Raw genomic sequence first — 57,671 nt, 5'->3', positions numbered from 1 at the left:
GGGATATTTTTGGGGTCACATCCAGTTACAATTCTGTATTCTTCATGTTCTAAAGCTGGGAAACAAATTTTCATTGGCATATCTCCCACCAAATCATCCCATCGATCCTCAATGAGAGTCATAATCGCTTGTGACTGTTCTTCGGTGGCTAAGTCTGAAATGATTGCCATTAAGTTTCCAAGTGAAAAGAAGCGAGTATCTAGCTGCGACGGCCCGACATTACCTGCTAGATAACCACCTTTTTTTGGTAGCCACTTATCTAATTCATAATAGGGAACAGAATCTACATATATGTTGAACAGATTAACAGCACCCTTACCATATTCTTCACTTTTGAAGCGATAAATTGCATTCAGGCGATTAATATCTATCCAATAATGCTGGCGAATATGAGCGCATAAAAGAGGCAATCGGTTATCGATGGCTTCAACAATATCGGAATTACCTTGGCAAATTAACAGTTCACGAGATGCACGCAATGCCGTGTAAAAGAGAACTTGTAATTCTAGAGGATGCCCATAAATGCCCATACGACGATCAATCATACAAGCACCATCTGGAACCAACAGCGTTGGGTACATATCAAAACGATTAGCCAAGCAGATGTCCATGATTAACCTGATACCATTTTGGAATTCAGGTTGATAGGCTAGAGAAAAATCTTTTGTGGCGACAACATAAGCACGCAACAAAATAATCCACCATAAGCAAGAATCTACGGGTGTAACTCTAGCGATCGCATGTTCACCAAAATCAGCCTCTAAATATTCTTGTCCATTTTCTAATACAACTTTAAAGCTAGCTGGAATTAATCCTCGTCCAGGCTTATAGGCATCTAATGCCCTTTCTTTAGGCTGTAACTTTAGGGTTTCTTCTAAGAAATTGCGAACAATATCTGTTCTACCTTTGATTAGAAAAATTAGAGCTGAGGAGACGAAATCCCGAACAAAGCACTGGTCATAATTAAGAGCCTCTACAGATGCATCATAAGCGGCTACCGTCCCAACGGGGCGACCCTGATAATAGAGAATTGATTTTTCTAGTGTTCGCCACGCTTCTTCGACTTCTTTTAAATTTTCAGTAGTTTCTAATTCGTTTAGGTGCATCGACAGAATAGCTCCATTGGGATTGTGAATTTGTAGTAGGTAGATGCGTCTTAATTGATTATTTTTGCCATTCTCAGCATAACAAAAATAATTCTTTGAATAGCAAATATAATTTGGAAAAAATTAATCAACTAATAACGAATACATCTGCTAACACATGTAGCTTTATTACTAGTTAATTTGCTTATAATGGATTACTCTTTTGGTGAATTCTAATTGTTGTTCCTCACCGCAAGCAGTAACATAATTTTAAAAACAGTCACATAAGATATATTTTTAGATTATTTATTGTTCCGTTTCATATACAGAATCTTTGCTTTACCAAATAAAAACATATCTTCAGTGCTGTTTAGGATTTGCATGAAGTTAAAACTGGTTGCAGTATATTTACTTGAGCAAGATTAGTTTTTGACACTAAGAGGTCAGATTATTCCCCTATAATCTAATAATTTATAACGTTTTTTCAAAATATGCAAGATGAATACTTGAAAAAATTCAGATGTCAATACTTCTGAAGAGTTATATATTTTACCCTATTGACAGATGACATGGGGTGTTTGTATGAGTAAAGACAAACATACTAAAGCAAACAGAATTAAGATTCAAGTATCAGAAAGAGGCACAAAAATCCGTAGACACCGAATGGCTTGTTATGAGACATCGCCCTGTAAATTTAAGTTAGTTGGCAACTTATTTATCCAAGTTAATATATTTGTAAGCGTTTAACTGCTCCTGGAATTCTTTATAAGCTTGATTAATTGCTTGCATAGAGGCTTTTGCAATTGTAGAACTGTTGACATCAGGATGATACAATCTTACTAATCGAAGGTAGGCAAGTTTGATATCCTTGGGGCGATCGCTCTGATTTACACTCAAGACTTGCCACCATTCCCCAGATAGTACAGGGTCGAGATTAAATTTATCAAAGCTTTGCACTTGACTCCAAACTTTGATACTTCCGCCATTACCGCCACTTACCAGCGTCTTTCTATCAGGACTGAAAGCAACAAGACTAGAGCCAGAGAGAGTTTGTAGTAGTTCCCCAGTGTCGAGATTCCAAAGTTTGATCATACCGTCTCTGCTGCTACTGGCGAGGGTTTTTCCATCTGGGCTGATGGCAATAGACAAAACCGCCGTTGAGTGTCCAGTCAGAGTGGAAAGTAATTTTCCAGTTTGGAGATTCCACAGCTTTATTGTTGCGTCTGTGCTACCACTTATAAGAGTTTGACTGTTAGGACTGATGGCAACTGTATTTACTGCTCCCAAATGTTCAGTGAGAATGTAGCGCTGTTGCCAAGTTTTGATATCCCAAAGCCTAATAGTTTGATCAGCACTACTGCTTGCAATAATTTTACCATCGGGACTAATAGCAACTGAGAAAACTGCATCTGAATGTCCATTCAAAGTGCGTTTTATTCTTCCCGTGTAGTGTCCCCAAATTCTTATAGTTTTATCAGCACTACCACTAACAAGAATTGCGCCATCAGGACTGTAGGCAATCGAGTTAACAAAACCATTATGACTGTAGGGATTTAAATAAAAGAATGTATGGTGAAATTTTTTTGTGTCCATCTGCCAACTGCTGATTTTGCGATCAACACTACCACTTGCAATTTGCTTTCCATCAGGACTGATAGCAACAGATAAAACTGCCTCAGCTTGTCCAGAAAACGTGTAAAGCCATTTTCCGGTTTTTAAGTTCCACAAATTAACTTGTCTGTCATCACTGCCACTGATTAAAGTAGTACCATCAGGAGTGATAGCGATCGCATTAACTGCCGCTAAGTGTCCTTTGAGTGTGCGTACACATTTCCAGGTTTCAGGTAACTGGGTTGTCAGAGATATTTTTTCTACTTCAATATTGGGAGTAGAAGGTTTAGGGGTAACAAATTCTGATTTTTTCTTAAATTCAGCTTTAAGTGCTTGTAACTCATCTTCGATTTCTAAAGCAACAAATTTTTGATTGAAATCCTCACCAGATAAAAATGCTTCTAATTCCATCACAGCTTCGGAATAGTAGTCCATCAGCAACACTTTCTCTTCCATCCGCTCAAAAAGCTGTGCTGGAGTTTCGCTAATTTCAGATTCATCTAACAGTTTGGCAATACCATAGGCGGCGAGTCCCACCACTGCGCCAATTCCCGCCATCGGTACTGCACCAATCCCAAATGCCAGCCCTACTTTAGGTGCGACTAAACCCATGCCACCGACGACACTATAAACACCAGCACCGCCGACTGCACCAATTCCCATTGTAGCGAAAGCAGCTGCATCTCCCTGTGCGATCGCTTTGAAAGCACCGTAAGCAGCCGCACCAGCCACAGCACCAGCAGCCACTACAGGAGTTGCACCAATACTGACTGCACCAAATCCGCCTGCTAGTCCCATGCCGCCTACCGTTGCGGAAATACCAGCACCTGTTATGGTTCCGCCTGCGATAAATGCTGCGCCTGTTTTAGAGTTTTGTGTCACTGGTTTTTGAAGAGGAACAAATTAGGAATGAAGAAGATAGAGTGCGATGCCTACTGCGGGCTACGCCTACATATTTTTATAGTTTCTCATTTGCAACGAGACTTTCTATTGCCATTAAGTTTCGTACAAGTATATCTATTGTCGCTTTCTGGTGCTGAAGCTGAGTTTGAAGAATAAGCAAAATTTTATTTTGAAATTTTTTATTCACTACAGCTTCAAGGGCTAAATCATCATCATTGTTTCTCAAAGCTGTCTGAGCTTTTTCGTTCCAGTATTTAGCTTCTTTCTGCGTTTTTTCAAAATCTTTCTGAATCCCTTCTTGATTAGCAACAGCGTTTGTTACAGTTTCTTCTATCTCGTGAATAGCCTCTGTTAAAAGCACTTTAGTGTCTTTTTTAGCTTTAGTTAGCTCTTGAAGTTTATGTGGTAGCAATAATAGTTCTTTAAGTTGCTGTAATTCATCATCAGCCCATAAATCAACATGTTCATGTTCAAAGCTGATCAATGTCCGTGAAACCTTACTAGTGTTAGGCTTACTGCGTAATACTTCATTCTGTGCTTCTGAAACCTTTTTCTCCCAAGATTTCAAGCTAGTTTTAATTGCGTCTACTTGTGGTTGTTGCTCTTCTACCAGTGTTTTTAGCCTACTAGCAATTGCTTGGTATCGTTCCTTTTGGAATTTTGCTTGACGAATTAAATCCTGATTACTTCCTTTTAAAGCAAGTTGATATTGTTGTTCCCATTTATCAGCTTCCGTTTGAGCTTTCGCATAATCTCGTTGAGCAATTTCTTGGGCTGCTCTGGAGTGGCTTGCTCCTTGGCGTAACTTTTGTAGCGCATCCTGTGATGATTGATTTTGGTCGTAAAGTCCCATAAGTTTATCTGAGTAGCCTTATTACCCAAAGCGTAGACTAATTAATACTGTTGCGTCCTCGTAAAAATTACTTAAGCCTTAACTTTTGCTTTTAATGCTACGTTAGAAAAGTCTCAACACAATATTTTATTAATTCCTAGCTAATTACTAGACAAAACTCTGCGATACTCCGCGTTTACTTTGCGTTCCTCTGCGTTTAAAAACATTACAAGTTGATCTGTCAAAACACGTAGTACTAATACTTTAACTCTAGCGATCGCTGACTGTCTCACACATTACTATATTCATAATGTCAAGTAATCCTGCGCTTTTATTAATCAGCAAATAGGTGAACTTGAAAAAGAAAGGCATACGCGATCGCTAAAAGCTTAACAAGCAAATTATTCCACAGAAATATCTATAATATTTTGTTGCGATCGCACTTTTCATAACATAATGATTTTGTGCAATTTCTGCAAACAGCTTTGCTAACCCATTACCAAATGATCGGAACTAATCCTGATGCGGTTATATTTTAATCACAGGTTAATAGTTCTACTTTCTCACCTTTACTTGCTAAAACTAGCGCAGTTGCAGCAATTTGTCTATCGTGCATTTCATTAATAGTAGATAAACTTATAGTTGTTTCAATTACATCTTTATCCAGTGGATAAATTATTATACGGGGATCAGCTTCAACTGCTAAAAGTAAATTCTTGGTAGAAGGAATAGATGTTTTCCCTCTCTCAACAATCCAAACAGCTTCGGCTAATGTTATAGCTGGTATAAATAACTGGGAATCAGGATTAGAAAGAACAGCATTGGCATTTGCACCTAATCGTGAATTCCCTTCAAGAAACCAGATGAGAGCATGAGTATCAATCACGTACTTTATAATTACCTATGACCAATCTAATCCGTCTTCGGTATCTCCATGAAATTCAGTGATTTGAAAATCTTTTTCTGTTGATTGTTTATTTACAGAAAACATACCAAACTGAATTCTCTGCTTTTGTGATTGAGACTTTTTTGGTTCTAAAAAAGTGACAATAACACGGCTTTCTGATACATGAGATGGTAATTCTGAGAGTTGTATCTTCCCATTTTTATATACTCCTTCAATAAATTGCAACATTAGTATTCACCAAATTTGTACTCATATAAATTATAAAGTTAATACCAAGAATATGTCGATTTGGTGAACAATATAAAAAATTAGCTAAAAATATAAAGTTCATTTCCGATAAAATCAGCACCTACCAAGATTTTCAGCCTGCTAGCTATTGCTTAGTAGCGTTCTTTTTAGAATTGTGCTTGAACAAAGAGAATCCAGAGAGTCACCAGTGTCTTTTACGCGACGCGAATGGCTTCAAGCTTCCGGATGTATCCGTATCCTGTTCTTGTTCAATCTCTATTGTAAAGTTCATAGCCAGTGAATGTATTGTAATAAAAGCGATTCCTGAATAAAACAAAAAATTTATATGACCTCAGTTTCTCCTCACAAAAAAGCCAGAGCCTTAAAATCTACCAGCCGCCGCCCTGCTAAAGAACTCTGTAGCGAGTGTGGACTATGTGATACATACTATATTCACTATGTCAAGGAAGCTTGTGCTTTTATTAATCAGCAAATAGGCGAACTTGAAGAAGAAACACACACGCGATCGCGCCATCTCGATAACCCTGATGAACTGTACTTTGGTGTTCACCAAGACATGATGGCGGCGCGGAAACAACAGCCTATTGAAGGCGCACAATGGACAGGTATTGTTAGCAGCATTGCCATTGAAATGCTCAATCGCGGCTTAGTTGAAGGTGTCGTCTGCGTGCAAAATACCAAAGAAGACCGCTTTCAACCCATGCCCGTCATTGCTCGTACCCCAGAAGAAATACTAGCAGCGCGGGTAAATAAACCAACTCTTTCCCCAAACCTTTCTGTATTGGAACAGATAGAAAAATCGGGGATGAAGCGGCTATTAGTAATTGGTGTTGGTTGTCAAATCCAGGCATTACGAGCCGTAGAAAAACAACTTGGTTTAGAAAAGCTGTATGTTTTGGGTACGCCCTGTGTAGATAATGTTAACCGCGCCGGACTGCAAAAATTCTTAGAAACCACCAGCCGATCGCCTGAGACAGTTGTGCATTACGAATTCATGCAAGACTTCCGGGTTCACTTTAAACATGAGGATGGCTCAACAGAAACAGTGCCTTTCTTTGGCTTGAAAACAAACCAACTCAAAGATGTCTTTGCCCCATCCTGTATGAGTTGCTTTGATTACGTCAACTCTCTAGCCGATTTAGTTGTTGGCTACATGGGCGCACCCTTCGGCTGGCAATGGATTGTAGTTAGAAATGATACTGGTAAAGAAATGCTGGATTTAGTGAAAGACCAATTAGATACTCAACCAGTAACGTCTAAAGGCAACCGGAAGGAAGCTGTACAGCAAAGTATTCCCGCTTACGATAAAGGCGTTACCCTCCCCATGTGGGCAGCAAAACTGATGGGTGTAGTGATCGAAAAAATCGGTCCCAAGGGTCTAGAATATGCGCGGTTTTCGATTGATTCTCACTTCACTCGGAATTATTTGTATGTGAAGCGAAATCATCCAGAGAAATTAGAAGCGCATGTTCCAGAGTTTGCCAAGCGGATTGTTGGGCAATATAAATTACCAGAATAAAAATTAGGCACGGGGCATTGGTTATTCTGACTTTTCACGGGAAGTCCTAAAATCCTCGTCAAGACAGGGGGTAGAGGATAGGGTGTAGAGAAAAGAAGAAAGTCTTACTACACATCACATCCTCGCTCCTTTTCCACATACGGTGAAAAGTTAGATTGGTTATTCTCCTTGTCCATTGCTCATCATAAGGAGAGGGATGTCTAACGACAAGCCGCTACGCGTCTACGCACAGGTGAGCGAGAAAAAATTTTGATAATTGGGCAACAATTTTCCGAAATTGGTAATCTAAGTTTAGTAGTTATTACCAGAACACTAATTTATAAATAACTTCTATAACTAGCCTTGGGGAAATATGACCCTACAAAAACCTGGTCTTCGTGACTGGGTTTTTTGGCATGTGTAAATTAACAGCAATCAGAAGCGAAACCCAACCTTAAGTTGATTGTGAGCGAATCATCCACACTAAAATACCTAAGACTTGCTCTACTGGAGGAATTAAGTACTCAGTTAAATCAATAGTAACAGTACTGTCCTCTAACTTGATGAATGTCCACAAGTTGCCACTAGTAACACTACCGTAGATAGTAGCAATAGGTTTTTCGTATTTGGCATTAAACCTTTGGGCGGCGATCATTTCTGCGATACACTGCCCCAAACCACCTTTAAGATTTTCCTTTTTGGCTTCCACAATCACCACTGCTGGAGCTTCAATAAATAACTGTTCTGGCGAAAGGCTAATTAAAAAGTCACAAAATCCCGCCAGTCCTGCTTCTGGCTCAATATTAAATTCTTCTCCAGAAAAAAAACTGATTTTTCTGTTGAGAATTTTTCGGACTTCAAACAAAATTGGGCTGATAATCAATTCTGATCTAGCTTTCTCAGAACCCATTGCAATTGCTAGCTGGATACTTTCTGCTAAAAATTCAGCCAGCAGAGGACTAGGTGAGATTGGTTCTATAGGAGGTAAAAATCGTCCACCTTCTACTAAGGTGAGATTAAAGTCTTGTTTTACTTTTCTTAAAGAAAACTCTTTATAGGACATCAAGTGTCTCCTAGTGACATCCCCTCTCTGCACTGCAAAGAGGGGTTAGGGGTGAGGTTACGCCGGATAAATCCGCAATCGCCGATTTGGTTCTTCGCCAAAACTATGCGACTTGAGGCGATAATGTTCTACCAACTCATGTTGCATTTTGCGGACTTGAGAAGAACGCGGCAATAATTCGACTGGCTGTCCTTTAGGAATCACAATTTGCTCAACAGCAAGTCTGGCTTCTTCAAGAGCATCCATCTCATCATCGCTACCATTGTGCAAAAACAGTTGCAATTCTAGGTCATCGGCCATCTCTGGGTCATCAATGTTCAGCAACCGTCGCAAGCCACGGGTAATTTGGGGAATGGTGCTGGACTTAATGACGTGGATGGGTACATGACGAGCTTTGGCCATTTGGCGTAATTTGGCGTGGTTTTTGACGTGCGATCGCAGTGCTAAAATTGCATCAGCACTATCTATATCTTTTGTCAATACCACGGGCAAAGTTAGCACGCTTATTACCTGTTCTAGTTGATGGCGACTAACACCATAAGGGTAAACGTGCAGTGGCAAATCTTCACCATTAGGCCCTGGCACTCTTGTAGCAGCATCCAAATCAATGCTTTCAGAATAATTGAAGGATTCATCCAGCAAACGATCAAATTCACTGCGTCCAGTTACCCGCTCTACAGGCAATTGCGGCAGTGCTACCATTTGTCCAGATGAACGCCAGCCATTAGACGGTCGTGCTGGTGCGAAAGATTCCTCCACTGTCGCTAACTGTCCACCGCGACCATTGACAACAGCTAACTGCCTTGTAACAGCGATTTTACCTTGGTCATCAACGGTTCTTGTTTGTGGAGTAGGCTGACGCCCCCGCAGCAGATTATCTACTGTGTCAGCAACACTTTCGTGTACTGTCCAGCGTTGGCGCTCCAACATTTCCACAGCAATTTCAAAGGTAGGAGGGGCTTTTCGCTCCAAAACAGTTTTTTGACTGCCTCGGCGTCTGGCTTCGTCGTCTCCCAGTGTCACAGCTTGGATACCCCCAACTAAATCAGCCAGGGTGGGGTTTTTAATCAGATTTTCGATTTGATTCCCGTGAGCAGTACCTACCAACTGTACACCCCGTTCTGCAATGGTACGAGCCGCTAAAGCTTCCAGTTCTGTACCAATTTCATCAATGACGATGACTTCTGGCATGTGGTTTTCCACTGCCTCAATCATCACCTGATGCTGTTGATCTGGATGAGCCACTTGCATCCGCCGAGCGCGACCAATGGCGGGGTGAGCAACATCGCCATCCCCAGCTATTTCGTTGGAGGTGTCAATAATCACCACTCGCTTTTGCAGATCATCTGCCAAAACACGGGCAATTTCCCGTAAAGCAGTAGTTTTGCCCACGCCTGGACGCCCCAGCATGAGAATCGATTTACCAGTTTCTACCAAATCGCGGATCATGCCAATGGTTCCGAATACCGCTCGACCAACGCGACAGGTCAAGCCAATAATCTTACCCGTGCGGTTGCGGATGGCGCTGATCCGATGCAAAGTTTGCTCAATTCCTGCTCGATTATCTCCGCCAAAGATTCCAACTCGTTGAATACAATCATCTATCTGTTCTTGAGTAACGGGTACTTCGCTCAGATACTCAGCTTGATTAGGAAACCGAGCTTCTGGGCGACGGCCCAAATCCAAGACCACTTCTACTAAACTATCTCGTTTGGGATGACTCTCTAGTACTTGTTGCAGGTCTTGGGGCAAAATGTCTAATAACTTTTGGAGATCGTCTGTAATCGTCATGCTTTCTATGGTGACGTTTTTAGAGATAGCGAGGACATTTGCGTGCAGGAGAACCCGCTTTGGGTAATTTCCCGAAACGAGCAATTAATGCTCCTGCTGTGACTTGATCTGGGAAACGAGAGAATGGGCAAGTTTTACAGCTTGCCAAAGTAATACGTCATTTTCTTCGAGGCGAAGATTCGCTTGCACATTGGTGTTATTTACCTCCTTATTCTCTAACTGTTCGAGAATTGGTGACAGCAGTACGCGGGCGTAGCTACCGTAGGCGACCCCGGCGATGGAGGAGGGGGGGAACAGGGGCACAGGGGCAAAGGAGAAAAGTTCTTCTCTCTCCCCTGCTCCCCTGCTCCCCTGCTCCCCTGCTTTCTTCAGTATTCCCATCGCCTTTAACTTAGCAACGGTATAGCTATTTGTGCCGCCTGCTAACTGCACATATCCCGGTAACTTAGCTGCCAAAACTTTTTGCCCTAATTTCACCGCAGCTATTGTGGTGCCATCGCCAATATCACCACTCATCGCCCGGCCGTCGGTTTGCCAAATTAAGGCACTCTTGAGTGGGGCAATCATGTCATATACTGCTCTTAGGTAGTCAATCATCCCCTCGCCATCGGGACAGCTGATAGCTAGTAGCTTTAATTGATCGGCCCACGGTGAAATTGCCTGCCATAATTGCTCAAATTCTGTCAACCGCCCAACTTTTGTATGGATTTCTACGGCATCTACTCCCGTTGACATTACCAATGGCGCGATCGCTTGCGGCGTTGACATATATGAACTTGTATCAATTATACTATATGGACAAACTGGTATACAACGACCGCAGCCATAGCACTTTTCTGATATTACTCCTGAAAAGTTTTCTTTTACAACATTGTTAAACACGATTGCTTGTGCCGGACAAATCTGTTCACAGGGTCTAGGGCAGTCTGTAGGACACTCAGTAGGATTAAATTCTGCTTTCCGAAAATGGGGGTCTTCTCCATCGTTCAGGCTTACCATCAAAAAGGGTGAGTTACCTTTGTAGCTAAAGCCTCGCTTTTGAGCATCCGTAGCCAGAGATTTGGCTACAAGTAGCCCTGCTTGCGCTGCTGCAATCACTGCTGGATCAGCTGCAACATCTATGCAGTCAGCGCCCGCCAAAGTATAGGCTAACGTTAAACTTCTGACTGCCGGTAAATGCTGGAAGCTGGCTCCGCAGATCAGCTTGAACCAGTCACCTTGTTTGAGAGATTGTAAAGGGGCGAACAGATCAGTCACTATTCTATTATGCGTTTATACGACTAAAAATAGTAGTCTGCGATCAAGAAAAAGTCCGGATTTCTTGATTCGGGGTATTGGGCATTGAAAAGAGGCAGAGGGGCGGGGGGCAGGGGGCAGAGGGGAAAATTCTTCTCCCTTGTTTCTTCCCCAATCAGCACTCTTGAGGGGCACTTGTACGTAGGTTAAAAGCTAACAATTACAGATAATGCAGGAGCTAAAACAGCTACAGGAACAACAAAAGTTAATTGGAGCGATCGCTCTTGATATTCGCAAGTCCTTGAAGTTTCAAGATGTCCTCGCTACGAGTGTCAAAGAAGTCCGCCAGTTACTCAAGGCTGATCGCGTGCTGGTGTATCAATTTACTCATAAAATGCATGGTAAAGTCATAGCTGAGTCAGTTTTACCCCAATGGAGAGCAACATTAGGATTTGAAATTGAAAATACCGATTTTCAGCAAAGCCAAGGGGAAGAATACTACCAAGAAAAAATCTGGACAGCGACGAACATCTACAAAGCGGGTTTAAGCGATCGCCATATTCAATTTTTAGAACAGTTTCAAGTCAAGGCGAATTTAGTTGTCCCCATTTTGTTAGAGAACCAAGGGACTCCAGCAGTTGTATGGGGATTATTCATCGTGCATCAATGTTCTACCCCCCGCCAATGGCAGACATTTGAGATAGAATTTCTCAACCAACTGACGGTGCAACTAGCGATCGCTATCCAACAAGCCCAACTTCACGATAACTTGCAAACCCTCAAGGCTGAGTTAGAAACCAAAGTGGAGGAACGCACTATTGCACTACAGGAAAGCGATCGCCGATTCAGAGCAATCTTCAATAACACCTTCCAATTCACAGGATTGCTAACGCCAGATGGTATTTTATTAGAGGCGAATCAGACTGCGCTCAGTTTTGGCGGACTGAAGCTTGAAGATGTAATTAATCGCCCTTTTTGGGAAGCACACTGGTGGACGATTTCACCTCAAATTCAAGAAGAATTAAAACAAGCGATCGCTCGTGCAGCTCAAGGGGAGTTTGTCCGGTATGAAGTTGATGTTCTCGGCGCAAATAACCGAGTAGCAACAATCGATTTTTCACTACGTCCGTTGCAAAACGAAACGGGCCAAGTAGTTTTGTTGATTCCAGAAGGACGAGATATTACCAACCTCAAGCGCAGTGAAGAAATATTGCGTCAAAGTGAAGAACGTTGGCAATTAGCGATCACAGGTACTGATGAAGGAATTTGGGATTGGGACATATGTACTAATCAAACCTTCCGGTCTGAGCGTTGGTTCACAATTTTGGGATATGAACCCAACGAACTTAGCGATCACGATAATGAGTGGAGTACTCGCATTCATCCTGATGATTATACCAGAGTCATAGCTGCACAAAAAGCTTATTTGCTTGGGCAAGTTGCCGATCATAACGTTGAATATCGTCTGCGGTGCAAGGATGGCAGTTATCGCTGGGTGCGATCGCGGGCCAAAGCAATCTGGAATGAACAAGGAAATCCAGTTCGATTGGTCGGTTCGCTTGGGGACATTAGCGAACGCAAACAAGCTGAGGAAAAACTTCGAGAAAGTGAAGAGAGATTACAATTAGCACTAGAAGCTTCTGGCGATGGTTTATGGGATTGGAATATTCTCACTGGAGAGGTATATTACAGCCCCCGCTATTTAGAAATGCTTGGATACAGTTTCGATGAACTTCCACAGAATTTTAGTACCTGTAAGCGTTTAGTTCATCCAGACGATCTACCTTGGGTTGAGAAAATCTTGGCAGATCACTTAAAGGATAATTCAGTACCCTACAAATTTGACAATCGACTCCGAACTAAGTCGGGCGAATACAAATGGATTGCCAACTACGGCAAAGTTGTAATGCGAGATAGACAAGGTAATCCTTTGCGGATGACTGGTATTCATCGGGATATCAGCGATATCTACGATGAGCTTCGCTTACGCAAAGAAACCGAAGCAGCCTTAGCCAGAAGTGAAGAACAATTGAGACTAACGTTAGAATTTAACCACATCGGTATCTGGGATTGGAATATTAAAACAAATGAAGTTATCTGGAACGACAACCATTTTCGTTTGTTAGGTTTAGAGCCAGAATTAACAGCCTACTATCAGCTATGGCGCGATCGTGTTCATCTAGAGGATGTTGACCGAATTGAACAAGCTGTATTAAATTCCCTAGCACAACATACTAATTTTCAAGGTGAATATCGAGTAATTTATCCCAATGGCAGGGTTCACTGGCTGATTGGGAAAGGGCGCGGCATTTATAACGAAGCAGGAGAACCTGTTCGGATGTTAGGGGTAATTATTGATATTAGCGATCGCAAAGAAGCAGAAGCAGCTCTGCAAGAAAGTGAAGCTCGGTTCCAGGCATTTATGAACAATAGCCCCGTGCTAGCTTGGATCACTGATCCGGACGGGCGTGTACTTTACTTAAACCAGACATACTTGCATACATTTAAATTACTACCCGAACAGGTAATTGGACAATCCATTTTTGACCTTTATCCAGATGAAATTGCTCGGCAGCATTTTGATCGCATTCAGAACGTTATACAGACAAATCAGGTAATTGAGGCGATCGAAGTTACTTCCCGACCAGATGGCACCCTTGGAGAGTTCTTAGTATATAAGTTCCCGATTCTGGGATTGTCTGCACAAAAGCTAGTGGGTAGAGTAGCGATCGACATCACAGAACAGAAGATTTTAGAGCAAGAACTGGCTCACAAGCAGAAGTTATTGGATACTTTCATTAATAATGCACCTGTTGGTATAACCATTCTGGATCGGCAACTGCGTTACTCATTGATTAATGAAGCATTAGCAGAAATTAATGGCATTTCCGCAGCCGCGCATATTGGCAAAACTCTGTGGGAGATTATCCCTGATTTGGCACCAAGGCTCGAACCGATCTTTCAAAATGTTTTAACCACAGGTGAAGCGATTCTGGATTTTGAGATCAGTGGCGAAACTCCAAAAATGCCCGGTGTAATCAGGACTTGGCTAGCTTCCTACTTTCCGATTCAGTCTGAAGCCGATGAACCCATTAGTATGGGCATTGTTGTAGTTGAAATCAGCGATCGCAAACGTGCTGAACAAATGTTAGAACTGCAAGCAGTGATTACCCGCAATATGGCAGAGGGAATTTGCCTAGTTCGTGCCAGAGATGGCGTATTTGTCTACGCTAATCCTAAATTTGAGCAGATGTTTGGCTATGAATCTGGTGAATTAATTGGTCAGCATGTATCGATTATCAACTACGGTGATGAACATAATACACCTGAAGATGTGAATCAGGCAATTAAAACTGCTGTCTTGCAACACGGTGAGGCAAACTATGAAGTTTATAATCTTAAAAAAGATGGCACTCCATTCTGGTGTAGGGCGAATGCTTCCATTTTTGAGCATCCTGAGTATGGAAGTGTCATTGTGGCTATTCAACAAGATATCACTGAGCATAAGCAAACGCAGGAAAAAATTAAAGCCTCTTTGAGAGAAAAAGAGGTATTACTTAAAGAAATTCACCATCGCGTTAAAAACAATTTAGGAATTGTCAGCAGTTTGCTGCAAATGCAGTGCAGACGTACAGAAGATCCTTTGGTGACAGCAATTTTGCGCGATAGCCAAAACCGCATTGCCTCCATTGCCTTAGTTCATGAAAAGTTATACCGCTCTGAAGACCTCGCTGATATTGATTTCGCGCAATACATCCCAGATTTAACAACTCATTTATTTGATTCCTATAACGTCAGTTCTAGCCAGATTCAACTAAAGATTCAAGTTGATAATGCTAGCCTTGACATCGAAACCGCCATTCCCTGTGGCTTAATTATCAATGAACTAGTTTCCAATGCTTTGAAATACGCCTTTGTTGGTAATCGTAAAGGGGAAATTGAGGTTAAGTTTTATCAAGAATCCGAGTCTACTTTGGCACTCATTATTCGAGATAATGGTATTGGTCTACCTGAAAATTTTGATACCAAGAAAGCTAAAACACTTGGCATAACCCTTGTGCAGGGCTTAGTCAAGCAACTAAGGGGAAAGCTCAGAATTGACTCTCACCAGGGAACACAGTTCAAAATTACTTTTACAAACAGCCGTGCATGAACACAATTGACATCCCATCAAACATACGTACAAAGGAGACAGTTAGAATCCTTGTTGTTGAAGATGAATATATTCTTGCGATCAATTTGCAAGAAAGTTTAGAGTCTTTGGGATACATTGTTTTAGATATAGCAGATTCCGCAGAAGGGGCAATTGTAAAAGCAACCGAATTACGCCCGAACCTGATTTTAATGGATATCAGATTACGGGGTGAAATGGACGGTATACAGGCGGCAGAGCAAATCTGGCATAATTTGCAAATTCCTGCTATCTATGTTACGGGGCATTCTGATAAAAGCACTGTAGAGCGGGCAACGCTGACATCCCCCTTTGGATATATTCTTAAACCAATTAAGGAGCAAGAACTCTACGTTGCCATTCAAACAGCACTAAATCGTTATGAGCGTGAGCAATTTTTGAGTTCTATCCTTCGAGGCATGGGGGACGGGGTGATCGTAGTCGATCTTCAGTTAAGCATCAAGTATTTAAATCAGGTCGCTGAAGCATTGACAGGATGGCGATGGGATGAAGCCAAAGGACGAATGTTAACTGAGGTGTTCAAGCTTGTTGATGAACAAACTCAGATCCCCACCCAAAATCCAGTTATCACAGCCCTGCAACAAGAAACTACTATCTATCTAGGCAGTCACATCTTACTAGTTGCTAGAGACGGGAAAAGTATACCAGTAGCTGATAGTGCTACTCCTCTGAGAAATAATAATGGTGTAATTACAGGAGCCGTACTAGTTTTTCGGGATGACACGCAACGAAGGCTAACTGAAGAACGCAATCTCGCAACTGAACGTGCCCAACAACTAGAACTTCAAGTGGCAGAACTCCAACGGCTGAACCAGTTGAAAGAGGATTTTCTTGCAACCACTTCTCATGAAATGCGAACGCCTTTGTCAAACATCAAAATGACCATTTCCGTGCTAGAAAATATTCTTGATCGGCAGGGTATCTTAAATTCAAACGCACTAGACTCATCTGAATCTGTAGCCCGCTACTTAACTATCTTGCGTGAACAGTGCGAACAAGAACTAGATTTAGTAGACAATTTACTGTATATGCGAATGATTGATGCAGATGTCTATCCGTTAGAATTAACTTCAATTCAACTCCAAACCTGGCTGCCTCACCTTGCCGAGTATTTTGAGGAACGGGCCAGAGCTAGGCAACAGACTTTGCAAGTTAGCATTTCTCCAAATTTACCACCTTTAGTTACAGACTTGGCTAGCTTGACCGAAATTGTCTCAGAATTACTCAACAATGCTTGTAAATTTACTCCGCCTGATGAACAGATTATGGTGAATGTTCAAGTAATCAGTACCACAAAAAGTCTAATAAATAAAGATGCTGAATCTGATGGATTAGATAATATTCAATCCTACTTGCAAATCACAATTAGCAATTCTGGGGTGATAATCCCTAAAAAAGAACAATCTCGAATCTTTGAGCCATTTTACCGGATTCCTCAAAGCGATCGCTGGCAACATGTCGGTATAGGATTAGGTTTAGCATTAGTGAAGAAGTTAGTAGAATACATCCAAGGCACAATTGAAGTTAACAGTTCTCAAGGCTGGACAACGTTCACAGTTCAACTGCCGTTAACCCTGCGACTTTTATAGGCAGGGGGGCAGGGCGAGAACCACATACATAAATGTAGGGCTACTGAACTAAGGGCGCATTATTTCACGCGAACAGTGCGTCGACGCTCGATAGCGTAGCGTTAGCGACGTAGGAGCGTCTGACTCGCTCTAAGCGAAGCTATGCCGCAGGCTTTACGCTGCGCTATCGAAATAAATATTTAACCAAAGAGCATAAATAAATTTATTTGCTCTGAAACCCTCTATTGCTGGAGAATTCTAGAATCTTTCTCCCTTCCCCCTTCGCCGCTTCCTCTTCTATTGCATCAATAGCATTATTCAACAAAGATAATTTTCACAACTCAAATAAGATTGCTATATTAGTCAATTAGGAAGTTTGCGAACTTGCTCGCCTGTTTACAGCAGTATATTATCTAGCCGAGCGTCAAAAATAAAATTTTTATGGGTGTTATTTGATAGTTACCATTGAGGTGATACAGCAAGTAATTTAATAACCAATTGTTGTTCTATGGGTTTAGAAAACAGATATCCTTGAGCAAAGTTACAGTTTAAACTTCTCAATTGGGCTAGCTGTTCTTGGGTTTCGACACCTTCAGCGATCGCACTCATTCCCATTGAGTTAGCAATGCCAATCATTGCTGGTACTAATCCCATGTTCTCTTTATTTTCCTGCATACGTTTAACGAAAGATTTATCAATTTTGAGTGCATTAAAAGGAAAGCTGTGTAAGTAACTCAAAGAAGAATATCCTGTACCAAAATCATCCATAATCAACTTGATTTGGCGTTGCTTTAGTTGTTTAAGAATTATTTCAATTGCATTAGTATTTTCCATGATTACACTTTCTGTAATTTCTAATTCTAGGTATGCGGGATTTATTTTATTTTCATAAATTATTCGGTCAATTTGTTCTACTAAATTAGGCTGTAAAAATAACCGTGCGCTCAAATTGATACTCATAGTTAGAGGTTCTGGTGTCACTGGATAATGTTGCCAGATGCTCAGTTGATGACAAGCTGACTGTAATACCCAAGTATTAATAGCATTAATCAAACCTGTTTCTTCTGCCACAGGAATAAATTCTATAGGAGAAACCAGACCGCGAATCGGATGTTGCCAACGTACCAAAGCTTCAAATCCAGAAATTCTGCCTGTAACCAGGGAAATAATTGGCTGATAATAAACGAGAAATTCTTGTCTTTCAACAGCCCTTCGCAGATCATTTTCTAACTCTAAAAGCTGAATAGCTTCTTGATGCATCGTTGGATTGAAAACGTGATATTTGGCTCTTCCTTGAGCCTTGGCTCGATACATTGCTGTATCAGCATCTCGTAGCAAATACTCTGGGCGATCATAATCTTTATTACCCCAGCTAATCCCAATACTGGCATTCATAAATACTTCATATCTGGACAGCTTAAAAGCGAGTGATAGCTGTTGCAGAATTTGTTCGGCAACTTGAATTGCCACATTGATATCTGTGATATTTTCTAGGAGAATTCCAAACTCGTCACCGCCCAATCGTGCTAAAGTATGACTAGGTATCAGACATGCTTGGAGGCGGTAAGCGATCGCTATTAGCAATTCATCTCCCACCAGATGTCCAAGGGAATCATTGATCACTTTGAAGCGATCGCAGTCCAAAAAAAGGAGTGCAAACTGATAACTAGATTCTTCCTTGGCTCGATTTAAAGCATTTTTTAGTCGCCTAATAAACAAAATTCGGTTTGGTAATCCAGTTAGGGAATCATGCAGCGCTATGTCTAGCAGTTGACTTTGCAATTTTTGGCGGGAATTGATTTCTTCTTGGAGTTTTTGGAGAGTTTTTTCTAGCTCCCCAGTGCGCTGTTTTACCCGATCTTCCAATTCAACATTTAGCTTCAATATTTCTAATCGCGCTGACCTCAATGCCAGTTGATTTTGCACGCGCACTAAAACTTCTTGGAACTCAAAAGGTTTGGTGATGTAGTCTACACCACCAACCTTAAAGGCTTTCACTTTGTCAAAAACATCATCTAAAGCACTAATAAAAATCACTGGAATATCGGCTGTTAGCTCCCAACCTTTTAAGGTCTGACAAATTTCATAGCCATCTACTTCTGGCATCATAATATCAAGTAGAATCAAATCCGGTAATACTGTTTGAGTTGCTGTCAGTGCCATTTGCCAATTCAAGGCTTTACGAACGCTATACCCTTCCCTGGTCAATATGGAGGATAAAACCCGGAGATTATCCGCCATATCGTCAACGATCAAAATATCTTTTTTATTAGGGTCTAAATGCTCGTAATTCATTCTACGTTTGTTTTAGTCAATTCCATGATTTTCTCAAACTGGTAGTTATTCGCTAAATCCCTAAGAACTTTAAAAACTTGACTATTATCTGATGGAATTTGCTTAAGTAACTCTAAAATCAATTCATCGCTACAGCTAGCTGCGGCATAGTAAATCTGTTGGAGCCACTCAGGTGACATTTGTGATAAACGGCTCAGGAGTTCGGTAACACTGATAAATATCTGTGTAGGTTGATCGGCAACTGTTGTGTTTGTGGTTTCTACTTGGTTGGTATACTTTACACCCAAATGTTGGCTCAGTTTTTCCAATAATACTTCTTGGATGAATGGCTTGCGAATAAAATCATCACAGCCAATAGATAAAATTTTCTGGCGTTCTTCTTCAAAGGCGCTAGCAGTTAGGGCAATAACGATCGTGTGTGTATTGGAGTAACTCTGCTTTGCCTCAGATAAGTTAGAAGGAGGAGCCAAGGCTGTTGGCGATCGCTTTGTGGATGCATCATTTGCATCATTTTCCATGACACCAGTTGCTTCTAGGGTGGGGGACGCGACGCCTAGCTGGCTTTTTAATAAGGGTACCTTGAGAACTTCGGACTCGCCGGAATCGGGGAATTCTCCCGCAAGGTACTGGCTCCCCGATGACAGCATCTGTTCCGAGTTTGGGAACCTTCGTAACGCATTGGCTACCCCATACCCTATTTGTTTAGTTTGTTTAGCTTTAATTATTTTTGTTGCTTCGTAACCGTCCATAATCGGCATTCGCATATCCATGAAAATTACGTGTGGTTGCCAAGACTCCCAATTAGCAATTGCTTCACTACCATCTGTAGCTTCTCTGACTTCAAATCCAACAGATGTAAGAATTTTAACTAGCAACAATCGGCTTTCCTTGGAGTCGTCAACTACTAAGATGCGGTATGCTTTCTCAGGCGGTGCTAAAGCTAAAATTTGGTATCTAATTTGATTTGTCGAGATTTCTCTGGGGCAAGCTAGAGCAATCTGAATATTAAAGGCGAATCTACTACCGACACCCGGAATACTGTTGACAGTAATATCTCCTCCCATCAGTTGCACATATTTCCGGCTAATCGCTAAACCCAGTCCCGTCCCTTGTTGGGATTTTCTGCCGATTTCGGTTTGCTCAAAAGCTTCAAACAACAAGTCAATTTCTTGTGGGGTAATACCGCAGCCAGTGTCTTGTACCTCGAAGAAGAGATGAGGGGGATGAGGAGGATATTGCTCCCGCATCTCCCCCTGCTCACCGCTCTCCCAACCAGCCCCTAGTCTCACCCTTAGTGTCACCCTCCCAGTATTAGTAAATTTAATGGCATTTCCCAAGAGGTTAAGCAAGACTTGACACAGTTTATTTTCGTCCGTTTCTATGTATTTAGGAATGTTTTGTGCATATTCAAACACCAATTCTAAATTTTTAGATGCAGCACTTGCGTGTTGCATCTTTTCTAACTTCTTCAATACATGAATTAAGTCAAAGCTGTTGCTATTTAATGTAATTCTGCCAGCTTCGATTTTAGACATTTCTAGAATGTCGTTAATTAAATTAAGTAGATGTTCGCCAGATCGATTAATAATTGCTAAATTTTCTTGATGTTCGCCAGATAGGGAATAATCTCGGCTCATAACTTGGCTAAAACCGAGAATGGCATTGAGTGGGGTACGCAGTTCGTGGCTCATGTTAGCAAGGAATTCGCTTTTGGCTCGGTTGGCGGCGGTGCTTCGCGCCGCTTCACGAATGGCTGCTTGTTGTTCTTGTGCGGCAATTTTTTGCGATTGAATTAGTTCTTGTTGGGTGATTTGCAGTTGCTCGATCGCTTGCTGGAACTCTTCAGTCCGTTTTTTTACTTGAGCCTCTAAGGTGCGATTGTATTCTGCTAATAAGTTTTCTGCTTGTTTGCGTTGGGTAATATCAAAAAATGTAGCGATCGCAAAAGCAAGATTTCCTGATTCATCATAAATTGGCTTTCCCAAAACTTCAATGGGAATACTTTTGTCAGAATGGCGAATTTCCATATCATCAATCCTGGCGCTTTCCCCAAGCAATGCTCTCAATATCGGCAGGCGATCGCTGGGGTAAAGTTGATCTGTCCCAGCAAGATAAGCTTGATATACTTCTGACAATTGCTCGCTGCTAACTTCTGCGATCGCTCCTTGACCAAGAATTTGCTGCCCTATTGTATTTGTGTAATAAGGTTCACCTTCAGCATCTATGATAAATACACCTATTGGCATAGCTTCTAAAAATTGAGTTAGCCGACTCTGACTGTGAGATAGCGCCTCATTTAAGACTTGCATCTGAGCATTCTTTGCTTCTAAAGTATTGAATGAGACTTGGAGTTGCTTTGCCATAGTTTCAAATGACTTGGCTAGTTCTCCCAGTTCATCGAAACGCTGAATTTCTGGTATTTCCTCCCATTCACCTTTAGCAATTTTCTTTGCTGATGTGTTTAATTCTAAAATCGGCTTAATTACCCAGCGACTAGTCAAAATTCCAATTCTTGTAGCGACTAAAAAAGCAACTATGCAGAGCAAAATAGTGATATGGGTGTTAGCGTTAATTTGCTCCATGAATTCGCCTTCGGGAATCACCGCTACAATTAGCCAATCTAAACCCAGTTGATCCCTCCAGCTTTTTACCTGCACAAAATAACGCATTCCATCGGCGGTAAAACTTAGCTGTTGCTTCTCTCCAACAAACTTAAGACTGCCAAAACGTTTGATCAAAAACTGTGTTGTGAGTCTAATTAAAGAATTTTGGCTATTTAATGCTGATAGACGTTTTCCCTTACCATTCATGATGGTATATGGTGGTTCGCTAGTAGAAGAAGCCACTATTAACCCAGAACGCTCTAAAATAAAAGTTTTACCCGAATCATTAATCTTTAAATTGGCTAAAAATTTGCCGATTTGTGATAATAGCAAATCAACACTAATCACCCCAACAAATTTGCGATTTTTATCATAAACAGGATAGCTGGAAGATATGGATATAATTTCTGGTTTATCTTCCCATTGATAAATTTGACTCCAAACTCGTTTACCTAACTTGACTGGATCTGTATACCAAGCTTCTAGGCGAGGATCGTAGTTTTTAACTTCCTGTAAATGGCGGCGATTTCCTTGGTTGTCTGTAGGATAAACATAAAGTTTGCCGAGGCCATGCTTTTCGCTAACTTCATTAATTAAGAGCTTGCCATTATTTAAACGTTCAACACCGATAAATTCACCTTTAGCATTGGCAAAGCTGTTATAGCCAACATTGAAAACATGCATTTGTTTCCAAAAGTAATTACCGATGGTTTGAAAATCCGAAAGATTGAGCAAACCTAGCTCAATCGCATCTAAGTTGATTTGATTAATTTGCTTCGGGGTTGTTAAATAGCTATCAAGATGCTGTTCAATGCGATCGCAGATTTCATTTTCTAATTGATTAGCAAGCTCCGTTACCGCTTTTTGGCCGTTTTGATACGAAAGGTAGCCCACAAGTCCCACCGCGCCACAAATTTGCAATATAAAGGGCACAATCAGAACATACCTCAAGGGCATATTGGCATAAACTTTGCCAACTAAGCGATTAATAGATTTGATCGGCTGAAGTTTGGATAACATTGTTGTTTAATTCTTCCCCAGCATAGATTAGGGGTATTTTTGCCATATCAGCTACATTTAATATCAGGATAATTACGGCATATTATGCATTTACTATGACATTTATTTAAAATAATGAGTATCAAATAATACAAAAAAATATTTTTTACTTTTTGCATTGGCTAAATTCCTTTAAGGTCTAATTTTCAGACTTAGCGACGCCCATAGTGAGTTTTGGCTACAACAGCGTTTGAACTTCATAGCACTTCGTAGACATAGCACCTGAATGTACTCAGTTTTATCAGATTTTCTCGGATGAAATAAAATTTAACCGATAAGCTACAGTATGCCATTCTAAAATTCAGGTCGTCATTAGTACCTAATCCTAAATTTAATTTTTAATTGCTGATATCTTGATTTTCCGGTCTTAAAACCGTTGAATTTGTACAAAAATTAAGTACAGCAATTTTAAAATTTTCATATAAATGCAGAGTCAAAATAAATAAATCTAAAAAAATTTACTTAATATTTTTTATTTTAAATAAATGTTAATTTTATTGTATAAATATGTCAACCTCATCGCCGATTTGTAAAATTTTTCCGGCTGAGGATGGGGGTAATTGGGTATTGACACTCAATCTGTAAAAGTGATTAAAAGGCGATGAAGCAACCCAATTTGGTAGAGTTACTTGTCGCTGGGTTACAAAGATTTTTTGAAAGTTTGGGTAAGCTTTCCCTAAGTAAGAATCGCGTGTTGGGACTATACAACGCTGACATGGATTAACCCCAAAAAAATCTACATCTCCTACTCGAAAGGAGACTAAATTACCTTGTTCACTAAATAGCTGATCTTCCCAAAATGCTGGTACACCATCAATCTCGATGTTGGCACGCATTCGACGGCGTATTTCATCTACACTTAAACCGGGAAACCAAGAAGCTACTTCTGCCAATGTTGCTGTACTAATTACCGTTGGGCCAGGTGAGTGCGTATCGTCAGGAAAACCCATCAGAGAATTTTGCCTTAATGTGACAGCAAACTCAAAAAAATTACTCATAGTTGCTTCTAATGCTGGCCGTTCCTCATCAAGATGGAAAATTTGTTGTAAGTTGCCGCCTGGGATGTGCAACGAGATAGTTCTATTTGAGAGTGCAAATCGCGCTCTTATTAAATTGATTTTAGCATGACGTTTGCCATTAACAAATCTATCCTGTTCGTCAAAAATGGCAAACTCGCGGTCATGCTGTAGTGCGCCACTGGCAAGAACTCTCGCGTTCTCAACTTCAACACCATCCAGTGACTTAACTGGATACAGTAAAATATTAGCTAAGTAAGGCATCATAGCATTGAGAGGCAGAGAGCAGGGGCTAGGGGAAGAATTTCTAACTTTTGATTAATGACTAATGACTCCTCTGGTTTTCCAGAGTAAGCACTCTTGTTACTTGTTCAACCAGGGGAACGTCAATAATATTGTTAATTAGGATATATCGGCGATTTATCTATTCCTCCAATATGATTTAGAGGCCAGAACCGAACTACAGCCCGTCCAATAATATTCTCGCGGGGGACAACACCCCAGCAACGACCATCGTAACTATTGTTACGATTATCACCTAGTACTAAATATGAACCGATTGGTATAGTCTGGGGTTTCGCCAAAAAAGGTGGCTGTGGCCCTGATTGGCAAACATCAATAACTGTAGTTTGACCAGAACTAAGGTAATTGCTTTCTGGGAGGGGTTTATTATTGATATAGACTTTGCCATCCTTAAGTTGTACTTTTTCTCCAGGTAAGCCAATTACACGTTTAATAAAAGCATCTTGGTATTGTTCTTTTTGTAGCTCTTTTGTTGGCGAAAATACTACAATATCTCCCCGTTGCGGGTCAGCAAATTTATACTTCAACTTATCGACAATGATTTTATCTGCTTCCCACTGGTTTGGCGTACCATGCAGAGTCGGTTCCATCGATCCAGAAGGAATCCAGCGTGCTTCAGCAACAAAGGTACGAATTCCCAGAGCTAGAACAATGCTCAATACAATTGTTCTACCTAGCTCTGCGATCCAAGAATTATCGGGTTGTTGACTAGAGTTGTTATCAGACACTTTATTTTGCATGAAATTACTTAAACTGAAGGAAAGATGTAGGTAATTAACTCGCTTAGTGACACTTTATCTGTTAATGTTAACGGGGAAATTTTAATTTCCTAGTCATGCTCCCATCTTAAGTACCAATTTTAGATTGGGGATTTTAGATTTTAGATTAGGGTGTTTGTTGTGAGTTATGACTCGCCTCTGGTAGGCGAAACCAATATAAAATACCCAAGCCGCATCCCTTCCAAGGCTACGGTCAATCCAAAATCCAAGTTGCGCTGGAAGCGCACCAAAGGTGCAACCTAAAATCTAAAATCCAAAATTGATTGACGGGGTTCTTCATAAATTAAAAATAAACTTTTTTTTAACGCCCAGCAAAAATTGGTTACTCCGATCGCGAATAAGTTTAACCTAAAAGCATAATTCTCTGTAATACATAGCTCCCTATCTCAACTTTATTAACCTTATGTCATCTCCACAAATTTTACTGATTCGTCGCGCTCGGATAATTCTACCCAATGGGGAACTGATGATTGGGGATGTATTGACCCGCGATCGCCAAATAGTCGAAGTTGCACCAGAAATCACCGAAACGGCAGTAGCCACTGAAATTGACGCAGAAGGGTTAACTTTGTTGCCAGGAGTCATCGATCCGCAGGTGCATTTCCGAGAACCTGGACTAGAACACAAGGAAGATTTATTCACCGCCAGCTCCGCTTGTGCTAAAGGAGGAGTCACTTCTTTTTTAGAAATGCCCAATACCCGCCCTTTGACAACGACACAGCAGGCTTTAGACGATAAGCTACAACGTGCCTCACAAAAGTCCTTGGTTAATTATGGCTTTTTTATTGGGGCAACAGCAGAGAATCTACCAGATTTGCTCTTAGCAAAGCCAACACCGGGAATTAAAATTTTCATGGGGTCGATGCATGGTCAGTTGTTGGTTGATGGCGAAACAGCATTGGAGGCGATATTTGCTAAAGGCGATCGCTTAATTGCTGTTCATGCCGAAGACCAAGCTAGAATTAACCAACGCCGCCAAGAATTTGCTAATATCCACGATCCAGCCGTTCACTCGCAAATTCAAGATAATCAAGCGGCCTTGCTGGCAACCCAACTGGCATTAAAACTTTCTCAAAAATATCAACGTCGTTTGCATATTTTGCACATGTCAACTGCTGAAGAAGCAGATTTACTGCGTCAGGAGAAACCTAGTTGGGTAACAGCAGAAGTGACACCACAGCATTTGTTGTTGAACACCAGTGCTTACGAGGAGATTGGCACTTTAGCACAGATGAATCCACCTTTGCGATCGCCCCACGATAATGAAGTTCTCTGGCAAGCTTTGCGCGATGGCGTGATTGATTTTATCGCTACAGATCACGCGCCGCACACCTTAGAAGAAAAAGCTCAAGAATACCCCAATACTCCTTCGGGAATGCCTGGGGTGGAAACTTCTCTAGCTTTGATGTTAACTGCGGCGATGGAGGGAAAATGTACTGTTGCTCAAGTTGTTAACTGGATGTCAAAAAATGTAGCTGTGGCTTATGGTATTCCCAATAAAGGAGCGATCGCGCCTGGTTATGATGCTGATTTAGTGCTTGTAGATTTAAACACATACCGTCCAGTCCGGCGCGAAGAACTTTTAACCAAATGCCGTTGGAGTCCCTTTGAAGGCTGGAACCTCACCGGCTGGGCTACAACCACCATTGTCGGTGGTGAAGTTGTTTATGACAAAGGTCAGGTAAATACACAAGTGCGGGGTCAAGCTTTAACTTTCTTGTAGGAAATCTTTATTTAAGCTTATGTAGTAGACAAACAATTAGACATCAAAGCCATACTTGAACGGGCAAGATTTTTATCTATCCCAAATTAAGACTAGATCAATGCCATTTGGTTAAAGCTAAAAGACAACAATCCTTTTTTTTCCCTTTACCCTTTTACCTAAAGGTATTGACTAGTCGCTGTATCAGAGATTGCAATTTTAAATCCTGAATTTATTTATAAGTGTTTCAAGTCAAAACTTCAATAACTAATCCTTTCTTGCAATGGATTACCTATTTATTTTTCTTTTCCCTGCTTTGCATACTTGGCGGTTTCTAAAAAACTTAGCTATTCTTCCATTTGGATAAAAACAAACAAGCAAATAGAACCATATTGCGATTCATCTCATGATGCTTGTTCCCAGAAACTATGCCCGGAAACATAACTATAGAAATAATCAAAGAGAATTGCTATGTCCTTCAAGATTTTAGCTTTAGACGGTGGCGGTGTTCGCGGAGTCATTGCAGCACGAATACTTCAAGAAGTAGAGCAAGAAATTAGAAACCAGGGTAAAGGAAACTTTTTATACGAATACTTTGATCTGATTTCTGGCACTTCTACTGGTTCAATGTTAACAGGAGCGATCGCTTTAGGAAAGGAGAGTCATGAACTCATTAACCTGTATAAAGATAGAGGTCAAGATATCTTCCCGTTAGAAAGAAAAGACCGCTATAAAAACTTGCCGCCCATCATCAAATCAATTCTTGATGTATTTTCAGGGCCTAAATATTCTCATGATGGAATTATTAACGCCCTCAAAGATACCTATAAATCTACAAAAATAAAAGATATTGAAAAACCGATTATTTTGATTCTTGCTTACGATACATTATATCGTAATACAACCTTTTTTACTAATTGCCATCCCGATTTAGGAGACAGATGGTACGATGACTGTTATTTATGGCAGATATGTACTGCTTCTGCCTCAGCTCCTACTTTTTTTCCACCATATAAATTAGAACCTGTAGATAAAGAAAAATTTGGTGATTGGGAATTTCCCCACATTGATGGAGGAGTTTCTGCCAACAATCCCTGTCTTGCAGCCTTAAGTCTAGCTATGAGGATCAGTCAATCTTCAGTCTCTCCAACAATTAAGCAAAAATATAAACTGGATAATCTAAGATTGGAAGATATTTCTATTCTTTCTATTGGCACAGGTCAAACTGGTGAACCATATCAATATAAGCAAATAAGTAAATGGAGAGGTTTAGACTGGATACAAAATCTTACTAATATCTTTATGGAACCTACATCTGAGATTGATAGTACTATTTGTCGGCAAATTATGGGCGGATACGATTCTAAACGTTACTTACGGCTTCAGTTTGACTTAAATGAGACATTTAAAGCCAAGCCAGACGAGACTTATAAAGATCCTCGGATTGTATTACCTCCAGAAGAGCGAAAAAACCGATTTACAGGGGAAAAAGTCAGTCCAGAAATAGATAATGCTAGTTTGGAGATTATTGAACAGTTAATAAATACTACTGCTGCATTTATTGATAAAGGTCTTACTTACTATACCAGAGACGACTCTGGTTCTCCGATCAAGGAGGCGATCGCCTCTTTTATAAAAGATAACTAGTGCATCTACGTAGACATATTCATATCAATTAGTAAAGGAAAAAACATTTCGTATTTATACATAACTAGCGTATAAATACGAGATGTTTTCTTTAATTTATTGATATCAGTATTAATTACAGATGTGAATAGAATAATTTCTTGCTATTTAAATTAATTTTCAAATATTTGATAATTCAGTATTTCTGTGTATATATTTTGACTTTAATTTGGGTATATTGAGGATAAGGAAAAGTTAGACAACTTCTACATAACTTGCTTGATGTTGTTTAACTTGTCTCTACTAGCTTTGGCTGCTAAATAATCCAGATTTGTTCTTTTAATGACAGTAAAGAACCAATCGGGTAAAACCAAGCTGACTAAGTTTTGTAAAAACTCTTATTTAACCCAACAACAGTTTACATTTTCTTTATTTATAGACCATCTAAATCAGTTTTTAACTGATTATCGCAGCAATAAAGCTGCTGTTACAAAATTTTTTAATTTATTTTAGGTTAAGATAACAATGTTAGTAATTTACAGTGGTGAGCGTGGTAGTGGCAGATAGAACGAGTGTGGAGTTCTCCCTCGACTGTTTGCAAAAATTTTCTCGTATTACATATTAATAAAGTGACAATTCTCGTACCTAAGTCGGGAGATCAGCTTAAATCGCGGCAATAACTTCGCTAATGGCACAATTGAATGGGATGAGTTCCACTTGACGAGTGCCCTCATTCCCATAAATCAAGCTTACACTTAAATAGCTATTTGGCTTGTAAGGCAATCGTTCTGCCCATTCAACTGCCACAATTCCTGGTATGACTTCAACACCTTCCCAGTAACTTTCTAAATTCAGGGCTGCAACTTCTTGTGGTTCTAGGCGATATAAATCTAGGTGATAAAGGGGCAGGCGTCCTTCCGTATACTCATTAATCAGGGTGAAAGTGGGACTGACAATAGGTTCAGTGATTCCCAAACCTTTGCCAATACCTTGAACTAGGGTAGTTTTACCAGCACCTAAATCACCTTCTAGTAAAATTACACTGCCAGGAGTTAGGGATTCACCGAGAGTAATACCTAAGCGTAGAGTCGCTTCTGTATCTGCAAGAAAAATTTTCATAATTAGTCATTAGGCATGGGGCATGGGGCATGGGGCATTGGTTATTCACAAATGACAAATGACAAATGACAAATGACTACTTACCGTGATGACCTTTACCATACCACCGCAACAACACTTGTGCTAGTTTCTGCGGGTTGTGACGGATAACACCCGTTTCATCTTCATACAAAACATTAGCTAGAACAATCCTTCGTCCAAGCTGAGTTACGGCTTCTCTATCCAGGAAAACGGGATGGGAGTTTTGTTCGGCGTAGCGGATGAGTGATTGCTCCGACGGGGATTTTTTGTGGATTAGTACAGCATCAAATAGCCGCCTTTCTCCACAAGCAGCATCAATTGCTCTGATATGATCTGCAACAGTGTAGCCTTCAGTTTCTCCTGGTTGAGTCATTATATTGCAGATATAAATACGGGGAGCATCTGTTTGAGCGATCGCATCGGCAATTTCTGGTACTAATAAATTAGGAATCAGGCTTGTATAAAGGCTACCTGGGCCAATAATAATGTAATCAGCTTCTTTAATTGCCTTAATAGCTGCTGGTACTGCTGGAGGATTAGCTGGAATGCAACCAATTTTGACAATTTTACCGCCAGCCTTGGGAATGCTAGACTCCCCATCAATGCGGCGACCATCGGTTAATTCTGCCCAGAGACGAACATCACTAAGAGTTGCTGGTAGTACTTGTCCCCGTACTGCTAGCACTTTAGAACTGGCTGCAACTGCTTGTTCTAAATCTCCAGTAATATCACTCATTGCCGTTAAAAACAAATTACCAAAACTGTGACCTGTTAACCCATCTCCAGCCCGAAAACGGTATTGAAACAATTCTGTTAATAACTTTTCTTCATCTGCTAATGCAGCCAAACAATTGCGAATATCCCCTGGTGGTAACACTCCAAATTCTTGACGCAACCGCCCAGAAGATCCACCATCATCGGCAACAGTGACAATAGCAGTAATATTAGCGCTGTAGGTTTTTAGTCCTCTCAACAACGTAGAAAGTCCCGTACCACCACCAATTACCACTATTTTCGGGCCTCGATACAATCGATGATGGGCCAGTAAAACATCAATGAGTTCCTCTCCCCCTTCTGCTCTTAGTACTTTAGTAATTGAGCCGACAGTGCGAGTTTGCCCCCAAAGCACTAACAGCAAGCCGCCAAGCAGCACCAAAGGCCCACTAACATAGTTGGGTAAAATGTTGGTGATTACTCCCAGAAGATTCCTAAAAAACTCGATCATCCAAAAAATTGGGGTCAACTTAATCCAAATAGCTAACCCCAAACTCGCCAGCAGTACACCCCCAATACTGATTAACAACCAACGTTTTACCGATAGTCCAGGGGATAACCATTTGAACCACTGGTTAACACGATAGGAAGTACGAGAGCGCGACTGCTTTTGCAGGGCGTTGAGGACTTGTCTGAGAAAACCAATTGACATACCTGATTTACAGCAGTGCTACAAACAATAACTAACAAAAAATTTACACCACTTGGTTTAAAACACTTGGCGTGAAACTATTATATTTGTCTATTCCATTAGACTAAGAGCAAGTGGTCAAAATTGCCAGTATTCCTAGTTAAACAATACCTTAGCTTGATAAAAATGAATTTAATAGAAAAACGAATTTTAGGATTAGATCCAGGACTGGCAATTTTAGGATTTGGGGCAATTAGCTGCATACAAACTCCTAACAAGATACCAGAGACTACAGTAAATATGCTGGATTTTGGGGTAATAAAAACCTCAGCAGATGTAGAAATGGGACTGCGTTTATGTACCTTGTTTGATGATTTACACACCGTGATTGAGGAATTTAAACCAGATTTGGTTGCGATCGAGAAACTATTCTTCTATCGGATGTCAAGTACAATACTGGTTGCACAGGCGCGGGGTATAGTTATTTTAGTATTGGGCCAACGTCGTCTTCCTTATGTAGAGTATACTCCTGCTCAAATTAAACAAGCTTTAACAGGGTATGGCAATGCCGATAAGTCGGAAGTGCAAGAAGCGGTGGCGCGGGAGTTGGATTTAGATCATATTCCTAAGCCAGATGATGCTGCGGATGCTTTGGCGGTGGCTTTGACGGCTTCTTACCAGCTGTAGATTGTAAAAAGACAATAAAGTTTGTCAGAATTAAGATGCGACGCTCGTTCCTCTCTACGAGACGCTACGCGTAGCTTGCTTCCACGGAGTGGTACGCTAACGCTGCGCTATCAGTGAGGGATTTCGATCCAGCATTGATAGTTTTGCACCAAATTTTCAATTTAGTGTGGTGTTTTACCATTTATTAGACTTCTTGCATAAGTCGGGAAAAGGGTAAGGGGGAACGGGGAAAGGTTCTGTATTATCCCCTTCCCCTTTAACATGAACCCCTTTTTCCCCTCTTGCAAAAAGTACTTTTGCAAGAGGTCTATTGAGCGTTAGACTGAGCGCTCACGCCGAACTCCACCATTGACACGAAATTCAATTTCTTATTTTAATACGCTTGGGTTAAGGATTTTTGGTATTGATTTTGGGTATGTAGAGACTAGCAATTGCAACGTCTCTTGCATTGGATTTGGGGCTTAACTGAAGTGTATTGTTTCTTATTTTGGCGAGGTTGCGTATGTATTATTTATTGTCAGTAAAGATTTTGCTTAATAAGTATTCTTAAAAATAAAACGTTATAACTATTGAAATTAATAGTAAAAATATTATATTTCAAATGCGTTTGCCTTGCTCATGTATCTGAGAGTGAATTATGTTTAAAAGCCAGCTAACAACACAATAAAAGGACTTGAGAATCTAAGGCTTATGTCGGCAGGTAAACCTTTAAATCACCAGTTTAATCTCACTTATTTAAATATTGATCATAACAATCTAACTTGATACACAAGTACACTTAACAGAAGTGGTACAATAATTACAAGTACTTAATCGTACATAAATTTTAAGCTTGCCATACCACTAAAGGTATTATATATACAAAAACTTTCTCTAAGATTCAGTACAAAGTTGCAAAAAATACTAATTTTTTATATTTTACTGAAACAATGCAATTATAAGATATTGGCTGAAGCTGCTTGAAACAAATCATTAACATTTAAAAATAGCTAAAATAGCTTACTTATTTTCTAAGTAGTTCCAAAACTGTATGTTGCAATAATGTCAACTGGAAGAATTATTATTTGATGTGTATAAGCTTCTATGGTTAAGCGATCGCTCCAAGCATCCCTCGCCGGGATTCAACAAGCCAAAAAAGCGTTCGCTCATAAGGGGTGGACACAAGATAATTTAGCTCTTGAAGTCAACTTAAAGACTCGCCAACCAATTTGGCGGTTTTTTACTGGGCGTCCTGTTGAGCGTCATATTTTTATAGACATTTGTTCTGTGTTGTCGTTGAATTGGCGGGAAATTGCGGCTAATTCTCCAGAAGAATTCTCTGAATCAAAAGAACTGGGTAATGCTGAATTTTTAGATATTGATGCTCTAGTACAACAAGTGCAATCGCAACGCTTCGACAAAATTCAAGACCAGTGCGGCACTTTGCAGTTATTAGATGTTACTCGCCCCGTTAGAATCGACGACATTTACATCGATGTCAACATTTTGGAGGAGATTGCCAGCCTTCAGTGGTTAGAGTTTGCTGATTTGCAAAACTTTACATCAAAAGAATTTGACCGCTTTGGTTTAGGTGAAGTATCTCAGACACAAATAGCGGGGATCACAGCAGTTCAAACTTACTCAAAGCTGCGGGTGTTGGGTAAACCGGGAACAGGTAAAACCACTTTCTTACAACATCTGGCGATTCAATGCAACCGAGGGAGATTTGCAGCAAATCGGGTTCCTATTTTTGTCACCTTAAGAGATTTTGCCGACAAAACGAGAGTTGCAGGAGAGTTCAATTTACTGAACTATATTTGCGAAGACTTCCTCACCTGTGGAATTTCAGATCCATCTGTACTGGAAACTTTGTTGTTGTCAGGTAGAGTATTGCTTTTGCTGGATGGATTAGATGAAGTACTCCATCAACAGAGTAAGGGTGTCGTCAATGAGATTCGCAGACTATCTGAAAAGTATCAAAAAAATATGTTTGTCGTCACCTGCCGCACGGCAGCTAAAGCTTTGAACCTCAGACGCTTTACAGATGTTGAAATTGCCCCTTTTAGTCAAGATCAAATTGTTGCTTTTGCTCAGAAGTGGTTTACAGCAGTTACGAAAACGAACATTGAGAATAAACAAGAACAGGCATTTGAGTTTATTGAGAAACTAGATTTACCCGAAAATTTACAATTTCAAAGACTTGCTATCACTCCCTTGTTTTTGCATCTCGCCTGCTGGGTTTTTCATCACCAGAACAAATTTCCAACCCAAAAATCTGCTTTTTATAAGCAGTGTTTAGACCTGCTCCTGGGTAAATGGGACGAAACTAAAGCAATTGAGCGGGATGAAGTATACCAAGGTTTTTCATTACCACAAAAACTTAAGTTGCTGAGTCAAGTTGCTAGCGCGACATTTGAGCAGGGTAATTACTTTTTTGAACAACGCATTGTTGAACAACACATTAGCGATTATATCGGTGATTTGCCGAATGCTTCTACAGAACCAGAGGAATTGGAATTAGATAGTGAAGGGGTACTTCAGGCGATAGAGTTGCAACATGGATTACTAGCAGAACGAGTGCGGGGGATTTTCTCTTTCTCTTATTTGACGTTTCAAGAATATCTGACTGCTCGAAAAATCGTTGCCAGTTATAATTTACAAGCATTAAAACAACCCTTAGAACGTCTGGTGACTCATATTACTGAACCCAGATGGCGTGAAATCTTTTTGTTAACGATTGCCATGCTACGGAATGCAGATTTTTTGGTACTGTTGATGAAGCAAGAAATTGATGCGCTAGCGGCTCAAGATCCATATTTGCAAAAATTTTTAACTTGGACAAGTCAAAAGTCTGTCGCTGCTCCTGTGCCTGCTGCAATTCGGGCGTTTTATCTTGCTCTTGCTAAGACTCCTCACCTTACCCCGTACTTTGCCCTTGTCTGCATCTTCGATCAAGATATTTTTTTGGATGCGGCATTAGATAACCTAGTAAAGGAATGCGAATCTAATTTTACCAATGTCTATGGGTGCAATGATGCTCTGAGTAGTGCTTTAGCAATTGTTCAAGATGCTGGCTTACATCAAGTTTTACAAGAACTTAAAGACCTACTGCCCGATCCAGAACAAAGTAGAGAAAGGATTCAGACATGGTGGCAAACAAGTTATCCTGCTTGGATAGAACAGTTAAAAACTGCGATCGCCAAGCATCGAATTCAGCATCACTGGCACTTCAGCCCACAGCAACAGCAAGTATTGCAACAATATTACGATGCCAATCAGTTACTTATCGATTGCCTTAATAGCAACTGTGAAATCACAGACGTTGTGCGGCAGGAGATTGAAGCCGGTTTGTTGTTGCCGATGAAAGAACTCTCCAAGCGGGAATGGTAGGGATTGTGATGAGGCAGGGGGCAGGGGGCAGGGGTGGGAGAGGAGATATATCTTAGAATGCAACAATGAGTCTTTAATATTCATTAATGAGGCTCGGAACTCCATTAATGAGGCTTTAATATTCATTAGACTATTGCAAAAATTCTTGAATCACCCCTCTCCAACAGGCATTTTCATACTAGAAGATGTTTAATTATTTAGAAGACATAGATAACATTGAGCAGCTTTTATTTGCTAAGAAAAGGTATCTATGCTAGGACACAAGATTATTGTTATTGGGACTTCGGCAGGCGGACTCAAAGCACTGGGCGTAATCTTGGGTGCTGTGCCTGCTGACATTGATGCTGTCTTCTTCATTGTTCAGCACCTCCCAGCAGACAAGCCCAGCATTCTCCCCGAAATTCTTACAGATATATGCTCTCTACCAGTATCTCACTCGGTAGATGGAGAGCCAATTCAAACCGGGCGAATCTATATTGCACCCCCCGATTATCACCTGTTAGTCAACCAAGGCTTAATGCGTGTCGTGCGTGGGCCTCAAGAAAACCGCTTTCGCCCCGCGATCGATGCGTTATTTCGTTCAGCTGCCCGCGCTTATGGTACAAGGGTGGTAGGCGTGATACTCACCGGCTATCTTGATGATGGCACGGTGGGGTTGCAGGCAATCAAGAAACGGGGCGGAGTGGCGATCGTTCAAGACCCGAAGGAAGCAGAATACCCCAGCATGGCAAAGAGCGCCTTGCGGTATGTAAAGGTCGATTACTGCTTGCCCCTTGCAGAAATCCCAGACTTGCTAGTGCAGTTGTCAAAAGAACCCGCCGCCAAGGAGGAGGCATACCCCGTGACTGAAGAGATCGAAATTGAATCCAAGATTGCTGAACAGCAGATGAATACCCAAGAGTTTTTAGAGAGTGTAGAAGCGATCGGGACTCGAACGACTTACACCTGCCCTGAATGCAACGGCAGCATCTGGCAAATTGGCAAAGGAGAGCCGCTACGGTTTCGCTGTCACACGGGGCATTCCTTTACAGCTAGTGTGTTCCTGGCAGAGCAAACTCAGAATCTTGAAAATGCGCTGTGGTCGGCTGTGCGAGTAATGGAGGAAAAGGTTACATTCTCGCGTCAAATGGCAGAACGGATGAGAAACTATAATTTAACTCGTGCTGCAACAAAATATGAAGATCATGCAATAAATTTAGATAAGGAGGTATCTTTAATTCGAGATATCATTCTCAATGGCTTTGCCACGAAACGAACTATTGCCGCAATAGAGGAAGAACAGCCGGAGTAGCTGGAGGCTGAACCTTCTTTAATCACTATCGCTATAAAAATCCAAAATCTTAAGGAATACTAGTACGCCACGGCGTAGTAGAGCAACCATTTAAAATTCCTAAAGAGCTTATTCCATAATACTTTTGACTTTTTTACCCTGAGCGCAGCCGTACCACTTCGTGGATCTTGCTACGCCTAGCGTCCCGTAGGGAAGGGTGACTTTTTTACCCTGAGCGCAGCCGAAGGGTGACTTCCACCTTGCAGTACTAGGTTGTAAAAAGTCTGCTTATATCGTCTGCAAATCTGCCTCAGTGAGGAGTATCATCGTTTCTGCACCAACTCTGCCAAAGTCAGGCTCTAGCCCTAATGCCATCTCAATGAGATACGTCCATGTGCCAGATTCAGGTTTGTAGCTCCGTACAATCCCTTCTCCACCAACAAAGCTCACCCATTGGATATTACGAAACTTAGGCAGCTTTATAAAGGTTGCAGTCATGCGTAAAACTCCTCAATTCATAGTTGATACCTTCTGTTTTAATAGAATGAATTAAATATGTTTTGTATCTTTTTAAGTAAAGATGTTTAATCTGCATCTATAACTTTGTGAATGTTTTAGATGCAGATTAAACAATTTATACGTAATTCAAACACACAAGCACTTTCGTGCAGAATACAATTGCGTTCGTGCAGAATACAATTGCGTTCGTGCAGAATACAATTACGTTCGTGCAGAACACAAGTGCGTTCGTGCAGAACACAATTGCGTTCGTTCAGAACACAAGTGCTTTCGTCCAGAACACAAGTGCTTTCGTCCAGAACACAAGTGCTTTCGTTCAGAACACAAGTGCTTTCGTCCAGAACACAAGTGCTTTCGTCCAGAACACAAGTGCGTTCGTGCAGAACACAAGTCTTTTATAAAAAATTAGTTCCCTAACTCCTCAAAGAAGTTGGGAATTTGGACACCGCACATTTTTACAAATCAAATGTTGTATTGCTATACAGCAGATTTCAGGTAAATGAAGTACATATATAAAACCCAAAACCTTGTAGAGACGTAGCACTGCTACGTCTCTACACAATACTGCTCGGTTAAGAGTCGATCCCCCCAACCCCCCTTCAAAAGGCTACCGTGTATACACAAGTCGAATTACCCCCCTTAATCCCCCCTTGTAAAGGGGGGAAACCGGAAAATCTTGTTCCCTCCCCTTTACAAGGGGAGGGTTAGGGTGGGGTAAAACCCAGATTATTGAGCCAGTTCAGACTTGTGTATACACCGTAGCCTTCAAAAGGGGGGCTAAAAATGCCTTATTTTCCCCCTTTTTAAGGGGGACTAAGGGGGATCTCTGATGACTATGCACCTTAACCGAGTAGTATTGCGTCTCTACATCTATTCGATTAGAGCGCAATCTGCTGTATTTGATAACAGTACCCACAATTACGAATTACGTTAGCGAGTATTCGGGCGTCATTACGAATTATCTGTGATTCGTCCACTCAAATTTGCAATCATCAATACCAATTCAGTCAGTTGAATCGGTTTAGCTAGATGTATTTGGAAACCAGCATCAATCGCCCTTTGCCGTTCTTGCTCGGTGACATAAGCACTGATTGCTGCTGCTGGAATTTGTCGCTCGGCTTCAGTTTCAAGCTCTCTAACCTGACGAATTAGCGAGTAACCATCCTCCTCTGGCATCCCAATATCTGCTAGAAGCAGATCATATCTGCCAGGAGATTCAGTTAGAGCCGCGATCGCTTCCCTTGCCGATGTAACAACCACTACTTCAGCCCCGAAATCTTCTAACATCCACTGGATTAAGTCGCGGCTATCCTTTTGATCGTCTACAGCTAAGATGCATAACCCTTCAAGGGTAAGGGATGAATTTTTACCATCTAATGAATCTGGAGTCTCAGATAAAATGCTCGGCTCTAAATAAGTTGGCGGTGTAATCTCCGGCGGCATTGAGCGCAGAGGCAGCCTGATGATAATTGTGGTTCCTAGTTCTTGGCCTGGACTTTGCGCTTGAACTGTTCCACCGTGAAGTTCGACAATATGACGAACGATTGACAAGCCCAATCCAAGCCCCTGACTCGTTTTGCTACTGCTGGAATCTCCTTGACGGAAGCGCTCAAATACATACGGCAGCAAGTCTGCCGAGATGCCAATTCCTGTGTCGCTGACTCGAATCTCGGCGTGACTATATACAGCTTCGAGCATAACTCCCACTCGCCCATCGGCTGGAGTGAACTTAATCGCGTTAGAAAGTAAATTCCACATAACTTGCTGTAAACGGTCAAAATCTCCGACAACTATCGCCGAGTTCAACTGTGAAACAATTTGAATACCTTTCGCCTCTGCGGAAAATTGGATAGACTCAATGGCGGCATTCACTACTGAGACTAGATCGATGAGACGAGTGTTTAAATGAAGCTTTCCACTCGTAATTCGTGAGAGATCCAGCATATCATCGATTAACTGAGCCTGCACATTAGCACTCCGCTCCACCACTTCCCAGGCACGAGCGACTGCTGAAGAATCTAAATCACGGGTGCGGACGAGTTGCGCCCAGCCGAGTATAGTATTAAGCGGGTTACGAAGTTCATGGGACAAGTTCGACAAGAATTCATTTTTAGCTTGGTTGGCATTTTCCGCCTCTTGACGGGCTGATTGCTCCTGTGCCAACAACTCGGTTCGCTCTAACTCAAACCGCTTGCGATGGCTAATATCTTCAATCGCTAGCAAAATCTTTTGGCTCTCTCCCTGTTGAGCAATTTTCCAACCATTAAGCAGCATAGTTTTCTGCCCTATCTGCTCAAAACGATGCTCTACCTCCAAGTTTTGAATAGTGGTATCGTTGGCGAGAATGTCTTCTAGGATCTGTTGTAGTCCAGGTAAGTTCCACTGACCGTTCCCTAGTTCAAAAATCAGAGATTGCGTTGTCTCTGATGGTGAAACCTGAAATGTTTCATAAAACGAGCGATTGGCTTTGTTCACTCGCAAATTAGAATCAAGCACGATTAACGGCACTTGTACCGTCTCCACAATCGCTTCAGCGTAATTCCGGGCTTGTTCTAAGCTTGTGGCATTGCGTTTAAGACCATCAATATCTATTAACACCAACACTATTCCGTCAATCTGGTTTTCTGTGGTGCGATAAGGACGGATGCGGAGGTTATACCAATGTCCCCCAAAGGTTTGGACTTCTAATTCTTTAATGCCGAGTGTGTCAAGTACCTCTAAAATTAGAGCTTCTAAATCAGGAATATTCAGATTCGCTCTGATATCGCTCAAAGGTCGTCCAGCATCGGTGGGAATTAAATTGAAAAGCCGTTGCGCCATTGGCGTAAAACGTCGAACCCGTAAGTCCGAAGTCAATATCAAAATAGGAATATTGATACTGGCAAGCAAATTCGTCAGATCGTTGTTAACTTGGTGTAATTCCAGATTTCGAGAGCGAAGTTCTTCATTGGTTGTGTTGAGTTCTTCGTTGGTTGCTTGAATCTCTTCTTTAGCAGTTTCTAGCTCCTCATTGGTGCTTTGCAACTCTTCATTGCTGGAGAGGATTTCTTCATTAGCAACTTTCAGGTCTTGATTGATGTGCTCTTGATCTTGGATCACCGCTTGCAGATACTCTTGAGTCGCAGCCTTCTCTTGGTGGGCATTTGCGAGTTCTTGCCTTAGCCGAACAATCTCCTGCTCTAAGTTTAGCTGCTCAAGGCTCTCAGGATTTACCGCGTTGAGATTCTTAACTACAGGTGGGGCTTCTTCAAATAAAACCACAAAGTAGGATTCTTCGTCGGTGGAACCCTTGAATGGAATTACCTCAACATTGATGATTCTTGAAAGATCGCCCTCTTCAATTCGTAACCCTTGCTTTTTAACTAGAGTTTTTTGCCGTTGTGCCTGATAAATTGTGGCGCGTAGCTCTACAAGCAAGCCTTGGCGCACCATTTTAAATAAGTTGAGACTCGGTTTTCCAGGTGAAAGTTTTAGGTAGAGATCGATTTCTCCCCGAAGTTGCAGCACTTCCATTTTGTTGTTGATTACTACACCCACTGGGGCATAGTGATTCAAAATCAGTTGGTCAGTTTTTTTCTCTAAATCAAACTCATTTGATGGATTCTCATTGGTCAGCTTCGGTTCGTCCACTTTTGTGATCGGATAATTGCTGGTAACGAACGATAGAATTGGACGATTTGCAGTTAGCTTTTTGGCATAGATTTTATTCTTTTTATCTATCTGAGTAAATAACTCTGAATATTTACCAGTACTTTCTGAAGTCCCTAGCAGCAAAAAGCCAGTCGGGTTGAGACTGTAATGGAAGATGGGCAATATCCGTTTTTGCAACGTTTCGTCTAAGTAAATCAGTACATTCCGGCAGCTAATTAAATCTAAGTTGGAAAAAGGGGGGTCGCTACCTAAGTCTTGTCGAGCAAACACACACAGTTCGCGGACAGCTTTACTAATTTGATACCCACCGCCTTCAAGAGCATTAAAGAATCTGCGGCGGCGCTCTGGTGAGACTTCTACCATTTGATTCTCTATATAAATGCCCGATCTTGCTTTGTCAATCGCGATCTCGCTGATGTCTGTGGCAAAAATCTGGATTGGCGGCGGGGTGATTTTATCCGACAAAAACTCCAGCAAGGAGATGGCGATGGAATAGACTTCTTCGCCCGTGGAACACCCAGCTACCCAAATCCGAATCGGCAACTCTACTGATTTGTTTTGGATGATAGTGGGAAAGACTTGCTCTTTTAACAGTTGAAATGCTTCGGGGTCGCGGAAAAAATAGGTAACGTGGATCAGAATTTCTTCATAGAGCGCTCTGATTTCACTCGGATTTTCTTGCAAAAACTTGGCATAATCCTGCAAGCGTTCTAGTTTATACAACAGCATTCGGCGTTGGATTCGGCGATCGAGGGTGTTGGGCTTGTAGTGGCTAAAGTCAACGCTAGTTAGCGATCGCAATAACATAAAAATAGTCGCAAGGGCATCACCCTGTTCGGACGGCAGCTTCTCAACCGCAATCACTGATAATGATTCAGAAATAAAAGGATTGCGACTGAGGTTTATCAGTTCTTCGGCAATTTTTTGAGGCGGCAGAATAAAATCAACATTCCCACCGGCAACAGCAGTATTGGGCATACTATCGAATCTTGCTGTGTCTTCGCACTGAGCAAAAGTCACGCCTCCGGCTGCTTTGATTGCCTTTAGCCCTAGTGAACCGTCTCCATCAGCTCCAGATAAAACCACTGCGATCGCTTTGTGCTTTCGATCTGCTGCCAACGAACTAAAAAACGCATCAGCAGGCATATATTTACCCTGAACTTTCTCTCGCGGCGTGAGTTGCAACACTCCACTAGATAAGATCATCTTTGTGTTAGGCGGAATAACGTAGACTTTGTTAGGTTCTACACTTATGCCGTCTTGGACTTCAATGACGGGCATTTGAGTTTCTCTTGCCAGAATCTCGCTCAACAGACTTTTGTGGTTAGGGTCTAAGTGTTGAATCAGCACAAATGCCATCCCTGTATCGGTAAGCAAATATTTGAGCAACTCCGTAAACGCCTCTAATCCACCCGCAGAGGCGGCAATACCAACGATAGGAAATAAAGCATCTGCACTATCTTGTTGCTCTACGTCGAACGCATCATTAGCGGTAGATTCAGATACAGGTTGGTCAGAGGCTTGATCGGATGTCATAGGATGAAGTTTTGGACTGCAATAATTTGGCAGATTCAGTTTGAATTTTAGAGCAGTTTACATACTTGCCTTGTATATAATAATAGTTTAAATACAAGTTAAATAAGCAATCTAAGTTTCCTAAATCCAAATCAGTGCCAATAAATAAGAAACTAGAATAAATCCAATACCAATAATTCCACTACTTAAAAGCAAAACTAATTGAGTTAAAATAGACATTTGATAATTCGTGAGATTAATCTTATCCTTTATCAAGTTCATTAATAGCGGTTTAAAAATAATTATCTCCACAAATAAATGATCCATATCATTACTTCTAAAGAGTTAGACTACTATATCTAAGACATTCATTAAAGCTAGTTAGCATGAGGATGAGGATTATTAGCAATTGCTAAAATGCCAAGTACCGCAACAAAATCATCAACAACTACGGGTTTAGCAAAACATAGACTAAACCCAGCTAAAAGAGCGTGTTGATACATATCTTCTGTTACAGTGTTTGTTAGAGCGATCGCTGGTACTACTTTGCCTCGCTCTCCCGTAAGTGTTCTCACTTGCTGAATCAGAGCATAGCCATCATCATTTGGCGTGGAAATATCGCTTAAGAGAACATCAGGTTGCCATTGCACAAATATTTCCAGAGCTTGTCCTAAAAATGCCGCTTGCACACTTACACCATAGGATTGCAACATCGGCATCAACGAATTGCAGAAATTGACATCATTATCTACAAGCAGTACTCGTAGCCCTTCTAGGGATGAAGGATTAGTAGGAAATTGATTATTTTTATACATCAAATTTTTCAAATTGAGGTTTTTTTGAGCTTTAGAATGTCCTTACGTAATCAATACGGTTCGGATAAGCATTTTTTACTTTCCTTGTGGTCTGGGGAAAGGGTAAGGGGAAAAGGGTAAAGGATGTATTCAAAACCTTTCCCCTTTTCCCTTTAACCGAACCGTATTGCTTACGCAATACATTAAATTGGATAATTTATTTTTTCTAGTTACCCTACAGATACTAGCTTTCATGGCAGCATTGCTAATTTCAACTATCTATTTGATACATAAAAATAATTTTTATTAACACTTTTTACTTTAACATCCTATTGTTAAAGCTGAGGTTTTAGATAATGTATAAGTTGTATATTTTGTATAAATTTAGCAAGATTTTTTATTAAAATAAACATTCAAATTATTCTGATGCCTAGTAACTACTAGCAACAATTATTAATTATGTCTAAAGAAGTAGAGTTTTTATATCGTTCGGGAGTAGTTAAAACAACTTTCAATAATACTAGAACTTATGCAAAATTATGAAAAAACGAATTGCAAAGGACGCAAAGGACACGTTCGCCCTTAGCGTTCTTGAAGGGTAGGAATAAGAGTTTGAGAGAGTTTTTACGTAAGTCCTAAATATATACTTGGTTTTTATAGATGAGTTCAGTCTCTCTTATAAAATTTGCACTTGCGACTTCGACTTACATGTTGTATGGAAAGAAATCTTAAATCCAGCCCAATACGGTTTGGTTTAGGTGCATAGTCCTTAAAGATCCCTCTTAGCCCCCCTTAAAAAGGGGAAAATAGAGCCATTATGAGCAAGCCTTTTTAAGAGGAGTTGGGGGATCAAGTCTTATCCAAACCGTATTTAAATTCAGCCTCCATTTCAATAACTTAACTTTTTTGAAGAAAAATTATGATTAAGCAGTCAATGATTATTATCCTAATGGGTGTATCGGGTTCTGGCAAAACCACTATAGGAAAACTGCTAGCAGAATCGTTAGAATGGGAGTTTAGTGATGCTGACACTTTCCACTCGCCAGAGAATGTTGAGAAAATGCGGCGGGGTATCCCTCTGAGTGAAGCTGACAGGATGCCTTGGTTACAAGATTTGCAAACAGCCATAAAACATTGGCTGCAAGAAAATAAAAATGTGGTGCTGGCGTGTTCGGCTCTAAAAGACAGTTATCGGCAATTTTTGGTATTGGATAGCGATGGCTCCGCCAACGCCAAGGGCGAACGCATCAAGCTAGTTTATCTTAAAGGGTCTTATGAGTTGATTCAAATACGGTTGCAAGAGCGTAGCAATCATTACATGAGCGAAAAACTTCTCAACAGCCAGTTTGATACTCTTGAAGAACCATTAAACACCATATCTATGGATGTTGCACAACCACCCCAGGTTATTGTCCAAAATATTAAAACGGCTTTAAGAATTTAGTTTATTGCTTATAACCGGAAGATTAAGATTAATCACATCTTTATGAAAACACGAACTTTTAGCAACCAAATTACATCAGATGTAAATCTAAAGAAATTTTAAAAGTAACCACATAACTGGAGTGGTAGGAGAAAATAAGTGTTTCTAAGATTAGCGCAACAACATCAGGAATTCATTCAAGACTTGGTAATGAACTTGCAAGCCTTGACAATTACCCTTGATGGGCGTGGTTATACTGCGTCTTGTTATACATGCGGTGACCAAATGCAGAGTGCTTCATTTATGGTTAGCCTGGGAGAAAAGCACCTGATTCGGTTTTTAGTGTCTGATTATGGGATTACTTGGATGGAGTTATGGGACGATCGCGAATTAATGAAGTTAGAGGGTGCAGAAGCCATAAACCAGTTACAAGAGTTAGCTAATATTGTCAAGTATTCTCATACTATACAATTGACAAATTAACACTTCCTAACTAAGGTTGACAAAACATTAACTTTCCACTTTTAGTTAGTTCTCAAAAAAAGACAAAATGATTTTCATATATGGTAACGGCTATATTCTTCTACTCCTATAAGATAGATTTAAAATCAGATTTTTTACTCCTATAGTATTAATTTTACTTAATTCGAGTTGAGCTAAACATTACTTAATTTTTGCAAATTCTCTAGTAGTGAAATATTAACCACATAGAGATAAGAATAGTTTTATTGATTTGTAAAGTTCAATAAACCGGAATCATATTTGCAGTAATGCAGGTTAAACTAAAACAATCTAAAAGGAAATACAAATTTCCAATTTTGATAAAATCAGGTTCTAGTAAGTTTGATTAAAAGCTCTTTTTAGCTTACACACTTCCAAATATAGTTTCGCCAACAATGTGATTTGTTGAGGTAGTGTAGCGTATATTGTTTTGCTTTAAAAAGAAACCATCTAATTTAGAGCAATTAATAGCACTAGCTTAAATTATATCACATTATTAGAAACATTTGAAAGTAGTTTAAGTTGCCAAAACTAGCAGTAGTACTAGGTTATGTCTGAATTTTTTAGACTTAGCTCATATTGTAATAACTTGGCAAAAACACATTGTAATAACCTTTTTGAGATTGAAATCCGTTGTTAAAAATAGATAAAAATGAAAAGAATTTCGATCATAGCTGGCATATTAGGTTTTGCTATTGTTGGTTGCACAAATGGCGCTCAAAATGACAACACAGCTATTAATACTGGTACTAACACTGCAATTAATACTAGTGCAGAAACTAAAATTCCTACTGGAACTAAAAAATTACGAACAGTTGGCTTCACCGTTGGCGATCTAAGTAACCCTTTCTTCGTGGTTATGGGACAAGCAGTTGAGGCAGAAGCGAGGAGAATTGGCGGAAAAGATGTCACCGTTATTGTAGCTTCTAGTGCCTATGATCTCAATCAACAAGCCAATCAAATTGAAAATTTTACTGCTGCGAATGCTGACATCATTGTTTTGAATGCTGCTGATAAAAGGGGAATTAGACCAATAGTTGAAAACGCGAAACGAGCAGGTAGAATTGTTATTGCCGTAGATACAGGCGCTGAGGGAGGTGTGGATGCCACCATTACCACTAATAATGTCCAAGCTGGAGAAGTTAGTTGCAAATATATTGCTGACCGCCTCAAAGGTAAAGGTAATGTAGTAATAGTTAATGGGCCGCCCGTAGACTCGGTGATTCAGCGAATTAATGGCTGCGAGAATGTATTATCCAAATATCCCGATATCAAAATCCTTTCTAAAAACCAGAATGCAGAGGGTAGTAGGGATGGAGGACTCAGAGTTATGAGTGATTTGCTCACAACCTTTCCCAAAATTGATGCTGTTTTTGCCATTAACGATCCGAGTGGACTTGGCGCCCAACTAGCAGCAAACCAAGCACAACGTAAAGAATTCTTTATTGTCGGGGTTGATGGTGCGCCAGAAGCAATCACTGCGATCGCTGCTAAAAATAGTTTATATGCCGCAACTGCTACTCAAAATCCCCGAGGAATGGCCCAAAAAGCAGTTCAAGTTGGAAACGACATCTTAAATGGTAAAAGACCTCAGTCACCCACCATTTTGATTCCCGTTAAATTGATCACAAAAGATAATGTCAGCACAGAAAAAGGCTGGTAGATAATAATAATTGTGAATTTTTTATTAACAATTATTATTACTCTGAGTTGAGTCTTTTGGTGCATTGACAGACTTTTTGCACATACTCATGATGTATATAGATACATCTGCAAAAAGCTCTAAATTTTGGAAGACGAACTTTAGAAGTTTCCAAGATAGCGGTCGATTTTAAAAGATGATTTTGTGATGATTTTAATTTCACATCAAACAAATGTGAGTTGATTGATTGATAACTCACAGTTGCAAATTTTCAATTCTTTTTAAACGTTCTGCTCATGACAACAACTATTGAAAACTCATTTTCTGATACACCAACCACTACTCCGGTGTTAGAAATGCAGGGGATTACGAAACGCTTTCATGGTGTATCTGCACTTCAAAATGTCAATTTGACAATTTATCCAGGAGAAGTTCACGCCCTGATGGGTGAAAACGGAGCAGGTAAAAGCACATTGATGAAAATCCTAGCTGGGGCTTACATTGCCGATGAAGGAGAAATTCGCATCAATGGTCAACCCCTGAAAATTACCGATCCGGCCACAGCACGTAAGGCGGGTATTAATCTTATTTATCAAGAACTGAATGTTGCACCTAATTTAACCGTTGCCGAAAATATATTTATGGGTAGCGAGTTGCGGCGAGGTCAGCTTTTAGACCGCAAAGCTATGCAACTGGAAGCAGAGCAAGTGCTGGAAAGCCTTGGAGCCAATTTTACAGCGCAGACTGTGGTTGGTACTTTATCGATCGCAGAACAGCAGCAAGTAGAAATTGCCAGGGCGTTGAAAGACAAAAGCCGCGTTTTGGTAATGGATGAACCAACAGCAGCCCTGTCTGACCGCGAAAGTGAGCATTTATTTGAGGTAATTCGCAAACTGCGGCGTGATGGCATAGCCATTATCTACATCAGCCATCGGATGGAAGAAATCTATGCCCTAGCTGACAGGATTAGTGTACTGCGCGATGGTCAATATATTGGCAGTCTGACACGCAGTGAAATTTCTCCCCAACGATTGGTGCAGATGATGGTCGGTCGCTCCATGCAAGACTTTTACGAACATCAACGACAAATGCATCCGGGCCCAGTCGTGCTAGAAGTCAGAAATATGAGCGATACGCGAAAGAAAGTTGAGCCGACTAGTTTTAAAGTTCATGCTGGAGAAATTGTTGGTTTAGCGGGGCTGGTTGGTGCAGGACGCACAGAACTATCTCGGTTGGTTTTTGGTGCAGACCGCAAAGCCAGTGGTGAAGTATTCTTAAACGGCAAAAAACTGGAAATTAATACACCCAGTGATGCCATTGCAGCAGGAATTGGCTACGTTCCAGAAGACCGCAAAGACCAAGGTTTATTTCTAGAGATGAGCGCCCGCAAGAATATTGCTATCAATACACTCAAGCAGGATGCAAAGGCTGGAGTTGTTAACTGGGGTTCAGTTAATCAGTTGTCAACAGACGCAGTGGAAAACTTTAATATCCGCCTAGCCAATTTGGAAATTAGAGCATTGGATCTTTCCGGTGGTAATCAGCAGAAGCTACTGCTAGCGCGTTGGTTAGCCATTAAACCGAGAGTTTTGATGTTAGATGAGCCTACACGCGGTGTAGATATCGGTGCCAAAAGCGAAATTTACCGAATTATGAGCGAATTGGCAGCACAAGGTGTAGCTATTTTAATGGTTTCCAGCGAACTAGCGGAAATTGTTGGCATGAGCGATCGCGTCTTAGTGATGCGAGAAGGCCAGCTAGTAGGCGAACTGGACGGCAGTCTTGGTCAAGAAATTACCCAAGAAAAAATTATGCACTACGCAACCGGAGCATCGGAGGTATTAGAATCATGAGTCAGACCGTTAGACCGCCTGCGAATAAATTAGCCAACGATCCTGCATCCCGTAACCGGAAATCAATTAGCAGTCTTTTGGAAGTTGCAGGTATTTTGCCAATCCTAATAATTATCTGCATCTTATTTGCATTTCTTTCTCCCAACTTCCTTACAGCCGGTAACATCGTTAATGTCTTGCGTCAGGCATCAATCAATATTGTGCTGGCGACAGGAATGACCTTTGTAATTCTCACCGGAGGTATTGACCTTTCTGTTGGTTCAATCTTAGGTGTTTCTGCCGTAGTTGCCTTATTAGTATCGCTACTGCCAGCTTTGAGTTGGGCAGCCGTGCCTGCTGCGTTGCTAGCAGGATTGCTTTTAGGCTTAATCAACGGCGCTATCATAACCTTTTTGGATGTACCACCTTTTATTGTCACATTGGGTTCACTTACAGCCTTGCGGGGTCTGGCCTTTTTAGTTGCCAAAGGAACAACACTGATTAACCTGGATATAAATTTTGCTTGGGTGGGTAATACATATCTCGGCCCCTTTCCTTGGCTAGTGATAATTGCGCTACTGTCTGTAATAGTTAGTTGGTTTGTGCTGCGGCAAACTGTTTTAGGAGTGCAGATATATGCCGTTGGAGGTAACGAGCGGGCAGCCAGATTAACAGGGATTAAAGTGAATCGTGTCTTGCTATTTGTCTATGGCATTAGTGGATTACTGGCAGGTTTAGCAGGAATCATGAGTGCCAGCCGTCTTTATAGTGCTAGTGGTATCTTAGGTCAAGGTTACGAATTAGATGCGATCGCAGCTGTTATTCTAGGTGGAACCAGCTTCACAGGCGGTATTGGTACTATTGGCGGCACACTTCTAGGTGCATTAATTATTGCTATTCTCAACAACGGTTTAACCTTGTTGAACCTATCTTACTTCTGGCAACTAGTTGTCAAAGGACTAGTAATTATTTTGGCAGTTGTAATTGATAGACTCCGCAGACGTTCCAGACGGTAAATAATCAAAGTCTTTGGGCATGGGAAAGAGGACTTGGGGACAAAGAGAATTGGGGACAAGGAGAAAGACTTGTTGGAAGTTCTAAACTTTTGTCCCCTTGTCCCCTCTGCTCCCCTGCTCCCCTGCTCCTCTGCTCCCCACTCCCCACTCCCAATATATAAACTATGTCTTCCACTACTATTCGTCGTAAATCCAATACATTTTATGTAATTTTGATTGCTTGTGCTGCTGCCCTCGGCGGCTTTCTGTTCGGTTTTGATACTGCTGTAATTAACGGCGCGGTTTTATCTCTAGCAAAAGCTTTTAATACCAGTAGTTGGGTAACTGGACTAGCAGTATCCTTAGCTTTGCTGGGGTCTGCCATAGGAGCCTTCTTTGCTGGACAGATTGCAGACCGTTATGGTCGAGTTAAAGCAATGGTGGTCGCTTCAGTATTGTTTACTATTAGTGCCATTGGCTCTGGGATTGCCTTCACTATCTGGGATTTTATCTTTTGGCGACTATTGGGTGGGATTGGAATCGGCGTTGCTAGCGTCATCGCGCCAGCTTACATCGCCGAATGTTCTCCTACCCATTTGCGGGGAAGGTTAGGATCTCTGCAACAATTAGCGATCGTAGTAGGAATTTTCGTCGCTTTATTGAGCGACGACTTTATCGCTGTATCAGCAGGTTCCGCAGACTCGCCGTTTTTGTTTGGGGTTGCAGCTTGGCGCTGGATGTTTTGGACAGCAGTTCCACCAGCAGTATTTTACGGAATGATCGCTTTCACAATTCCTGAATCTCCCCGTTACTTAGTTGCCAAAGGACGGGAGCCAGAAGCTGCTAACGTTCTGACCAAAATTTTGGGGGGTGACGTGCTGCCAAAAATTGAAGAAATTCGGCAGACAGTGCTTCAAGAACGCCAGCCTAAGTTTTCTGACCTTTTAAGCAGAAGTGGCGCACTCCTCCCCATTGTTTGGATAGGAATAGGCTTATCTGTATTACAGCAATTCGTTGGTATTAATGTAATCTTCTACTACAGCAGTGTTTTGTGGCGTTCAGTTGGGTTCTCAGAAAAAGATTCCCTAACGATCACAGTGATTACAGGAGCCGTCAACATTATTACAACATTGATTGCGATCGCCTTTGTAGATAAATTTGGTCGCAAGCCCTTGCTTATACTAGGGTCGATTGGCATGACCTTGACCTTGGGAACGATGGCTTATCTTTTTGGCAACGCTCCCCTAGATGCTGCTGGGAACCCCAATCTCACCGGAAGCGCCGGAACTCTGGCTCTCATTGCAGCCAACCTCTATGTATTTTGCTTCGGTTTCTCCTGGGGGCCAGTAGTTTGGGTACTGTTGGGAGAAATGTTTAATAATAAAATCCGAGCGGCTGCACTTTCAATTGCTGCTGCAATGCAATGGGTTGCAAATTTCCTCGTCTCCACAACATTTCCTCCTATACTGAAAAATTTCGGCCTAGGTTCTGCCTATGGACTCTATACAATTGCAGCAGCTACCTCATTCTTTTTTATTCTCTTTTTTATTAGAGAAACCAAAGGAATTGAGTTAGAAGATATGTAATTCGTATCTCTGTATCCTCTGCGGCAAGCACCTACGCATCGACCAACCGCAGAGGCAAAATAGACGCAGAGAAAAGAAAGAGAGATTTTCACAAATAATTTAAAAAAAAGAATGCGACAAATAGACCACTTGTAGAGACGCGATTCATCGCGTCTTTACCCAATGATGTGTTGCAATCATCAATTGAAATCGTATAAAAATTAATTTTAGACAGTTTTAAGTATTGTTTAATTATCAATTAATAAACAATCAATCGTTCATAAAATTGTTTTAATTAAACTAAATATCAGCTTCTAATATGTAAATTTAACGCTGATTATTTTAGAAGATAAAAGCTTTTATTGTAATGCTATTTTTTATCTACAAAATCATAAAAAAACCATTATCAAGCAATAAATCAATGCTAAAAATTATTTTTCATAGCTTTTTTATCTTATTTTTGGTAATTCCAGCAGTTTGGGCAGCACCTCCAAAAGATGATTCTAATGCAGCAGATGCTAATAGAAATTTAGAGGGACAAGTTAATTCTGTTTCCCAACTTTCTGATATCAAACCGAGCGATTGGGCATTTCAGGCATTGCAATCGCTGGTGGAACGTTATGGCTGTATTGCAGGTTATCCTAACGCAACCTATCGCGGCGATCGCGCCTTGAGTCGTTATGAATTTGCAGCTGGTTTAAATGCCTGTTTAGACCGGGTGAATGAATTAATTGCTGCGGGTACTAATGATTTAGTTAAAAAAGAAGATTTGACAGTGTTGCAAAATTTGCAAACAGAGTTTGCGACAGAATTAGCAACTCTGCGTGGGCGGGTGGATACACTGGAGGCACACACAGCAACGTTGGAGGCACAGCAATTTTCTACTACTACCAAGCTGACTGCTCAAATTATTACCGCCGTTAGTGATACTTTTGGTAATAGGGTGGGTGGCGATCGCGATGATTCTCGCCCTTACTTTGCAAACCGGGGTCGTCTCAACTTAGAGAGTAGCTTTACCGGGAAAGATTTGTTGCGAGTCCGGCTAGAGTTTGGCAACTTTGCTAATTCTAATGGTACAAGCCAAATTGCCGCCGCCACAGGTACAGGCATGACCCGCCTGAACTTCGATTATGATAGCAACGAGACACTTCTTATTCCCCACATCCGTTACTACTTCCCAGTCAGCGATTCTCTTAACTTCGTTGTTGGGCCCACAGGTATTGGTTACACCGATATTTCAACCACCGTCACTCCCCCCACAATAGCTGATGACGGTAATGGGGTTCCCTCACTATTTGGATCATACAGTCCCTTATTCCGGCGAGGTGGCGGTGGTGCAGCCGCTAACTGGAACATTACCAAAGACTTGGTTCTCACCTTGGGTTATTTAGCAAGCAGTCCTAATGTGCCATCGGCTAGCAACGGCTTGTTTGATGGTGGCTACAACGCCTTAGCGCACTTAGCTTATTATGGTGAACAAGGAGCGATCGGTGTTGCCTACTCTCATGGCTATAGCCCTGCTGGAACAGTCAATGTCGCAGCTGGGACGGGTAGCGTCCTATCAAATGCTCCCTTTGGAAACAACATTGCTACTTCCAACGATATTGTCGGCGCACAGGGATTTTATCGCTTTTCCCCGAATTTCCAAATCCACGCTTGGGGTGGATATATTTGGGCAAATGCCGAGAGTTCTGGTTTGAGTGATGTTTCCAATGGCAGGGGTGGAACAGATTCTCTATTTGTCAACAATGGTGACAATGCCAACGTCTGGTTTGGGGCGATCGGTATGTCGTTTCCCGATGTGGGGGGTGAGGGTAACTTGCCAGGAATTCTCTTTGGTATACCGCCGCGTGTCTCTAACAGTGATGTCCGTCAAGACCGAGATAACGCCTACCATATCGAAGCATTCTATCGCTATCGCCTAAACGATAATATTTCAGTTACTCCTGGTTTTTGGGTGATTCTCAACCCAGAAAACGACAGCAGGAATGATACGCAGTATGTGGGTGTGATTCGCACAACCTTCGATTTTTAACCGAGATCAATTGTGAGTTGTTGAGGTTAGATTTTGGTCGATGAGTTAGTCTGCATCACAATAGCTCCGGTTGGATAACGGCTGGTTTCAGACGATTCCAAGGTCACGAATAACCCAGAGATACCTGTGTCATAAAAGTCAGCAGGCATCCAAAACTTATCTAGCACCTTTCCTTGGGGATTAATTTTTACAGTACCACAGGGAATTTTTTCGCCATCAGCGATCGCCCAAAGTCGATAGACCTTACCTGTAGGTGGAGCCACCAGATTTTGCACGACTAGAATTCCCTGCCGTTGTCCTAAATTCACAACAAAGCTACCCGCAGCAGTATTTGACGCATTCACAGCCTTGAGAGAGAAAAGTTGCGTCTGGGACTGTTGCAGTAAGGTATTGATGTTTTGAGCCATGCCCAAATCTTGTCGCAAGCGATAGTTATCTACTCCTAAACACAGAATTAAGAGTGCCGCGACACTACCCATGACGGTATACCAGAGCCGAGGCTGTTTGTGTCGGGAGGTCAGTTGAGTGGTAGTAGCTGTTGCCAGGATGACAGACCGGAGATGGGGAGGGGGTTCAACGCTGTTTAAGTCACGAGCCACCTGGTCTAAGACCTCTCGCAACTGATTCACTTGTACTACCAATGCCGGATTTTCCATCAGCAGTTGCTCGAAAGCTGCGACTTCAGTGCGATCGAGGTCGCCCACTACATAGCCTGCTGCTAAGGTTTCGATTGCTTCAGGGGTGAGAGGTTCAGTCATAACCTTAGTCAATTGAGTCTCGTAAAAGTTGCTTCAGTTTCAGAAGTCCCTGGCGAGTCCAGCTTTTGACGCTTCCCAGGGGTTTATGCAGTTGTTGGGCAATTTCTGATTGGCTTAGTCCAGCATCATAGGCCAGTTCAATCACCTGCCGTTGTTGAGCGGAAAGTTGAGCTAATGCCTGCCGCACTTGCTGCGATCGCTCATTGAAAACAGCCTGCTCAACCGGAGTATGGGCGGGGGGTGCAGCAGTGACGTTCTGCCCCCAACGTTGCACCAAATTAAGAGTGCGACTGTGCGATCGCAGTTTGTCAATCGCCCGCGATCGAGTCATGACAATCAGGTAGCGCATCAAATGACCGTGTTTGGCAGAGTCAACCGGGCGCTGCCATAGCGATAGAAAAATTTCCTGAGTCAGGTCTTCTGCTTCCGGCTGGCTTTGCAACACTTTCAGCGCCACTCCATACACCACACTGCCATAGCGATCGTAGAGACACCCTAAGGCCGCTGGAAGATGTGCCTTCAAGTCATCCAAGAGTGCGGCATCACTCTTGGATGACGGTTCCGATGAACGGCGATCGGGAGAACTTAGATCCATAGATTCAGGTGAATAGACCGGGGCTAATTTCTCTGCAAAAATGCCTAATGCATCTTGCAACGTGAGTGCCAATCCTGATTTCACAACTTCTTTTGAGTATAGAGCAAACTTACTTTCATCTCTTAAACGATTGGTGAAGCTAATTGGATGAGCGTAGCCTCAAAATTTTGTCGAAGTGGGTTATTTTGTTTTGATTTCTTAAGATTAGCTCGCACCATAAACCAAGCGAACCGTAAACATCAGCCAGCGAGAGCATTTGAAGAATTTAAATCCAAAATTGGTTCTCAGTCGTCTTAAAAGTAGAGACAAGTAAGTAACCCAATTAGCATTCTTTTCAGGCAGAAGTTGCAACTGAATTTCTGAAATCACGCTAATTGCTTACCTGCCCACTCCTACAGCTTTTAAAACTGGGCATTGCACTGCAATGTCCCGACGAAATTTATATCGTCAACCCGCAAAGTTCTTCTTTAGCTTGTCATAATTTTGCACCTTTGGCAGTTTGGATTCAACCAATTTGCCTGAAAGTTTGTGCTGCATCCAAGCATTGAAGGTCAGTAAAACTGCTGTAGTTAAATAACCAATCCCAGAGGTAATTCTATGCGACGCTCTATTTCTACGATGTTAACAACACTGCTTCTTTGCGCTGCCATTTTGCCTGCTGCGGCGCAGTCCCAAACCGCACCAATCAGCCTTAATCTTTATGCAGCAAATCAACATAGAGCAAACCAGATCAGACCTTTTAATCTGGCTTATCTGGCTTATCAAGGTTACTTAAAAGACCAAGGCATTCCCAGCAATGGTGTCCTGATTGACGCGATCGCATCTGGATCAATTACGGCTCAAGATATTATTCAAGCTGCTGTCAAAACGAATCGACTACCTAAGCAAACGCTAAACGATCAAGGCTATCGCCATAACCTTGAAGAGCAACTGAAAGGATTTACAGCAGACTAAAAAACTGGCATTACTGAATCATTCATGACCGAAGAGGCAGGGGGGCAGGGTAGAAAGATATTGAAATTCCCCTGCAAAAAGGGTTTTAATCCCCAGCAAAAATATTTATTTCGATAGCGCAGCGTTAGCGAGTCATCGAGCGTCGATGCATAGCACGAGAAATAATACGTCCTTGTTTCAGCAGCCCTACATTTATTTATGGGGTTTCCCCGCCGCTCCCTGCCCCCTGCCCCTTTTCCTCTTCTTTGACTCAGATGTGAAACAACGCCGCAATTCAAATCCTATAGGAAAGCATTCGGACATTCATTTTAGCGTCCTTTCCAGCACTTGATTACCTAATGCTTTACCTCTACCGATTAAATGTTGATGAACATCCTTACAAGAATACTCAAACGATGAAAAACACACTTCGCAAGTACCATCGGCTAATTGCCACACTCTTTTGTTTGCCGTTACTCTTTACTGCTGTGACTGGCTGCTTTGTTGCTATCGCCGACACATGGTTGCATCAAGAAGAGCTTGCTGCATTTTTAATCACTGTTCACACCTTGCAAATCTTCAAACTCGATGCCATTGTGCCAGTTTTGAATGGGCTAGGTCTGATTGGCTTAGTGGCTACCGGACTCTCGCTGACAGGACTGTTTCGTCATCAACCAAAGCGAATGGGAGGACGCTCATGAAATACATTTCTTATTTTTTCATAGCGATCGCTAGTGCCTTTTTGGTCATCCTGTTGTCGTTGTCATCCTGTAGTCCGAACCATAAGGCAATGACTAGCCATAGCCAACCAATGGTGATGAAACAACCCAAGTCCCAACCCCAAACTAGCCAACAAACTGCCGATGCTACGGTCAAAATTCGTAATTTCAAATTTGAGCCAGCGAATTTGGCGATCGCTGTTGGTAAAACTGTTCAATTTCTCAATGTCGATGAAGAACCCCACACGGCTACGTCTACGGATGGTACTTTCAACTCTAAAGCACTAGATACCAATCAAACCTGGAACTACACCGCTACTAAACCAGGTATCTATCCCTATATTTGCTCAGTTCATCCCTTTATGAAAGGGACGTTGACGGTAACACAAAAGAAATAACCAGAGGAATACCAATGCAACGCAGAAAATTTATTGAACACGTAGGTTGGACAGGACTCGGCATTATGTGGACTGTTGGCGGAAACGGCTTATTGACTGCCTGTCAGGTAGGAGAACCAAATGCTCAAAAATCATCCACGACTTTACCGTTTTCTTTCGTTCAAATTAGCGATACGCACATCGGTTTCAAAAAACCTGCAAATGAACATGTAACCGATACGCTCCAGAAAACGATCAATGCAATCAATGCTTTACCCACTCCACCCGCCTTTGTCATTCACACTGGAGACATCTCTCATTTGTCTAAACCAGAAGAATTTGATCAGGCCAAACAACTGCTTTCTCAATTGAAAGTCCCACTGTTTACCCTACCAGGGGAACACGATACAATTGGCGATCGCGGCAAAGCCTATGAAGAAGCCTTTAACCGAAAGGATGTCAAAGAAGGCTTACAGGTTTGGGATCAGGCGGGAATACACTTTGTCTCCTTAACTAATGTCCTAGACTTTGGGGCAACCGGTACGGGTAAACTGGGTCAGGCGCAATTGGACTACCTAGCAAAAGATTTAGCAGCGCAAAAACAGGATAAGCCTCTAGTTGTTTTCAGCCATATTCCCCTGTATGACCTTTATCCCAAATGGGGATGGGCAACTGCCGATTCGGCAAAGTTGCTTTCACTGCTATCTCGTTTTGCATCGGTAACAGTGTTAACGGGACATATCCATCAAGTGATTGAGCATAGCGAAGGCAATATTCGCTTCCACACTGCTGCGGCGACTGCTTATCCCCTCCCTGCTCCAGGTCACGGCGATCAGCCTGCTCCCGTCAAACTGCCCGAAAATAATCTCTTAGCGGTACTCGGATTCCGCACAGTTGAAATAGTTTCCCTTAAAGATACTAGAGTTGACCAACATACTCTCTTGTAGAAATATGGTTTAACAACATTATGCTCTGTTAGACAAAGGAATAATTTTTCGAGCGGGTATTTGGTATAAGTTGAAACTTGATTTTCTGCACAACCGAGAATTATCTTGATTCTAGGAACCATTGGTTTTCAACAGATAAGCTGCACATCGTGTGAGTTATCTGAATTCTAAAAACCATTGGTTCCCAAGAAATAAGCTGCACATCGCGTGAGTTAACTGAATTCTAGGAACTATTAATTTTTAAGAGATAGAAATTCCCCTTTTTAAATCAATGAACAGTTAACACTAAACACTGAATCTAGTAGTTCGCCAAGGAAACTTGGCGGGGTAAAGGGCAAGGGGGAAAGGGAAAAGATGTTTACTCCTTTAACCTTTCCCCAATTCCTGCGCCCTCACTTAGCATTTTTGGGTTGGCAGACTACTAGATAATTAGCTATTGTGGTGGATTAGGGCGATCAACACCAGGAGGATGAGGAGGAACGCCTAGTGCATCCTTTAACTGTTGTTCACTAACTCCTAACTTTGCTGCCGCCGCCTTAAAATCAGGTCGAGGTGGACGTTGATTGCGATCGCCTGGATTGGGAGGATTAGCAGGAACTCCCAATGCATCCTTTAACTGTTGTTCACTAACTCCTAACTTTGCCGCCGCCGCCTTAAAATCAGGTCGAGGTGGGCGTTGAT

The 57,671-nt window shown here is 41.5% G+C and carries 38 protein-coding genes and 1 pseudogene (1 of these 39 only partly in view); 19 read left to right on the top strand and 20 right to left on the bottom strand.

Annotated elements, in window-relative coordinates; genetic code table 11:
* From RMY00_RS11225 to RMY00_RS11205, 5 genes are all read right to left on the bottom strand, one after another.
* Positions 1-1,106, bottom strand: partial view of a glycoside hydrolase 100 family protein gene (locus RMY00_RS11225; protein WP_322647607.1) — the 5' portion only. Its footprint begins 349 nt before the window's first position; only the first 1,106 of its 1,455 coding nucleotides appear in the window; the start codon lies at positions 1,104-1,106; the stop codon falls past the left edge of the window.
* Positions 1,107-1,796: 690 nt separating this feature from the next.
* Positions 1,797-3,578 (bottom strand): DnaJ domain-containing protein, encoded by a 1,782-nt coding sequence (locus tag RMY00_RS11220; protein ID WP_322647606.1) that lies wholly within the window; start codon positions 3,576-3,578, stop codon positions 1,797-1,799.
* Positions 3,579-3,654: 76 nt separating this feature from the next.
* Complete coding sequence (locus tag RMY00_RS11215; RefSeq protein WP_322647605.1) at positions 3,655-4,452, bottom strand: PspA/IM30 family protein; 798 nt, start codon at positions 4,450-4,452, stop codon at positions 3,655-3,657.
* Positions 4,453-4,966: 514 nt separating this feature from the next.
* Positions 4,967-5,326, bottom strand: coding sequence for a type II toxin-antitoxin system VapC family toxin (locus RMY00_RS11210; RefSeq protein ID WP_322647632.1), 360 nt, complete (start codon positions 5,324-5,326; stop codon positions 4,967-4,969).
* A gap of 6 nt (positions 5,327-5,332) precedes the next feature.
* On the bottom strand, positions 5,333-5,566 hold the full coding sequence (locus RMY00_RS11205; protein WP_322647604.1) for a hypothetical protein: 234 nt from the start codon (positions 5,564-5,566) through the stop codon (positions 5,333-5,335).
* A gap of 346 nt (positions 5,567-5,912) precedes the next feature.
* On the opposite strand from RMY00_RS11205, the gene RMY00_RS11200 reads away from it, so the two are divergent.
* Positions 5,913-7,106 carry a Coenzyme F420 hydrogenase/dehydrogenase, beta subunit C-terminal domain gene (locus RMY00_RS11200; protein ID WP_322647603.1) on the top strand — a complete coding sequence of 398 codons (1,194 nt, stop codon included), beginning with the start codon at positions 5,913-5,915 and terminating at the stop codon, positions 7,104-7,106.
* A gap of 433 nt (positions 7,107-7,539) precedes the next feature.
* Here RMY00_RS11200 and RMY00_RS11195 read toward each other — a convergent pair whose 3' ends face one another.
* The 3 genes from RMY00_RS11195 to ldpA form a co-directional block, all read right to left on the bottom strand.
* Entirely contained in the window at positions 7,540-8,148 is a 609-nt protein-coding gene (locus RMY00_RS11195; RefSeq protein ID WP_322647602.1) for a hypothetical protein, read from the bottom strand.
* A 57-nt stretch (positions 8,149-8,205) separates the two neighbouring features.
* Positions 8,206-9,939, bottom strand: a complete 1,734-nt coding sequence (locus RMY00_RS11190; protein WP_322647601.1) for a R3H domain-containing nucleic acid-binding protein — start codon at positions 9,937-9,939, stop codon at positions 8,206-8,208.
* 84 nt (positions 9,940-10,023) lie between these two features.
* Entirely contained in the window at positions 10,024-11,196 is a 1,173-nt protein-coding gene (ldpA, locus tag RMY00_RS11185) for a circadian clock protein LdpA (RefSeq protein ID WP_322647600.1), read from the bottom strand.
* 208 nt (positions 11,197-11,404) lie between these two features.
* Between ldpA and RMY00_RS11180 the strand changes: the two genes are divergently transcribed.
* Positions 11,405-15,328 (top strand): PAS domain S-box protein, encoded by a 3,924-nt coding sequence (locus RMY00_RS11180; protein WP_322647599.1) that lies wholly within the window; start codon positions 11,405-11,407, stop codon positions 15,326-15,328.
* The gene (locus RMY00_RS11175) at positions 15,325-16,956 is read left to right on the top strand and encodes an ATP-binding protein (protein WP_322647598.1); all 1,632 of its coding nucleotides are present in this window, start codon (positions 15,325-15,327) and stop codon (positions 16,954-16,956) included. Before RMY00_RS11180 ends, RMY00_RS11175 begins: the two co-directional genes overlap by 4 nt.
* A gap of 438 nt (positions 16,957-17,394) precedes the next feature.
* On the opposite strand, the gene RMY00_RS11170 is transcribed toward RMY00_RS11175, so the two are convergent.
* The 4 genes from RMY00_RS11170 to lepB form a co-directional block, all read right to left on the bottom strand.
* On the bottom strand, positions 17,395-19,230 hold the full coding sequence (locus tag RMY00_RS11170) for an EAL domain-containing protein (RefSeq protein WP_322647597.1): 1,836 nt from the start codon (positions 19,228-19,230) through the stop codon (positions 17,395-17,397).
* Positions 19,227-22,853: an ATP-binding protein gene (locus RMY00_RS11165; protein WP_322647596.1), complete on the bottom strand. Its 3,627-nt coding sequence runs from the start codon at positions 22,851-22,853 to the stop codon at positions 19,227-19,229. Before RMY00_RS11165 ends, RMY00_RS11170 begins: the two co-directional genes overlap by 4 nt.
* A 533-nt stretch (positions 22,854-23,386) precedes the next feature.
* On the bottom strand, positions 23,387-24,172 hold the full coding sequence (locus RMY00_RS11160; protein WP_322647631.1) for an MOSC domain-containing protein: 786 nt from the start codon (positions 24,170-24,172) through the stop codon (positions 23,387-23,389).
* Positions 24,173-24,306: 134 nt separating this feature from the next.
* On the bottom strand, positions 24,307-24,951 hold the full coding sequence (gene lepB / locus RMY00_RS11155) for a signal peptidase I (protein WP_322647595.1): 645 nt from the start codon (positions 24,949-24,951) through the stop codon (positions 24,307-24,309).
* Between the two features lie 442 nt (positions 24,952-25,393).
* Between lepB and RMY00_RS11150 the strand changes: the two genes are divergently transcribed.
* The gene (locus tag RMY00_RS11150; RefSeq protein ID WP_322647594.1) at positions 25,394-26,713 is read left to right on the top strand and encodes a dihydroorotase; all 1,320 of its coding nucleotides are present in this window, start codon (positions 25,394-25,396) and stop codon (positions 26,711-26,713) included.
* 450 nt (positions 26,714-27,163) lie between these two features.
* On the top strand, positions 27,164-28,339 hold the full coding sequence (locus RMY00_RS11145) for a patatin-like phospholipase family protein (RefSeq protein ID WP_322647593.1): 1,176 nt from the start codon (positions 27,164-27,166) through the stop codon (positions 28,337-28,339).
* A gap of 642 nt (positions 28,340-28,981) precedes the next feature.
* On the opposite strand, the gene tsaE is transcribed toward RMY00_RS11145, so the two are convergent.
* On the bottom strand, positions 28,982-29,437 hold the full coding sequence (gene tsaE, locus RMY00_RS11140) for a tRNA (adenosine(37)-N6)-threonylcarbamoyltransferase complex ATPase subunit type 1 TsaE (protein ID WP_322647592.1): 456 nt from the start codon (positions 29,435-29,437) through the stop codon (positions 28,982-28,984).
* A gap of 76 nt (positions 29,438-29,513) precedes the next feature.
* On the bottom strand, positions 29,514-30,884 hold the full coding sequence (locus RMY00_RS11135) for a gluconeogenesis factor YvcK family protein (protein ID WP_322647591.1): 1,371 nt from the start codon (positions 30,882-30,884) through the stop codon (positions 29,514-29,516).
* 174 nt (positions 30,885-31,058) lie between these two features.
* On the opposite strand from RMY00_RS11135, the gene ruvC reads away from it, so the two are divergent.
* The 3 genes from ruvC to RMY00_RS11120 all read left to right on the top strand — a co-directional run bounded on the left by ruvC (position 31,059) and on the right by RMY00_RS11120 (position 36,210).
* On the top strand, positions 31,059-31,550 hold the full coding sequence (ruvC, locus tag RMY00_RS11130) for a crossover junction endodeoxyribonuclease RuvC (RefSeq protein WP_322647630.1): 492 nt from the start codon (positions 31,059-31,061) through the stop codon (positions 31,548-31,550).
* 1,083 nt (positions 31,551-32,633) lie between these two features.
* Positions 32,634-34,919 (top strand): NACHT domain-containing NTPase, encoded by a 2,286-nt coding sequence (locus RMY00_RS11125; protein WP_322647590.1) that lies wholly within the window; start codon positions 32,634-32,636, stop codon positions 34,917-34,919.
* A gap of 250 nt (positions 34,920-35,169) precedes the next feature.
* Entirely contained in the window at positions 35,170-36,210 is a 1,041-nt protein-coding gene (locus RMY00_RS11120) for a chemotaxis protein CheB (RefSeq protein WP_322647589.1), read from the top strand.
* Between the two features lie 267 nt (positions 36,211-36,477).
* Here RMY00_RS11120 and RMY00_RS11115 read toward each other — a convergent pair whose 3' ends face one another.
* From RMY00_RS11115 to RMY00_RS11105, 3 genes are all read right to left on the bottom strand, one after another.
* Positions 36,478-36,687, bottom strand: coding sequence for a hypothetical protein (locus RMY00_RS11115; protein ID WP_322647588.1), 210 nt, complete (start codon positions 36,685-36,687; stop codon positions 36,478-36,480).
* 972 nt (positions 36,688-37,659) lie between these two features.
* Positions 37,660-41,895, bottom strand: coding sequence for a chemotaxis protein CheB (locus RMY00_RS11110; protein ID WP_322647587.1), 4,236 nt, complete (start codon positions 41,893-41,895; stop codon positions 37,660-37,662).
* A gap of 356 nt (positions 41,896-42,251) precedes the next feature.
* A complete protein-coding gene (locus RMY00_RS11105) occupies positions 42,252-42,689 on the bottom strand; it encodes a response regulator (protein WP_322647586.1) in 438 nt (145 codons plus the stop codon).
* A gap of 913 nt (positions 42,690-43,602) precedes the next feature.
* Here RMY00_RS11105 and RMY00_RS11100 point away from each other — a divergent pair.
* The 7 genes from RMY00_RS11100 to RMY00_RS11070 all read left to right on the top strand — a co-directional run bounded on the left by RMY00_RS11100 (position 43,603) and on the right by RMY00_RS11070 (position 52,661).
* Positions 43,603-44,112 (top strand): gluconokinase, encoded by a 510-nt coding sequence (locus RMY00_RS11100; protein ID WP_322647629.1) that lies wholly within the window; start codon positions 43,603-43,605, stop codon positions 44,110-44,112.
* 138 nt (positions 44,113-44,250) lie between these two features.
* Positions 44,251-44,574: a DUF1815 family protein gene (locus RMY00_RS11095; RefSeq protein WP_322647585.1), complete on the top strand. Its 324-nt coding sequence runs from the start codon at positions 44,251-44,253 to the stop codon at positions 44,572-44,574.
* A 670-nt stretch (positions 44,575-45,244) separates the two neighbouring features.
* On the top strand, positions 45,245-46,255 hold the full coding sequence (locus tag RMY00_RS11090; protein WP_322647584.1) for an ABC transporter substrate-binding protein: 1,011 nt from the start codon (positions 45,245-45,247) through the stop codon (positions 46,253-46,255).
* Positions 46,256-46,530: 275 nt separating this feature from the next.
* Positions 46,531-48,087 (top strand): sugar ABC transporter ATP-binding protein, encoded by a 1,557-nt coding sequence (locus tag RMY00_RS11085; RefSeq protein ID WP_322647583.1) that lies wholly within the window; start codon positions 46,531-46,533, stop codon positions 48,085-48,087.
* Positions 48,084-49,082, top strand: a complete 999-nt coding sequence (locus tag RMY00_RS11080; RefSeq protein ID WP_322647582.1) for an ABC transporter permease subunit — start codon at positions 48,084-48,086, stop codon at positions 49,080-49,082. The genes RMY00_RS11085 and RMY00_RS11080 overlap by 4 nt, the downstream gene beginning before the upstream one ends.
* Before the next feature lie 164 nt (positions 49,083-49,246).
* Positions 49,247-50,647: a sugar porter family MFS transporter gene (locus RMY00_RS11075; protein WP_322647581.1), complete on the top strand. Its 1,401-nt coding sequence runs from the start codon at positions 49,247-49,249 to the stop codon at positions 50,645-50,647.
* Between the two features lie 400 nt (positions 50,648-51,047).
* Positions 51,048-52,661: an iron uptake porin gene (locus RMY00_RS11070; RefSeq protein ID WP_322647580.1), complete on the top strand. Its 1,614-nt coding sequence runs from the start codon at positions 51,048-51,050 to the stop codon at positions 52,659-52,661.
* Between the two features lie 26 nt (positions 52,662-52,687).
* Here RMY00_RS11070 and RMY00_RS11065 read toward each other — a convergent pair whose 3' ends face one another.
* Positions 52,688-53,419, bottom strand: coding sequence for an anti-sigma factor (locus tag RMY00_RS11065; RefSeq protein ID WP_322647579.1), 732 nt, complete (start codon positions 53,417-53,419; stop codon positions 52,688-52,690).
* 4 nt (positions 53,420-53,423) lie between these two features.
* Complete coding sequence (locus RMY00_RS11060) at positions 53,424-54,098, bottom strand: sigma-70 family RNA polymerase sigma factor (protein ID WP_322647578.1); 675 nt, start codon at positions 54,096-54,098, stop codon at positions 53,424-53,426.
* A gap of 513 nt (positions 54,099-54,611) precedes the next feature.
* On the opposite strand from RMY00_RS11060, the gene RMY00_RS11055 reads away from it, so the two are divergent.
* From RMY00_RS11055 to RMY00_RS11040, 4 genes are all read left to right on the top strand, one after another.
* Positions 54,612-54,968: a hypothetical protein gene (locus tag RMY00_RS11055; protein ID WP_322647577.1), complete on the top strand. Its 357-nt coding sequence runs from the start codon at positions 54,612-54,614 to the stop codon at positions 54,966-54,968.
* A 395-nt stretch (positions 54,969-55,363) separates the two neighbouring features.
* Entirely contained in the window at positions 55,364-55,648 is a 285-nt protein-coding gene (locus tag RMY00_RS11050) for a peptidase (RefSeq protein ID WP_322647576.1), read from the top strand.
* Positions 55,645-56,064: a cupredoxin family copper-binding protein gene (locus RMY00_RS11045; RefSeq protein ID WP_322647575.1), complete on the top strand. Its 420-nt coding sequence runs from the start codon at positions 55,645-55,647 to the stop codon at positions 56,062-56,064. Before RMY00_RS11050 ends, RMY00_RS11045 begins: the two co-directional genes overlap by 4 nt.
* Positions 56,065-56,078: 14 nt before the next feature.
* Positions 56,079-56,990, top strand: a complete 912-nt coding sequence (locus RMY00_RS11040; protein WP_322647574.1) for a metallophosphoesterase family protein — start codon at positions 56,079-56,081, stop codon at positions 56,988-56,990.
* Between the two features lie 433 nt (positions 56,991-57,423).
* Here RMY00_RS11040 and RMY00_RS11035 read toward each other — a convergent pair.
* Positions 57,424-57,671 (bottom strand): annotated as a pseudogene (locus RMY00_RS11035) (hypothetical protein); the annotation flags it as partial.

This window comes from Nostoc sp. ChiVER01 (assembly GCF_034531155.1).
Taxonomy (GTDB): domain Bacteria; phylum Cyanobacteriota; class Cyanobacteriia; order Cyanobacteriales; family Nostocaceae; genus Nostoc.
This window is presented reverse-complemented; position numbering and strand designations above follow the sequence as displayed.

Coding starts and splice junctions, on each gene's coding strand:
- RMY00_RS11215 (WP_322647605.1), bottom strand. CDS start 4,452: ATGGGACTTTACGACCAAAATCAATCATCACAGGATGCGCTACAAAAG.
- RMY00_RS11205 (WP_322647604.1), bottom strand. CDS start 5,566: ATGTTGCAATTTATTGAAGGAGTATATAAAAATGGGAAGATACAACTC.
- RMY00_RS11200 (WP_322647603.1), top strand. CDS start 5,913: ATGACCTCAGTTTCTCCTCACAAAAAAGCCAGAGCCTTAAAATCTACC.
- RMY00_RS11195 (WP_322647602.1), bottom strand. CDS start 8,148: ATGTCCTATAAAGAGTTTTCTTTAAGAAAAGTAAAACAAGACTTTAAT.
- RMY00_RS11190 (WP_322647601.1), bottom strand. CDS start 9,939: ATGACGATTACAGACGATCTCCAAAAGTTATTAGACATTTTGCCCCAA.
- RMY00_RS11180 (WP_322647599.1), top strand. CDS start 11,405: ATGCAGGAGCTAAAACAGCTACAGGAACAACAAAAGTTAATTGGAGCG.
- RMY00_RS11175 (WP_322647598.1), top strand. CDS start 15,325: ATGAACACAATTGACATCCCATCAAACATACGTACAAAGGAGACAGTT.
- RMY00_RS11170 (WP_322647597.1), bottom strand. CDS start 19,230: ATGAATTACGAGCATTTAGACCCTAATAAAAAAGATATTTTGATCGTT.
- RMY00_RS11165 (WP_322647596.1), bottom strand. CDS start 22,853: ATGTTATCCAAACTTCAGCCGATCAAATCTATTAATCGCTTAGTTGGC.
- RMY00_RS11160 (WP_322647631.1), bottom strand. CDS start 24,172: ATGCCTTACTTAGCTAATATTTTACTGTATCCAGTTAAGTCACTGGAT.
- lepB (WP_322647595.1), bottom strand. CDS start 24,951: ATGCAAAATAAAGTGTCTGATAACAACTCTAGTCAACAACCCGATAAT.
- RMY00_RS11150 (WP_322647594.1), top strand. CDS start 25,394: ATGTCATCTCCACAAATTTTACTGATTCGTCGCGCTCGGATAATTCTA.
- RMY00_RS11145 (WP_322647593.1), top strand. CDS start 27,164: ATGTCCTTCAAGATTTTAGCTTTAGACGGTGGCGGTGTTCGCGGAGTC.
- tsaE (WP_322647592.1), bottom strand. CDS start 29,437: ATGAAAATTTTTCTTGCAGATACAGAAGCGACTCTACGCTTAGGTATT.
- RMY00_RS11135 (WP_322647591.1), bottom strand. CDS start 30,884: ATGTCAATTGGTTTTCTCAGACAAGTCCTCAACGCCCTGCAAAAGCAG.
- RMY00_RS11125 (WP_322647590.1), top strand. CDS start 32,634: ATGGTTAAGCGATCGCTCCAAGCATCCCTCGCCGGGATTCAACAAGCC.
- RMY00_RS11120 (WP_322647589.1), top strand. CDS start 35,170: ATGCTAGGACACAAGATTATTGTTATTGGGACTTCGGCAGGCGGACTC.
- RMY00_RS11115 (WP_322647588.1), bottom strand. CDS start 36,687: ATGACTGCAACCTTTATAAAGCTGCCTAAGTTTCGTAATATCCAATGG.
- RMY00_RS11110 (WP_322647587.1), bottom strand. CDS start 41,895: ATGACATCCGATCAAGCCTCTGACCAACCTGTATCTGAATCTACCGCT.
- RMY00_RS11105 (WP_322647586.1), bottom strand. CDS start 42,689: ATGTATAAAAATAATCAATTTCCTACTAATCCTTCATCCCTAGAAGGG.
- RMY00_RS11100 (WP_322647629.1), top strand. CDS start 43,603: ATGATTATTATCCTAATGGGTGTATCGGGTTCTGGCAAAACCACTATA.
- RMY00_RS11090 (WP_322647584.1), top strand. CDS start 45,245: ATGAAAAGAATTTCGATCATAGCTGGCATATTAGGTTTTGCTATTGTT.
- RMY00_RS11085 (WP_322647583.1), top strand. CDS start 46,531: ATGACAACAACTATTGAAAACTCATTTTCTGATACACCAACCACTACT.
- RMY00_RS11080 (WP_322647582.1), top strand. CDS start 48,084: ATGAGTCAGACCGTTAGACCGCCTGCGAATAAATTAGCCAACGATCCT.
- RMY00_RS11075 (WP_322647581.1), top strand. CDS start 49,247: ATGTCTTCCACTACTATTCGTCGTAAATCCAATACATTTTATGTAATT.
- RMY00_RS11070 (WP_322647580.1), top strand. CDS start 51,048: ATGCTAAAAATTATTTTTCATAGCTTTTTTATCTTATTTTTGGTAATT.
- RMY00_RS11065 (WP_322647579.1), bottom strand. CDS start 53,419: ATGACTGAACCTCTCACCCCTGAAGCAATCGAAACCTTAGCAGCAGGC.
- RMY00_RS11055 (WP_322647577.1), top strand. CDS start 54,612: ATGCGACGCTCTATTTCTACGATGTTAACAACACTGCTTCTTTGCGCT.
- RMY00_RS11050 (WP_322647576.1), top strand. CDS start 55,364: ATGAAAAACACACTTCGCAAGTACCATCGGCTAATTGCCACACTCTTT.
- RMY00_RS11045 (WP_322647575.1), top strand. CDS start 55,645: ATGAAATACATTTCTTATTTTTTCATAGCGATCGCTAGTGCCTTTTTG.
- RMY00_RS11040 (WP_322647574.1), top strand. CDS start 56,079: ATGCAACGCAGAAAATTTATTGAACACGTAGGTTGGACAGGACTCGGC.